This is a genomic window from Micromonospora sp. NPDC057141, from assembly GCF_042670805.1.
In the GTDB taxonomy this organism is placed as follows: Bacteria; Actinomycetota; Actinomycetes; order Mycobacteriales; family Micromonosporaceae; genus Micromonospora.
Genome location: NZ_JBHUVA010000059.1, coordinates 1 through 42,607 on the forward strand (window position 1 = coordinate 1; position 42,607 = coordinate 42,607).

The window sequence follows — 42,607 nt, forward strand, 5'->3', positions numbered from 1 at the left end:
TCGGGACGGCCCGTGCCGGTGCGCCCGGCCGCACGTCAGCCGTTGTCAAGAAGGGGCCCCTGCTCTACCGAATGCGTAAACAGGGGGCCCTTCCTTGCGCCCTCAGCGGTCGGCGGCCGGCGGGTACGCCCGCTCGGGGTGACCGGTGTAGAGCTGCCGCGGGCGGCCGATCTTGGTCTCCGCGTCACCGAGCATCTCGCGGTACTGGGCGATCCAGCCGGGGAGCCGGCCGAGGGCGAACAGCACGGTGAACATCTTCGTCGGGAAGCCCATGGCCTTGTAGATCAGGCCGGTGTAGAAGTCCACGTTCGGGTAGAGCCGGCGGGACACGAAGAAGTCGTCCGCGAGGGCGATCTCCTCCAGCTGCATCGCGATGTCCAGCAGCGGGTCCGGCTTGGCCATCCGGCCGAGCACGTCCTGGGCGGCCTTCTTGACGATCGCGGCCCGGGGGTCGTAGTTCTTGTAGACCCGGTGGCCGAAGCCCATCAGCTTCACGCCGTCCCGCTTGTCCTTGACCTTGCGGACGAAGGACGCCACGTCGCCGCCGTCGGCCTGGATCGTCTCCAGCATCTCCAGCACGGCCTGGTTGGCGCCGCCGTGCAGCGGGCCGAACAGGGCGTTCACGCCGGCCGAGACCGAGGCGAAGAGGTTGGCGTTGCTGGAGCCGACCAGCCGCACGGTCGACGTGGAGCAGTTCTGCTCGTGGTCGGCGTGCAGGATGAACAGCATGTCCAGCACCTTGGCCATGACCGGGTCGACCTCGTACGGCTCCGCCGGCACGCCGAACGTCATCCGCAGGAAGTTCTCCACGTAGCCCAGCGAGTTGTCCGGGTACAGCAGCGGCTGCCCGATGGACTTCTTGTAGGCGTACGAGGCGATGGTGGGGACCTTGGCCATCAGCCGGACGGTGGACATCTCGACGTGGTCGGAGTCGAACGGGTCCAGGCTGTCCTGGTAGAAGGTCGAGATGGCGCTGACGGCCGAGGAGAGCACGGCCATCGGGTGCGCGTCGCGGGGGAAGCCGTCGAAGAAGCGGCGCATCTCCTCGTGCAGCAGCGAGTGCCGCCGGATCCGCTCGCTGAACTCGTCGAGCTGCTGCTGGCCGGGCAGCTCTCCGTAGATGAGCAGGTACGAGACCTCCAGGAAGGAGGACTTCTCGGCCAGCTGCTCGATCGGGTAGCCCCGGTACCGCAGGATGCCCGCGTCGCCGTCGATGTAGGTGATCGCGGAGGAGCAGGCCGCGGTGTTCACGAAACCGGGATCGTATGTCGTCATCCCGGTTTCCTTGAGGAGCTTGCTCACGCCGATGCCGGCGGGGCCCTCGACCGCCGACTGCACCGGCATCGACAGCTGCCCACCGGGGTGATCGAGCTTGACTTCCGTCATGTGTTCCTCGCTTCGCCGGCAGATCTACGTTGAAATTGCCTTCGCTTTTACCGTAAACACGGTTGCGGGGACACCGCCCGTCGTGGTTCCGCAGGTGAGGTATGCGTCACCCGATTCCCGGGAGGCAGGCGCGGAAACCCGGGGGCCGGGGGCCGACCTCGAACAGGGCCAATGTGACAAAAGGCCCCCGATCGCGCACGAAGCGTGATCGGGAGCCCGGTGGGCAGCGGGAACGAAACTCTCAGGAAATACTCAGGTGACGCAGCTCGTCGCCGGGGCCGACCCGGTAGAGGTCGAGGCGGTTGTCCCCCGCGCGGAACAGCCGGTCGTCGGGGAGGAACGCCGCGAACCGGCGACCGGCGGCATCCGGCGGCACCACCGGGACGACCGCCCCGATCCGCCCGTTGACGGCGACGGCGAGCAGCGTGCCGTCGCGTACCGAAGCTCCGAGCGTGCCCCAGACCAGGGCCGGCAACTCGCCGGTGTCCGGGTCGACGGCGCGGAAGGCGGCGAGGTCGCCGACCCGGGCCGACCCGCCGGCCGGCCGCTGGCCCACGGTCGTGCCGACCAGCGGATGCGGCTTCGGTGGCGGCGGCGGGGCGGGCACCCCGCCGCCGAGGGTGACCGGCTCCCCCGGCTGGTCGTAGAAGCGCTTGTCGGCGCGCTCGCGCGGAGCCTGCCGGGCGGAGCGCCCGTCGACCTGCCACGGGATCCGCACGTGCGCGTAGTCGGCGAGGGTGGGCAGCAGGTCCACGTGCTCCCAGTTGCGGTCGTCGACCCGGCCGGTGCGCTGGCCGGGCTCCTTGACGAACATCGGCACCCAGGCCACCTGCCCGGCCGCCGCGCGGATGGCGCCCATCCCCCGGCCCTGCGCGCCGTTGTCGAAGCTGACCCCGTGGTCGGCGGTGACCACCACCAACGCCCGGTCGTACAGGCCGCTGGCGCGCAGCGTACGCAGCGTCTCGCCGATGAGCCGGTCGGTGTACTCCAGCTGGGCCAGGTGCCGCCGCCGGGCCAGCTCCACCCAGCCCGCGCCGTCGTTGGGCAGGTCCTCCGGGGCGGCGTAGCGGGCCCCCGACGGCAGGAACTGCCACGGCGCATGCGGCATCAGCAGGTGCAGGAAGTGCAGGGTGGGCCGGTCGCTCGGGCGCAGCCCGGCCAGGAAGCTGGTGAACCGGGCCGGCTGGTTGGCGTTCAGCCGGTCCCAGCGGAACTTCGGATCCTCGGGGACGGGCTCGGCCGCGTCCAGGCCGGCCTCGGCGGCGGTCTGCTCGCGGTAGGACTCCTCCGGGTCGACGTGGCTGTCCGCCGGGGCGGTGACCTGGCGCAGCAGCTTCCCGCTTTCCCGGACCAGGGTGCCGAGCCCCTGCCGGGGGCTGGCCGGCTGGTCGCAGCGGCTGGGCGGGCAGAGCCGGGTGATGCTCTCCTCGGCCCGGATGTCGTACAGGCCGCCGAGGGCGGTGAACAGGTTGTCGGGGTACTGCGAGTAGTGCGGGGCGAGCGGCTTCGCCGGGTAGCGGCCGGTGAGCATGGCCGGCAGCGCGTACGGCGTCCAGCCGCTGACGCCGGTGGCGTTGCGGTACCAGGTGGCGCCGCCGGCCAGCTCGGCGAAGTGCGGGTAGCGGCCGGCGTCGACCTGCCCGTCGGCGCCGAGCAGGGAGACCAAGGGCAGCTCGTCGAGGATCAGCATGACCACCGGCGGATGCCCGCCCGCGGCGGCCACCCCGGCCGCCCCGGCGTCCCCGCGCGGCAGGACCACCGCCGAGGCCGGGGAGGCGAACAGGAACAGCGCCACGAAGGCCGGCGGCCCGGCCGCGGCCATCCGCAGCGCCAGGCCCGGCCCGCGCCACCGCCGGTGCGCCGCCGCCCCGGCCGCGCCGGCAGCCACGGCCACGACCAGCAGCGGTACGCCCCGCAGCGGCGTGACGTGCCGGCCCACCTGCACGGCGAGGGCGGCCAGCAGCCCGCCGACGAGCACGGTGTGCACCGCCGAGCGGGCGGACCGCCCCGCCAGCCGGCTCGCCGCCCCGAGCAGCGCCAGCGCCACCGTGGGCGCGACGGCGATCAGCGCGACCAGGGCCAGGGTCTCGCCCCGGGTGGCCCGGTGGAACAGGAAGAAGTCGGGGCTGCGGCCCAGCACGTCCAGCATCGGCTGGGTGACCACCAGCCCGACCAGGGCCGTCACCTCCAGCAGCCGGCGCAGCTCGGCCCGCCACCCGACCGGCCCGGCGGGGCGGTCCGGGGTCGCCCCGGCGGGCGGCGGTGCGGGGGCGGCAGGCGGCGGCGCGACGGTCGCGTCAGCCACCCACCACCGCCTGGTAGAGCGTCCGGGTGCCGCTGGGCAGCTCGACGCGCCGCTCGACGCGGCACCGGGTGGCGAGCAGCCGGGCGAACTCGTCGGGCCGGTAGTCGGGGAAGAGACCGACGGGCTTGTTGGCCAGCAGCCGCCGGGCCATCGGGTCCTCGGGGTGGACGAACTCGACCACCAGCCGGCCGCCGGGGACGCAGGCGTCGGCGAGCTGGTCGACGACCTGCGCCAGCGGCACGTTGCGCCCGATCGCCAGGTGGTGCACGACGGCGAGGGCCAGCACCAGGTCGGCCCGCGCCCGGGTGCCGAACGCCGCCCGCTCGACGCCGCGCCAGCCGCCGCCGGGCGACGGGTCGGCCAGGTCCATCACCAGCGGCAGCACCCGCCGCTGCTCCTCGGCGCGCAGCGCCGCGTACAGCTCGTCGACCACGGCCGGGTCCTGCTCAACGGCGACGACGTAGCGGGCGTACCGGGCGGCGAGGCGGGCGTACCGGCCGTCGTTGGCGCCCAGGTCGAGCACCAGGCCCGGCGGTGCCGCGGCGGTCAGCGCCAGCTCGACGAAGCGTTCCTTGGCGGCCCGGTCGGCGGCGGAGTAGCTGCAGGTGCGCTGGTAGTCGGCCCAGTGGCTGCGCACGCGGCGGGGGCGCAGCCGGCGGACCAGCCGCTCGATCCGGCGTACGGCGGCCAGCGCCAGCTCCCGGGAGTATCCGGCGCTGCGCAGTTGCTCGCGCACCTCGCCGCTCGCGGCGTCGGCGTTGCGCTGCTGCATCGCCGAGTGCAGGTGCACGTGGGTGGGCACGCCGGGCAGCAGCCGACGGGCACCCGTGAACAGCCGGCGCATCTGCTCCGGCGGGATGCCGTCGACCTGGGCCCGCAGCCAGGGCTGGAAGTCCACGCCGAGGTGCGCGGTGAGCAGCAGCGGGTAGAGCATCGTCTGGCAGAACTGCCGGTAGCCGGCCCAGGGCTCGCCGTCGCGGGCCGGTTCGAACGAGCCGACGTCGATGAAGACCGGCGCGACGCCGCGCCACTGGAGGTTGTAGGCCGAGCCGTCCTTGGTGGTGAAGCCGGCGGCCAGCGCGGCGCGCAGGATCTCCAGGTGCAGCAGGGCGGCGTCGCGCAGCATGCCGAACGACCACTCGTACGGGTGGGAGACGAACGGGATGCGTTCGTGGCGCAGCACTGCGGCCCACCGGGCGCCCGCTCCGGCGGCGAACCGGGTCGGTTCGACCGGCTCGGTGCCGCAGACCTTGCCGGCGGCGAGCAGCGGCGGGAAGAAGTCGCTGGTGGACAGGGCCCGCCAGTCCTGCGCCGCCCGGGCGTCGAGGCCGCGCAGCACCTCCCCGTCGGCGTAGAAGACGCGGTTGGCCGGGTCGCGGAACGAGCCCGGCTCGGCCCGGACGTCGGTGTGCGGGATGGTCATCGGCGCTCCCCGCTCAGGAACGGTCGGTGCGCTGGCGGCGGTACCGGGCCGTCAGCCGGCGCCAGTACAGCTTCGCGGCCACCGCCGCTCCGGCCACCCCTCCGACCACCGCCTGCACGATCAGGCTGCCGGAACCCGCGTCCAGGTAGGCCAGGTGCATCACGGCCGCTCCTTCCCCTCACCGTCTCGGAGCCGGCTCCCGGGCGCCCGCCACCATCCTAGGGTGTTCGTGCCCAAAAGCCGGACTTGTCTCGTTGTCACCGTACGCGACGCCCGGCCCCGTCGAGGCCACACCGGCCACTCTGGCCCGCCGATCGGCGCGGTGTCCGTTCCGTTCAAGACGCCACGGTCACCCCGGCCATACGGTCGGCGGTATGACACCTCACCTCGATCTGGTCGGCACGACGGTTGCCGACATGGCCCGCACCCTCGACTTCTACCGCCGCCTCGGGCTGGACATCCCGGACGGCGCGGAGGCCGAACCGCACGTGGAGGTCACGTTGGACAACGGGCTACGGCTGGCCTGGGACACGGTGGAGACGATCCGCTCCTTCGACCCGGGCTGGACGCCGCCGAGCGGTTCCCCCCGGGTGAGCCTGGCGTTCCGGTGCGCCGACCCGGCGGAGGTGGACCGCTGCTGGGCCGAGCTGACCGGGGCCGGGTTCCACGGTCACCTGCCGCCGTGGGACGCGGTCTGGGGCCAGCGGTACGCGGTCCTGCACGACCCCGAGGGCAACGGGGTGGACCTGTTCGCCCCGCTGCCACAGGCCGGCTGACCGGGGTCCGCCGCCTCGACGGCGACGGCGCGGGCCGTACCGCCGGGGCGGCTCAGCCTCAGCCGCGCAGCAGGGCGGCGGGCGGGACGCCGGCCAGGTCGCGCACGTCCCGGCTCAGGTGGGCCTGGTCGGCGTAGCCGCTGGCGGCGGCCACCTCGGCCAGCGGCGTCCCGGCCCTGGCCAGGGCGAGCGCCCGGCGCATCCGCAGGATGCGGGCGAGGGTCTTCGGGCCGTACCCGAACAGGGCCCGGCAGCGCCGGTGCAGCGCCCGGGGGTGCAGGTCGACCTCGGCGGCGGCCTCGGCCACCGGCCGCCCGGCGGCGAGCAGCCCGGCGACGCGCACGCCGAGCGGGTCGGGGCCGCCGGCACCGGCGAGCCGGTCGGCCGCGAGCGCCTCCAGCCCGGCACCGGTGGGCCGCTCGCCCAGCCGCTCGGCGGACTCCCGGGCCATCCGACCCCACAGGGCCTCCAGCGGCACCCGGGCGTCGCGCAGTTCGTCGGCGGGGACGCCGAAGACCGCCGGCCCGACGCCGGGCGGCAGCCGCAGCCCCAGCCACCGCTCCCCCGGCGCCGAGGCGGTCAGGTGCGCCGTGCGGTCCGGGCCGGCGACCAGCAGCCCGGCGCGGCTGGACCAGAGCAGGTCCAGGCAGCCGTCGGGCAGCACCCGGCTCGGGGTGCCGTCGCTGAGGCCGGTCCACAGCACCGCGCCGGGCAGCGCCGCCGGCCGTTCCTCGTACATCGGCCCCAGCATTCCACGCCGCCGCGCCCTGCCGCCTCGACGCCTCGCCCCTGCCCCTACTCCTGCCCCCCTGACCTAGCAGGCTGATCACGCTCCGCAACGACCGGGAAGCGCTGGTCCAGCGTGACTCTTCGTCACCTTCTGCGGGCACCGTCCGACTCCCCGCGCTCCCCCTTTGCTCTGCACCCATACTCGCAGCACCGGTGCTGAGCTGAGCATTCAGCTGATCGGGTGCGGCGGGATTCATGGCCGCCGGTAGCGCAGCGTGAGCTGTTGCGTATCCGGGTGCAGAGCAAAGGGGTTGATCGGGGGTGGGGCTACCCCGCGAGGGGTCGCGCAGCGTCACGGGCCGGCGGCGCAGCCGCGTCACCCACGCGTGGTGACCACGTCGGTGGCCGGGTCAGTGGGCGGGTCAGTGGGCGGTGCCGGCGGGCGGCGGTGGTGCATGGCGGCGCGCAGCAGGACGAAGCGCAGGGCGGTGGCAGCCAGGTTGGCCACCACCAGCACCGCGAGCTCCACCGCGCGGGGTGGCGCCGCCGCGACGGCGTGCAGAGCCGCCAGGGAGCCGCTGGTCAACGCCAGGCCCAGGCCGAACGCGAACAGTCCCTGGAGATGGTGGCGGCCGGCGTGCCGCCCGCCACTGATGCCGAAGGTCAGCCGTCGGTTCGCCGCCGTGTTCGCCACCGCCGTGACCAGCAGCGCCAGCAGGTTCGCCCATTGCGGGCCGAACACCCCCCGGGTGGCGACGAAGAGCACGAGGTACGCCAGCGTGCTCGCCACCCCCACCCCGGCGAACCGGACGAGCTGGCGGGGCAGCCCGATCGGCACCCGGGGCGGCGGCGGGGCCAGCGGGGCCCGGCCGCGCTGCGCGCGCAGCGCGGCCAGCGGCAGCGACCCGGTCAGCAGGGCCCGACCCAGCCGCCAGATGCCCCGCAGGTCGGCCAGGGCGGTGGCGACGATGTCCACCCGGCTGTCCGGGTCGTCCACCCAGTCCACCGGCACCTCGTGGATGCGCAGCCCGGCCCGCTGGGCCAGCACCAGCAGCTCGGTGTCGAAGAACCACCCGGTGTCACGCACCAGCGGCAGCAGCCCGGCGGCCACGTCCGCGCGGATGGCCTTGAATCCGCACTGGGCGTCGGAGAAGCTCACCGCGAGGGTGCCGCGCAGCAGCAGGTTGTAGCCGCGCGAGATGACCTCCCGCTTCGCGCCCCGGACCACCCGGGAGGTGCGGGCCAGCCGGGTGCCGATCGCCAGGTCGGAGTGGCCGGAGATGAGCGGCGCGACCAGCGGCAGCAGCGCGGCCAGGTCGGTGGACAGGTCCACGTCCATGTACGCCAGCACCGGCGCGTCCGACGCCGACCAGGCCGCCCGCAGCGCCCGGCCGCGTCCCTTGGCGTCCAGGTGCCGCACCGCGACCCCCGGCAGCTCGGCGGCCAGGGCGTCGGCCACGGCCAGGGTGCCGTCGGTGCTGGCGTTGTCGGCGACGGTGATCCGGAACGGGTACGGGACGTGCGCGGTGAGGTGGGCGTGCAGCCGCCGCACGCAGGGCCCGAGGTCGGTCTCCTCGTTGTGTACGGGGATCACCACGTCGAGCACCGCCGGTGGGGCGGCGACGCGGGTGTCCACGGTGGGGCGCGGTTCGGTGGATGCGGTCATCGGTTCAGCCCTCCTGCCCGCTGGTCAGGTCGTACATGGTGACGCCGTCGACGGTCGTCGCCTCGAAGGTCTCGGCGACCCAGGCGGAGATCTCCTGCGAGGCGGAGCTGCCGCCGTTGGCGCGGAAACCGCCGCCGCCGACGAAGTAGTGGATCTTCCCCTCGGCCACGTACCGCTGGAACTGTGCGAGCGTCGGGGACGGGTCGCTGCCGTTGAACCCGCCGATCGCCATGACCGGTTCGCCGGTGGCGAGCTGGTAGCCGGAGGCGTTCTGGGAGCCGATGGTGGCCGCCACCCAGGTGTAGTCGACGGCGTTCGCCTCCAGCAGGGCGCGCAGCTCGACGCTCGGCTCCCGGGAGTCGAGCAGGCCGCCCATGCCGCCGCCGGCCGGGCCACGGCCCTGCCCCTCCCCGCCGGGCAGCTGCCCGCCGTTCTGGGCCTGACCGCCGTTCTGGGCCTGACCGCCGCCGGGGAAGCCGGGGAGCTGGCCGCCGGGTGGGTTCTGGCCGGTGGCCGACCCGCCGTCCGTCCGGTTCTGGCCATCGGGCGCGTTCTGGCCGCCGTCGCGCATCCGGCCGCCGCCGGGGAAGCCACCCCGGCCCGGCCCGGAACCACCCTCCACGGCGGGGCCGGCGCTGGGGATCGACCCGGTGTGCGGGGTCGCGGCGGTCTGGATCGAGTAGGCCACCGGACCGGCGAGCGCCGCCGTCGCGCCGAGCGCCACGAGCACCGGGACGACCCGGCGCGCGAGCCGGTCGGCGACGACCAGCAGCACCGCCGCGGCGAGGCCGCCGGCCAGCACGGCCGTACGCAGCCAGGGGTACCAGTCGGGGCTGCGGCCCAGCAGCTGCCACGACCACCAGGCGGTGACGGCGAGGGTGGCGGCCAGGGTGAGCGTCGCTGCCGGCGCGTGCCAGCGGGGCCCGGTGGCCGCCCGCCGCTGCCAGAGCAGGGTGGCGCCGATGCCGACGAGCGCGCCGACGGCCGGGGCCAGCGCCACCGAGTAGTACGCGTGGAAGATCCCGGACATGAAGCTGAAGATGACGCCGGTGACCAGCAGCCAGCCGCCCCACAGCAGCAGCCCGGCCCGCCTGCGGTCCGTGCGCGCCGCGCGTCCGGCCAGCAGCAGGCCGGCGACCAGCAGGATCAACGCGGCCGGCAGCAGCCAGGAGATCTGCCCGCCGTTCTCGGTGTCGAACAGCCGGCCGAGCCCGGTCTGCCCGGACGCCGGCCCGCGACCGCCGACGCTGCCCTCCTCCGCGCCGGTGATCCGGCCCAGCCCGTTGTAGCCGAGGGTCAGCTCCAGGATGCTGTTGCCCTGCGAACCGCCGATGTACGGGCGGGCGCTGGCCGGCACCAGCTCGACGACCGCCACCCACCAGCCGGCGGCCACCACGACGCCGAGGCCGGCGGCCAGCACCTGCCGCACCCGCCGCCAGAAGCCGGTGGGCGCGGCCAGCAGGTAGACGCCCGCGAAGACCGGGATCACCAGGAACGCCTGGAGCATCTTCGTGAGGAAGCCGAAGCCGACCAGCGCCCCCGCGAGGACGATCCACCGGGTGCTGGCGGTCTCCACCGCCCGGACGGTGGCGTACGCGCCGCCGATCAGCAGCAGCACGAGCAGTGCGTCGGGGTTGTTGAACCGGAACATCAACGTCGCCACCGGGGTGACGGCGAGGACCGCGCCGGCGATCAGGCCGGCGGCCGGGCCGTACCAGCGGCGGACGGTGGCGAACAGCACGCCGACCGAGGCGACGCCGAGCAGGGCCTGCGGGACGAGGATCGCCCAGCTGTTCAGCCCGAAGACGCGCACCGACAGCGCCATCAGCCACAGCGACGCCGGCGTCTTGTCGACCGTGATCGAGTTCGCCGCGTCCGACGAGCCGTAGAAGAACGCCTTCCAGCTCTGCGAGCCGGCCTGGGCGGCGGCCGAATAGAACGAGTTGGCCCAGCCGGACGCGCCCAGCCCCCACAGGTAAAGCAGCGCGGCGGCCAGCAGCAGGCCCGCCAGCGCCGGGCGTACCCAGGCCGGGTCGGACCGACCGCGCGCCGGTGGCGGAATGTCGGCCGTGGTGTCCGTCGGCGTGGGCCCGACGGGTGCCGGCATGGTCAGCAGACTCTCTGTCTTGTCCATGCCGACCACTCTGCGCGACCCCACTGGCGACGGGCCGTGGGCGACCTATGCGGTGGCTGTGCGGTCCGTGAACGCCGGTAACACGACGGTGAACGCCGTGCGACCGGGGTGGCTGGACACCTCGACCCGGCCGTGGTGGGCGTCCACCACGGCCGCCACGATGGCCAGGCCGAGGCCGGTGCTGCCGTGGGCGCGCGAGCGGGAGCTGTCACCCCGGGCGAAACGTTCGAAGATCTCGCCCTGCAACTCGGGCGGGATGCCGGGGCCGTCGTCGGTGACGCGCAGCGCGACCCCGTCGGGCTCGGCGGCGAGCCGGGCGGTGACCGTCGTGCCGGGCGGGGTGTGCACCCGGGCGTTGGCCAGCAGGTTCGCCACCACCTGGTGCAGTCGGGCGGCGTCGCCGGGCACCACCAGCTCCGCCTCGGGCAGGTCGAGCTGCCAGCGATGCTCGGGGCCGGCGACGTGGGCGTCGCTGACCGCGTCGACGACGAGGGCGGTCAGGTCCACCGGCTCGACCGCGAGGGGCCGGCCGGAGTCGAGCCGGGCCAGCAGCAGCAGGTCGTCGACGAGGCTGGTCATCCGGGTGCCCTCCGACTCGACCCGGCGCAGCGCGTGCGCCACGTCCGGCGGCACCTGGTCCCGACCACGGCGGGCCACCTCGGCGTACCCCCGGATGGCGGCGAGGGGGGTGCGCAGCTCGTGGCTGGCGTCGGCGACGAACTGGCGTACCCGCGTCTCGCTGGCCTGCCGGGCCGCGAGCGCGGCGGCGACGTGCCCGAGCATCCGGTTGAGGGCGCTGCCGACCTGACCGACCTCGGTGCGCGGGTCGGTGTCGGCGGCCGGCACCCGCACCGACAGGGCCACCTCGCCCCGGTCCAGCGGCAGCTCGGTGACGCGGGTGGCGGTGGCGGCGACCCGGCGCAGCGGACGCAGGGTGGCCTGGACGATGAGCGCGCCGACGCTGCCGGCGACGAGCAGGCCGGCGGTGGCGACGCCGGCCTGGGCCAGCACCATCCACCAGACCGTCTCCTCGACGTCCTCCAGGGGCAGGGCGAAGACCACCGTCTGGCCGTCGACGTACTGGCGGGCCACCGCCCGGTAGTCGCCCCGCTCGCCGAGGTCGACGGTGCGGGGGCGGCCGTCGGGCGTGAGCCCGGCCAGCGGGGCGGCCGTGTCCGTGGCGAGCTGCTCGGTCGCGCCGGCCGAGGTGCGGGTGGAGGCGGACTGGATCTGGCCGTCGACCACCCGGGCGGCGATCGAGCCGGCGGGGAACGTGGGCGGCAGCTCGACGGGGCGCGACGACGATGCGGGCGGGTTGGTGAACCACGGCGGCCGGTCCCCGCCGCGCCGGCGCTGGTCCAAGGTGAGCTGGTCGTCGACCTGGGCGATCAGGAAGTGGTGCAGCGCCACCGTGGTCAGCCCGCCGATACCGACGCTGACGAAGGCGAGCAGCGCCACCACGGTGACCACCAGCCGGGTGCGCAGGGACCAGCCGGCCAGTCGGCGGCGCAGGCGGTCAGTCGGCGGGCTTGAGGACATACCCCGCGCCGCGCAGCGTGTGGATCATCGGTGCCCGCCCGGCGTCGATCTTCTTCCGCAGGTACGAGATGTAGAGCTCGACGACGTTGGCCTGCCCGCCGAAGTCGTAGTTCCAGACGTGGTCGAGGATCTGCGCCTTGCTGAGCACGCGGCGGGGGTTGCGCATCAGGTAGCGCAGCAGCTCGAACTCGGTGGCGGTGAGAGTGATCAACTGGTCGCCGCGGCGCACCTCGTGGCTGTCCTCGTCGAGGCTGAGGTCGCCGACGGTCAGCACGGCGTCCTCCCGGGTGGCGATCGCGAAGCCGGAGCGGCGCAGCAGCGCCCGCAGCCGGGCGATCACCTCCTCCAGGCTGAACGGCTTGGTGACGTAGTCGTCGCCGCCGACGGTGAGCCCGGCGATGCGCTCCTCCACCGCGTCCCGGGCGGTCAGGAAGAGCACCGGCACGGTCGGGGTGTGCTCCCGCAGCCGCCGCAGCACCTGGAAGCCGTCGAGGTCGGGCAGCATCACGTCGAGCACCACCGCATCCGGCTGGAACTGGCGGGCGGTGCTCAGCGCCGCCATCCCGTTGCCGGCGGTGCGGACCTGCCAGCCCTCGTAGCGCAGCGCCATCGAGAGCAGGTCGGTGAGCGTCGGCTCGTCGTCGACCACCAGCACCCGGACGGGCTCGCCGTCCGGTCGACGCAGCTCGATGCGGCCCTGTGCGGCCTGCCCCTCCATGACCATGCCCCCCATCGTGGGCGCGCCCGCTGTGCCCCACCCCAGCAGATCCTGTGTACCAGCTGTGCGAGTCGGCCGTGGCCGGACCGAGCCTACCGCCGCCCGCGGGGCCACCCGGTGGCGGCTGCCTCGGATGAGGCGATCGCCGGCGGGGTGTCCGAGGTCCGGCGGGCCCACGACACCGTGCCGGTGATGGGGCGGCGGTTTCGCCGGGTGCGCGCCGGGTAGCCGGGCGGGTGACTGAGGGGGGACGCGATGCCGGATCCGAGTTCCTGGCCGCACGAGGCCACCGCCACCGCCGAGGGTGGTCACGTCCGTACCGACGACGGCGGGCTGTCCACCGCGCTGGCGTCCCCGCTGGCGCCGCACTGCACGGGCCTGACGCCGGAACAGCTGCTGGCGGCGGCGTTCGCGTCCTGCCTGCACCACGCCGCGGTGGAGGCCGCCGGGCAGATCACCGACGAGGCGCACACGGTGCAGGTACGCGCGGAGGCGCGGCTGGGTCGCGACGACGACGGACGCTACCGCGCCGACGTGCACGCCTCCATCTCCTCGGTCGGGCTGAGCCGCCAGCAGCTCGCGGAGCTGGTCGAGCACGCAGACCAGCTGTGGCCGTTCTCCAGCGGCGACAACAGCCGGCACCGGCTGACGGTCACGCCGGCGGAGAACGGTCGGGGCTGACCGCAGCGGCGGCCGCCGGGACGGGCGTCGGTCGACCCGGATCGGTTCGTCCTGTCGGCCGTCCGGCCATCGCCCGAACGCCCGACCCGGGAGGAGCATCGCGGCGGGGACGGCATGCGGCATCGGGCGCCCCCTTTCGCGCAGCGGATCAGGAATAGCGGATATAAAGCATTCGCGAGGCATCGCGGATGATCACCCTTATCGGGGTAATTGTTCGGGTGGAAACCCGCGAATTGTGACGCATGCCACCAACCACCCCGATGGCAGGGCGCGATCGACTATCTAGCCTCGGCGGGTGCGTCCCTACGACTCCCCCGAACCGAAGCAGGCCCACGACCGACCGGATGACCGTCCGGTCGGTGCCGCCTCCGCCGAACGGGTGGTCGGCCGGCACCGGCGTCCCGACCCGCCCCGGCGCACGGCACTGCTGCGGTCCACGCGGGTACGCGCGGCCCTGGTCACGGGGGTGAGCTGCTGCCTCGGCGTCGCCGCGTTCGCCGGCACCCGACAGTCCGACGGCCCCGCGGAGCCGGTCCAGGGTGCCCTCGTCGATCGGGCCGCAGCCGCCGCCGAGGCCGAGCAGCGCGCCTCCCGTTCCCTCGACCGCTCCCCGGCGGTCCCGGTGACCCTCTCACCCAGCCCGACGGCGAAGCCCAGCCCGAGCGCCACCCGCAAGCCGAAGCCCAAGCCCAAGCCCGCCAAGCCGGCGCGCCCCCGCCCCGTCGCCGGGCTCAGCCAGCTCCAGATGGACAACGCGAAGACCATCGTCGACGTGGGCCGGGACATGAAGGTGCCCCGGCGGGGCCTCGTCGTCGCGGTGGCCACCGCCATGCAGGAGAGCGACCTGCACAACCTGGCCAGCGACGTGCTTCCCGAGTCCTCGAACTACCCGCACCAGGGCAGCGGCTCCGACCACGACTCGGTCGGGCTGTTCCAGCAGCGCCCCAGCAGCGGCTGGGGCAGCGTCCGGGACCTGATGCGCCCCGCGTACGCGGCCCGCGTCTTCTACGAGGCGCTGCTGGATGTCCCCGGCTGGGAGGAGATGAGCGTGACCGCCGCAGCCCAGTCCGTGCAGATCTCGGCGTTCCCCGACGCGTACGCGCAACACGAGGAGCGGGCCACCACGGTCGTGGCGGCGCTGGCCTGAGCCGGCTCAGGCGACCCGGCTGCCCCATTCGCCCGGCGGCTCGACGTTGACGCCGGCCGCGGCGACCCGGGTCGTCGGCACCCCGCCGTTCGGCACGGCCGCCGCAGCCGTGGGCGTGTCCGCCGCCACGACCGGCCCGGCGAGGATCTCGTCCACCCGAGCCTCCCGGCGGCGGCGCGCGGCCAGGGCCGCCTCGAAGTCCCGGCGGGCGCTCAGCGCCTCGGCGTACGCCTGCTCGCGGACGCGCCGGGCCTCCTCGCGGGCCGCGTCCAGCTCGAACCGCGCCTGCGCCAGGATCTCGGCGGCATCCCTTTCGACGCCGCCCAGCGCCGCCCGCGCGCCGTCGACCCCGGCGGCCAGCTCGGGCCGGCGCTCGACCAGATCGCACAGGCGGGTCGCCTCGTCCCGGAAGCGGTCCCAGTCCCGGCCCGTCCCGGCGGCGCCCTCCGCACCCGCTGCCAGCCGGCTCAACCGGACCGCCAGCTGATCGAGGCAGGAGTCGACCTGCCGCCGGTCGTAGCCGAACTCCACGACGGAGAACCTCATACTGTCGCCCCCAGGCAGCCGGTGTTTCTTCCCCACCTGTAGATCCTCGGCGGCGCCGGCGGGCGGCGAGGGCGTTCGGGAAAAATGTTCAGCATCCGAGCGGCGACGCCCCGCCGGGGCGTGGGCCGTCGGCCCAGCGGGCACGGGCCGTCAGACCCGCTTGGGCAGCACGACGACGCGGCCGAAGAACTCGTCGATGCGGCGTACCACGTCGTTGAAGTCGTCCAGGTCGATCGGCTTGGTCACGTACGCGTTGGCCTGGAGCGTGTAGCTGCCCACGATGTCGGTGTCGGCGTTGGAGGTGGTGAGCACCACGATCGGGATGGTCCGCAGGTCGTCGTCCTGCTTGACCTCGCCGAGCACCTGCCGCCCGTCCATCCGGGGCATGTTCAGGTCGAGCAGGATCACGTCCGGCCGGCGGGCCTCGGTGTGCCGGCCGGACTGACGCAGGAACTCCATCGCCTCCTGGCCGTCGCTGACCACGTCGATCACCTTGTCGACGTCGGAGTCGGCGAGGGCCTCCTCGATCATGAGGACGTCGCCCGGGTCGTCGTCGACCACGAGGATGCGAACGGGACCGGGGGTGCCTCCAGCCATGGGAACCTGCCTCGGGTCGACGCGGACGGCGACCTCACGATCGCCTGCTGGCGGGGAAATCTAGCCCATCACGGTACGGACCGCGCTGTCGGGCGGGTAGCCCAGCACTTCGGCCAGCCCGTCAACCGCAGCACCCGATCGACCCGGCCGGTCGCGCCGGTGACCCGCGGGCCGCCGCGCCCGCCGGCCCGGACGGCGCGCCCGGCGGCTACGGTGCCGGGATGCACTCCGCCGCCGAGGGCCTGGAACTCGTGGCCGACCCGGCCCGCCGCACCGGGCGCATCCTGCTCGCCGGGGGCGTCGCCCAGTCCTACGTCGACATCACCGACCCCCGCCACCTGCACTTCGAGTACGTCCGCCGGATGGCCACCGTGGTCGATCTCGCCGCGCCGCCCGGCACACCGGTCGACGCGCTGCACCTCGGCGGGGGCGCGCTGACCCTGCCCCGCTACGTCGGGACGACCCGGCCCGGCTCGGCCCAGCTGGTGGTGGAGCGCGATCCGGCCGTCGTCGAGCTGGTCCGCTGGGAACTGCCCGCGCCACCGCCGGGGGTACGCGTCGAGGTCGCCGACGCCCGCGCGGCGGTGCAGGCGGCCCCGGCGCAGGGGTACGACCTGGTGCTCGCCGACGTCTACCGGGCCGCCCGGATGCCGGGGCACGTGGCGAGCGTCGAATTCGCCGCCGAGGCGGCCCGCGTGCTGCGCCCGGACGGGATCCTCCTGGTCAACGTCACCGACCTGCCGCCGCTGGTGTTCACCCGCGCCCGGGTGGCCACCCTGCGGGCCGTGTTCGCCGACGTCTGCCTGCTCGCCGACCGGCGGATGCTGCGCGGGCGGCGCTACGGCAACCTGGTGCTCGCCGCCGCGCGCCCGCCCGGCCGGCTGCCGGTGGGCCGGCTGGCGACGCGGGCGGCCCGCGACCCGGTGCCGGGGCAGGTGTTGCACGGCCCGCCCCTCGACAAGTTCGTCGGCGGGGCACGCCCGGCCACCGACGCGGCCCTCGGCGTCGGCTGACCGCGAGGTGGATCGGGTGGCGGCGGCCGTCGCGTCCAACCGGCGTATCGCGACCGTCGCGTCCGGGTTTCCGCCGTGCCGGCCGGGGTAGCCGCGCCGGATGAGGAACGCCGAGGACCAGGCGACCGCCCGGCGGGCGGCGATCGTCATCGGCCTGGTGCTGGCGACCCTGGTCGTGCTGGCCCTCGCCTGGGCCACGCGGCGGGTGCTGACCTGGACGGTCGTCGCCGTGTTCTTCGCCGTCGCGCTGAAACCGCCCGTCGACGCCCTGCAACGGCGCCTCGTGCGGCACCGCGCGGTCGCCACCCTGCTGGTCTTCCTGGCCGCGTTCGGCCTGCTCGCCGCACTGGTCGCGGGGATCGTGCTGCCGCTGCTGGACGAGCTGGGGCGCGCCACCGACCGCGCGCCGGACGTGCTGCGGGAGACCCGGGCCGGCCGGGGGCCGTTCGGCGAGGCCCTCGAACGGCTGCGACTACGGCAGTACGTCGCCGGCCACTCGGCGCAGTTGCAGCAGTACGGCGGCCGGCTGCGCGACCCCGCGGTGGGGCTGATCCGCAGCGTGCTGGAGACCCTCGCCGGGCTGGTCACCGTGATCGTGCTGGCGTACCTGATGGTGCTGGAGGCCCCGAAGATCATCTCGGCGGGGCTGGGGCGGCTCGGCGACGGGCCGGCGCGACGGGCGCGCCGGGTGGGTCAGGGCGTCTCCCGGGTGGTCACCGGCTACCTGAGCGGGAACCTGCTGATCAGCGTGATCTGCGGCGCGCTGACGTTCCTGGTGCTCGTCCTGACCGGGGTGCCGTTCGCCGGGGTGATCGCGCTGCTGGTGGCGATCGCCGACCTGGTGCCGCTGGTCGGGGCGACCATCGGTGCCATCCTCGCCGGCGGCGCCGGTTTCCTGCACTCCCCCACCGCCGGCATCGTGGTGCTGGTCTTCTTCGTGGTCTACCAGCAGGTGGAGAACCACCTGCTGCAACCGCTGATCATGTCCCGGGCGGTCCGGCTGAACCCGCTCACGGTGCTGGTCAGCGTGCTGTTCGCGGCGGAGCTGGCCGGGCTGGTGGGGGCGCTGCTGGCCATCCCCGTCGTCGGCGTGGGGCAGGTGCTGCTACGCGAACTCACCCCACGCCGGGGGTAGGGGCCCCTTCTCACGCACGTCCCGTCCGCCCCCCGCGCCGTCAGCGGGGGTGGACGGGGTGGACCGGGACCTCCGGCGACGAGCTCTCCAGCGGCACCGCGTTGGCCGGCACCAGGCCGAGCTGCATCGCCGGGCGGGGCAGGGTGGCGTCGAGCAGCCAGTCCGCCCCGACCCGGGCCCGGTTGCCCGGCATCGCCAGCAGGTGGTAGCCCCGGGTGACGGCCTTGGCCGGCAGGCCGGCCAGCGACACCTTCAGCGGGTTCGCCGCCGCGTCCCTGCCACCGAGGTCGACCACCCAGCCCAGGTCGTGGTGCTTGTACGGGCGGCGCCGGCCCTGCCCGTAGGAGGCAGCGATGTTGTGGGCCACCAGCCTGCCCTGCCGCTGGGCGTGCTGGGCCGTCATCGTGCAGATCTGCCCGGGGCGGGTCAGGTCGGGCACCGCCGCCGCGTCCCCGCAGGCGTACACCTCGGGGAAGCCGGGAACGGTGAGGTACTCGTCCACCACGAGACGGCCCTTCTCGGTACGCAGGCCCAGCTCGGCGACGAACGGGTCGGGGCGCACCCCGACGCACCAGATCAGGCTGCACGTCGGCACGTACTCGCCGTCGGTGAGCATCACCCCGTCGGGGGTGGCCTCCGACACGGAGGTGCCCATCCGCACGTCGACGCGGCGCCGCCGCAGCACCCGGTCGGCGGTGCGTGACATCCGCTCGTCCAGCTCCGGCAGCACCCGGGGGGCCACGTCGAGCAGCATCCAGCGCGGCCGTACGTCGAGGTGCGGGCGCTGGGCGACCAGCCGGTCGGTGAACAGCTGCCCGTGGGCGGCCACCTCCGTGCCGGTGTAGCCGGCGCCGACGACCACGAAGGTGGTGCGGGCGCGCTGCTCGGCCGGATCATCGGTCAGCTCCGCCAGCTCGATCTGGCGTACCACGTGGTCGTGCAGGTAAAGCGCCTCCGGCAGGCCCCGGAACCCGTGGGCGTACTCGGTCACCCCGGGGATGGGCAGCAGCTTGTTGACGCTGCCGACGGCGAGCACCAGCCGGTCGTACGCGAGCCGGCCGCCGTCGCCCTCGGGCATCCGGTAGCCGACCCAGCGGTTCTGCAGGTCGACCCGGTCGGCCTCGCCGACGACCACCCGGACGCCGTCGAGGGTGCCGCTGAGCGGCACGCTGAGCCGCCCGGGTTCGACCACGCCGGCGGCCACCTCGGGCAGCAGCGGCAGGTAGAGGAAGTAGTCGGTCGAGTTCAGCAGCACGATCTCGGCCCGGTTGCGGGCGGTCCGGCTCAGTGTCTTCGCCGCGTGGTATCCGGCGAATCCGGCCCCCACGATCACCACACGAGGTTTCGTCATGGCGGATGCCGTTCCCGCCCCCGGCGCGGACAAACCTGGCGGGGCCTGGACGGCAGGCGCGGCGACGCCCGGGCCGACGGGCGGCGGCCCGGCCGCCCCACCGACCCCGACGGGGTATGCGCGCCGCGGGCGGTCAGGCCGGACCGGCCGCGGTGATCGCCCACCGCTCGTGGTCCCGCCAGGCGCCGTCGATGAACAGGTACTCCGGCGAGTAGCCCTCCAGCCGGAAGCCGAGCGCACGGGCGACCCGCCGGGACGGCTCGTTACCCGGCTGGATGTTCGCCTCCAACCGGTGCAGGCCCAGCGCGGTGAACGCGTGCTCGACCACCAGGCCGATGCCGGCGCGGGCGTGCCCGGTGCCGCTGAACGGCAGGAAGGCGGCGTAGCCGAGGTAGCCGCCGCGCAGCGCCCCGAGCAGGATGCCGCTGATGTTGACGTACCCGGCGATCGCCCCGCTGGCCCGGTCGCAGACCAGGTAGCCGGCGTGGTCGCGGCGGCGGACCCGGCGCAGGTACGCCGCGTACGCCTCGGGGGTGTCCGGGGCGGTCAGCCACGGGTGGTGCAGGTCCCGGCTGCGCCGGGCGGCGGCCACGAACTCGGCGGCGTCGGCGGGCCGGGGGCGGCGGATGGCGGCGGGACCACCGGTGCGCAGGTATCTCACGGCCGACCACTCTGACCGGCGGGATCGGGTTTCGCAAGGTCATTGCCGGGCCACGGCGGTCGCACAGCTCGCGCCAAGACCGGCCTGGCTTGATGAACAGGACGTTAACTCAGGACGAAGGAATGGCCGTGAATCAGTTGACCGCAGTCGCCGCCGATCTCGTCGCGATCTCCGTACTCGTGTTCGGCGTCTACTTCCCCCGGCACCACCGCCGTGATCTCGTCACCGCCTTCCTGGGCGTGAACATAGGCGTGGTGGCCGTCTCGATCGTCCTCGGCTCCTCGGGCGTGGGGGTCGGCCTCGGGCTCGGGCTCTTCGGGGTGCTGTCGATCATCAGGTTGCGCTCCGACGAGATCGCCCAGCACGAGATCGCCTACTACTTCGCCGCGCTGGCGCTCGGGCTGGTCGCCGGCCTCAGCGGATCACTCGGCGTCCTCCCCGGCGCGCTGATGACGCTGATCGTCGCCGGGCTCTTCCTGGGCGACCACCCACGCCTCTACGGCCGTCACCGCAGCCAGAACCTGCGCCTGGACGTCGCGCACACCGACGAGAACGCCCTGCGGGGCCACCTGGAGATGCTGCTCGACGCCCGGGTGGTCAGCGTCGTGGTCCGAAGCGTCGACCTGGTCAACGAGACCACCCTGGTGGACGTCCGGTACGTCGTGCGGCCCCGCTCCGGCGAGGGCGACCGGCACCGGGAACGGGCGCAGGGGCCGGCGGTCGAGCGGATGGCGTCCGTCGGATGAACGCCGCCGACCCGCGGGACGGTTTCCGCCCGATCGACCTGGAAGAACTGGTGTCCCGCGCGGAGCTGCTGCGCCGCGTCGACCGCAAGTACGTGCTTCCCGCCCGCGACCTCCCGGCGTTCCTGGGCGGACTGCCGGCGCAGACCCGGGTCCTCGACATCGGCGGGCGGCGCGCGTTCAGCTACCGGTCCGTCTACTTCGACACCCCCGGCCTGGACAGCTACCTCGCCGCGGCCCACCGGCGCCGGCGCCGCTTCAAGGTTCGGATCCGCAGCTACGTCGAGACGGGCGCACGCTACGCCGAGGTGAAGCTGCGCGGGCTGCGAGGCACGACCGTCAAGGAACGCGTCCCCTACCACGGCAGCGAACGGGAGCTGGGCCCCGAGGCGTGGACGCACGTGGACGAGGTGCTCGTGACCGCCGGGCTGCGGCCCGACCGGCTGAGCCTCGCCCCGGCGCTGACCACCCGCTACCGCCGCACGACGCTCTTCCTTCCCGCCACCGGCAGCCGGCTGACCGTCGACGAGGACGTCACCTGGGTCCTGCCCGACGGCACCGCCCGGCACCTGCCCCACCACGTCATCGTCGAGACCAAGTCCGAGCGGGCCGGCGCCCCCGTCGACCGGTTCCTGTGGTCGATGCGGCACCGGCCGTGTCCCGTCTCCAAGTACGCCACCGGGCTGGCCGTGCTCCGCCCCGACCTGCCCGCCAACCGTTGGCAGCCGCTGCTGCGCCGACACATCGCCCGCGCCATCGAGGAGAGCAAGCCATGAAGATCCTCCGCAGGAAGCTCGTCGCCGCCGTAGCGTCCGTGGTCCTGGCCGCGGCGCTGCTCACCGGATGCGCCGACGAAAGCGGCTCGACGGCCTCGACGGCCGCGTCGACGACCCCGGCGGCGGTCGCCGTGGACGGCACGCAGACCGCCGAGCAGGTGCTCGCGGCCAACACCGCCGACCACGCCGCAGCCGACGCGGCCGACTACGACGAGTCGTCGGTCGTGGAGATCGCCCTCGACGGCGCCTCGGCCAGCGCGGACGGCGACGGGGTGAAGGCCGACGGCGCCACGGTCACCATCACCGCCGGCGGCACGTACCGGATCAGCGGCACGCTGACCGACGGGCAGGTCGTCGTCGCCGCCCCCGACGCCACCGTAAGGATCATCCTGGACGGGGCGGCGATCACCAGCTCCGGCAGCGCCGCGATCGCCGTGACCGAGGCCGAGCAGGCGATCGTGATCCTCGCCGACGGCAGTCAGAACACCCTGACCGACACCTCGTCGTACGCCTCGGACGCCGACGTCAACGCGGCCCTGTTCAGCGCCGCCGACCTGACCGTCACCGGCGGCGGCGCGCTGACCGTGCACGGCAACGGCAACGACGGCATCGCGAGCAAGGACGGCCTGGTCATCGCGGCCGGCACGATCACCGTCGAGGCGGTAGACGACGGGATCCGGGGCAAGGACTACGTGGTCGTCGACGGCGGCACGATCACCGTCACCGCCGGTGGCGACGGCGTCAAGGCGGACAACACCACCGACGCCGACGCCGGATACGTCGCCGTCGCCGCCGGCACCGTCACGGTCACGGCGGAGGGCGACGGGATCGACGCCGCCACGGACCTGGTCGTCACCGGCGGGACGCTGGCCGTCACCAGCGGCGGTGGCAGCGGCACCCGCCCGGACGAGGAGACCTCGACCAAGGGCCTCAAGGCCGGCGTGATCACCGTCCTGGAGGGCGGGACGGTCACCGTGGACGCCTCCGACGACGCGCTGCACAGCGACGGCTCCGTCCGCCTCGGCGGCACCAGCGTCACGCTGGCCAGCGGCGACGACGCGGCGCACGCCGAGAACGCGCTGGTGATCGACGGTGGCACGGTCGAGGTCACCGCCTCCGTGGAGGGCCTGGAGGCCGCCGACATCGTGCTCAACGGCGGCGACGTGCACGTCGTGGCCAGCGACGACGGCCTCAACGCGGCGGGCAGCTCGTCCGGCCAGCAGGGCGGCGCGGGCGGCCAGCAGGGCGGCGCGGGCGGACAGCAGGGCGGCGCGGGCGGACAGCAGGGCGGCGCGGGCGGACAGCAGGGCGGCGGACCCGGCGGCGGGGGCGAGGAGGTGGGCGACTATTCGGTCACCATCACCGGCGGCACCCTGGTCGTCGACTCCGGCGGCGACGGCCTGGACTCCAACGGCACCGTCACGATGACCGGCGGCACCGTGGTGGTCAACGGCCCGACGGCCAACAACAACGGCGCGCTGGACGCCAACGGCACGTTCACCGTCAGCGGGGGCGTCCTGGTGGCCGCCGGCAGCGCCGGCATGGCCGTCGCGCCGGACAGCGACTCGACGCAGGGCTGGGTCTCCGTCACGCTGGACTCCGCCGTCGAGTCGGGCACGACCCTGCACCTCGTCGACTCCGACGGCACGGTGGTCGCCACGTTCGTCACCTCCAGGACCGTCCAGAACATCGTCTTCTCCTCCTCGGCCATCACCAGCGGCGAGGAGTACACGCTGCGCAGCGGCGGCACGGCCACCGGTGGCAGCACCGGCGGGCTCGCCGGGTCGGGCGAACTCGGATCCGCGTCGACCATCGCCACCGCCACGGCGGGCGAGGCCCCGGCCGGCCGCGGCCCCGGCGGCGGCGCCCCGGGTGGCGACGGCCCGCAGGGCGGCGGCCCCGGCGGCGGGAACTGAGGCGACGATGAGCCGCAGGATCAGCCGACGGGCACTGCTCGCGGGCGGACTCGGCGCGTTCGTGGCCGCCGGGGGCGGCGCGGGCGCCTGGGCCCTGGACCGCTACGTGCTCGACCACGTCGAGGTCGCGAACGCCTCCGACCTGACCGCCTCCCACGCCAGCGTGGCGCAGGCCGCCGAGTCGGGCACCGGCACCGCGACGACCTACGCCAGCAGCACGGCGTCGATCTCGATCGAGACCGTGCGGACCGGCACCGGCAGGCAGCAGGTGACCTACTTCGTCGCCGACGTGACCGTGACCGACGCGACGATCGTCAGATCCGCCTTCGCCAACGACCAGTTCGGCGAGAACATCGTCGCCGACCCCTCCGACATCGCGGCGGACGTCGGCGCGGTGCTCGCCGTCAACGGCGACTACTACGGCTTCCGGGACACCGGCATCGTCATCCGCAACGGGGTGGCCTTCCGCGACCGGGGGGCCCGGCAGGGCCTCGCCCTGTACACCGACGGCTCCGCCCGCCTCTACGACGAGACCGCCACCACCGCCGCCGAGCTGGTCCGGGCCGGCGTCTGGCACACGTTGTCGTTCGGGCCGGGCCTCGTCGCCGACGGTGCGGTGATCGACGGCATCGATCACGTCGAGATCGACACGAACTTCGGCAACCACTCGGTGCAGGGCAACCAGCCGCGTACCGGGATCGGCGTGATCGACGACAACCACCTGCTCTTCGTCGTCGTCGACGGCCGGAGCGCGGGCTACAGCCGAGGGGTGACGATGACCGAGTTCGCGCAGATCTTCGTCGACCGGGGCGCCGCCGTCGCGTACAACCTCGACGGTGGCGGATCGACCACGATGATCTTCAACGGCGAGTTGGTCAACAACCCGCTCGGCCGTGGCGAGGAACGCGGCACCAGCGACATCCTCTACGTGGCCGGCTGAGGCATGGCCACCGCGATCGTCCTCGTCCCCGCGTACGAGCCGGACGAGAAGCTCCTGCACCTGATCCGCGACCTCGACCGGCACCGCGTCGTCGTCGTCGACGACGGCAGCGGGCCCGGCTACGCCGACCTCTTCGCCCGGGCTGCCGGCCTGGGCGCGGAGGTGGTGACCCTGCCGGTCAACCAGGGCAAGGGCCACGCGCTGCGGACGGGATTCGCCCACCTCCGCGACCACTACCCGGGCCGGGACGTGGTCTGCGCCGACAGCGACGGCCAGCACCGGCCCGAGGACGTCCGGGCGGTCGCCGACCGCCTCGCCGCCTCGGGCGCCGACATGGTGCTGGGCGCACGGCGGTTCACCGGCGACGTCCCGGCGCGCAGCCGGTTCGGCAACACGGCCACCCGCCTGGTCTTCCGGGCCGCGACCGGACGGACGCTCCGCGACACCCAGACCGGCCTGCGCGGCTACCCGGCCCGGATGCTCGGCTGGCTCGGCACCGTCGGCGGTGACCGCTTCGACTACGAGGTGCGGCTGCTGCTGCGCGCCGTGCGGGAGGGGCTGCGGATCGAGGAGGTGGGGATCGCGACGGTCTACCTGGCCGGCAACGCCTCCTCACACTTCCGGCCGCTGCGGGACTCGGCGCGGATCTACCGTCCGCTGTTCGCGTTCGCCGCGTCGTCGCTGCTGGGCTTCAGCATCGACGCCACCCTCTTCCTGCTCATCGCGGGCGCGACCGGCAGCGTCCTCGTCGCGGCGGTCGCCGCCAGGCTGGTCAGCGCCACGGTCAACTTCACCGTCAACCGGTCCTGGGTCTTCGGCGGAGACCAGGCCCGGGCCCCGATCGCGGCCTCGGCCGGGCGTTACGCCCTGCTGGCGCTCACGGTGCTCGCCGCGAACGTGACGATGATCGAGTCGCTGGCGGTGGTGACCGGATCGGTCCTGGCCGCCAAGGTCCTCACCGAACTGGCACTCTTCGCCGCCGGCTTCCTGGTCCAGCGGTACGTCGTCTTCGCCCGGCCCGCCCGCCCTGTTCCGGCGCGCCGTCACGCCGACGACGACGCGGGCTCCCGCTGGCCGCCGAGGACGGCGAGCAGCCCCTCGGCGAAGGTGCGCCGCCAGTTGACGTAGTCGTGCCCGCCCCGGTATTCCGCGTACGTCACCTGGTGGCCGCGCGCAACCAGCAGGTCCCGGAAGCGGCGGTTGACGGAGAGCTGGTCGACCTGCTCGGGGCGGGGCCAGGTGTTCTCCCGGTCTCCCACGTCCAGGTAGAACCGCACCGGTGCGGCCGGCCACCCGGCGTACGCGCGGGTCAGCCACTCCCGCTCGCCAGGCTGCGCCGACGCCGGCCACCAGAAGCTGCCCGACTGGGCGATCACCGCGCCGAACGACCCGGGGACGGCCAGCGCCACGTACGCGGCGGCGAGCCCGCCCAGCGACGAGCCCGCGATGACCCGCCGGGCGGGGTCGTCGGTGACCGCCCAGCGCCGCCGGGCCCAGGGCAGCAGCTCCCGGGTGACGAACGCGCGCAGCGCGGCCGACGGGCGCAGCTCGGTCGTCCGGCGCGCCCCGCTGGGTGCCGAAACGAACAGCGCCAGGGTCGGCGGGATCCGCCCGGCGGCGATGAGGTTGTCCAGCGTCGCGGGCACCCGCAGCAACGCCCGGGACAGGTAGCCGTCGAAGACCACGAGCAACGGCAGCGGCCCGGCGGCCGTGACCGCCGGCCGGTAGACCGCGACGCGGCGCCGGCCGCCCCACGCGGCGGTACGCATGCTCGTGCCCAGCACGGCGCCCCGGGGCACGCCCGGATGGTGCCGGATCCAGGGCTCGTCGGGGGCCTTCGGCAGCTCCAGCAGGGACGCCCACAGCTCCCGGTCGTTGGGGTCGGCGGGGTCGGCGGGAAACCGGAACGGGTGGTGGTTGAGGGCGTCGAGGTGGGTGGGGCCCCGGCCGGTGGCGTCGGGCGGCAGGTCCGGCGAGCCGTGCCGCAGGAAGTAGATGGTGCGCAGGTCGACCGGCAGCCGCTGGGAGCCGTGCCACAGGTCGGTGCCCGGGACGCGGCGCAGCGTCAGGTCGATGCCCCAGCCGGTGGTGGTCTGGGCCGCCTCACCGCGCCACAGGAAGGTCACCAGGGCACTGTCGCCGTCGACCCGCTCGATCAGGGGCGCGCCCCGGGCGGCCACCTCCCGCCAGAAGTCGGCGAGCACCGGCGCGCCTCCGGCGCGCAGGTCGTGCAGCAGGCGGGCGATGCGGGGGCTGGTCTCCGGCACGGCTGGTCCCTGTCTGGTCGGGCGGGTCGAAGCTCCGGGTGGTCGGGCGGGTCGAAGCTCCGGGTGGTCGGGCGGGCGCGGCGGCGGGGCGGGCAACGGTCGTCGTCGCCGTCCCGCCGCCGCACCGGCACGCCGTGCGCGCCGGCCGGGCCCCGGCTCAGTTGCCGCTGGGGTTGCTCGCACTGGTCGTCTCCACCTTGTCCAGCTTCCGAATGACGATCTGCTCCACGGTTCTCACCTCCCTCCCGTCCACTCGTGACCGGCCGCCCCCGCTCGACGGGCGCGGCGACGGGCGCGCAGCCGTCGACCGTGCCGCCGCCACCACGCCCAGCACCACACCGTCCAGGAGCCGCCGAGCACGGCGGCGGTGACGACCGCGTCGAACCGGTCGACCGGGTCACCGCCCGGGCCCAGGCCGCCGGCGGCGTCGGCGAGCAGCCCGAGGGTGAACGGCACGGTGACGGTGGCGGCCACGGCGAGGCAGGCGGCGGTGCCCACGACCAGCAGCAGCGCGTACCAGCGGACGGCCCGGCGTTCCCGGGCGGGCAGCGCCAGGCTCGGGTCGGGACCCGGCCGGCGGGCCGCCCGCCGCAGCCACCACCGGGCGTACGCGGCGCCGTCGGCGTAGAGGTTGCGCGCGCCCGCCACGTCCTGCAGGACGAAGTAGACGTCGGTGCGCATGAAGACGAGGAACTGCACCGGCAGCGGCAGCACGGCGAGCAGCAGCACCGCGGCGGCGGCCCGGTCGACCGGGGTGCCCGTCGCGGCGGCGGCCCGGACGAGCACGGCCACGGATGCGACGACGACGTTGACCGCCATGCCGGAGAGGTAGACGGTGAGCCGGGCCGACCGGGGCGCGGCCCAGATGCCACTCACGTCGGTCTGCGCCACCAGGAACTGCAGGCGGGTGCCCAGCCCGAGCCGGCCCGGCACCCCGTGGGCCCGCGCGGTCAGCAGGTGGGCCAGCTCGTGCAGCAGGACGATCGACCAGGCGACGGCGGCGTTGCCGGCCAACACGAGGCTGGCGTGCGGGCTCCACAGCAGGTCACGGTGGCTCGGCAGGACGCCGGGGGTCAACAGCGCCGTCACCGCGGCGACCCCGGTCACCGCCAGCGCCGCGACGGCGACGGGGCGACCGATCAGCCACCGCACGTGCTCCGGGCGCAGCCGGGGCAGGGTCGGTGCGGGCACCGGAGCGCCGGGCAGCGGCCGTCCGTCGACGGCGGCGACGAAGCCCAGCCCGACCAGGTCGCGGACGAAGCCGGCGATGTCGATCTCGCGCCCCCGCTCGGCGCGCAGCCGCAGGTAGGTCTCGTCGACGCTGAGCCCCGCCCCGAGCAGCCGCAGGACGGCCGCCGCGATCTCCGGCACGGCGACGAAGTCCCCGGTGTCGACCCGCCCGACGATCCAGTCGTCGCCATCGGGACGCACCCGCAGCTCGTGCAGCAGGACCCGGCAGGAGCCGGCCACCTCGACGCTCACCGGCGCTGCGCCCGGCCGGTGGCGACCACGGCGTCGACGGGTTCGCCGCCGCAGTCGGAGGGGCAGCGCGGGTGCGGCGGGTGGGCGATGAGGAAGTGCTGGTCGGCGGCGACCAGGTTGATCCCCTGGAGCTGACCGGGACGCAGGGCCGGGACGCCGGTGAGCAGCGCGGATGCCAGATGCGCGGCGAGGTGACCGGAGAGCCCGGCGGAGGCGGCGCTGACCGCGCTGCTGCTCTCCCGCTCAGGCGTGTATTCGGCGGCCGGGTCGTCGCGGCGGCGCTTGTCGTGCTCGGCCAGCCAGAAGCACTCGTAGCAGGGCCCGAGCCCGGGCAGGTACGCCGCCGCCGTCACCACCGGCCCGTGGTAGCCGGCGTCGACCCACGGCGTGCCGGTGTCCAGGCAGACCCGGTTGGCCCAGGCCCGGATGGCGCCCGGCCGATCGGCGCAGAGCACCAGCACGTCGCGGTCGGCGACCAGCCGCCGCAGGTCGGCCGGCCCGCGCACCTCCGCCCGCTCGCCGGTGACCTCGATGTCGGAGTTGAGCTGGCGCAGCCGGGCGACGGCGGCGTCCACCTTGGGCCGGCCGATGTCCTCCTCGACGTACACGGTCTGGCGGTTGAGGTTGGACAGCTCGACCACGTCGGGGTCGACGCAATGCAGCCGCCCCACGCCGCTCGCAGCCAGGGCGAGCGCGGCGGCCCCGCCGGTGCCGCCCAGCCCGACGACGACGGCCCGGGACCGCTTCAGGGCGAGTTGCGGCTCCCAGGAGGTGGCGCGCGGGACCAGGTCGATCCACCGGTGGAAGCGGCGGCTGCGGTCGTAGCGTTCCCGGTCCCGGTCGGTGAGCTCCGGCGGGTCGGGGGCCGCCGCGTCGTCGAGGTAACCGGCGGCGGCGAACTGGTCCAGCGCGGCGCGCACCGCCCGCGCCGTCTCGGTCGGGTGCGCGGCGAGGACCCGGGCGACGATCTCCTCGGCGCTGCGGGTGCCGTCGGCGGCGCGCAGCGTCGTCCAGATCGCGCCGGTGGTGTCGAGGACCTCGGCGGCGATGCCGTAGACCGAGCCGCCGATGCGGACCCGCCCGCCGGGCAGCCGGTGGAGGCCGTGCTCGGGTTTCACCTGCGGATACCACCCGGACGTGATGAGTGAAGCCATCGATCCTCGCCCCCGTACGACAGATCGCTGTCTTGGCGATCAGCCTGGCGGACGACGGCGGCGAAAGCAACACCCTGTGCCCGAACGGTTACCCTGCCGGGCGGACGGGGTTGCGCGGCGGTGGCCGAGCGACGTCGGGGCTAGTCCGGCGGCAACGGCACCTGGAGGAGGGCGGTGCCGCGCAGGTCGAGCCAGGCCCGGTCGGGCCCGCGCACCAGGCGCAGCATCACCTCCGCGCAGGCCGGGCAGCGGGCCACCAGGCCGGGCGCGTGGGAGTAGACCCGCAGGCCGGCCATCGGACCGGTCATGCCACACGACGCGCAGCGCCCGGTGGCCCCGCTGACGTCCACCGCGAAGACCTCCCGCAGGGGGCCGTCGAGCATGTTGCCGTCCAGGTAGGACAGTTCGGTCATGGGGTCTCCTCGTCGGCGGTCAGCCGGTGGGGCCGAAGCGTTCGGTGCGGACCCGACGCGGCTGGTGGCCCAGCCCCACCAGCAGGTCCGCCACCGTCTCCACGAAACCGGTCGGGCCGCAGACGTAGCACAGCGGCTCCAGCTCGGCCGGCCAGCCGTGGCTGTTCACATCCGCCAGCCCGATCCGGTGCAGCTCGCCCCGCCACCCGTCCGGCGCGGCCCGGGTGTAGACGTACGCCACGTCGAGACCCTGGTCGTCACGGGCCCGGCGGCGCAACTCGTCGGCGTAGATCACGTCGGCCGGCGTGCGCGCGGAGTAGACCAGCCGGAACGGGGCCCGGCTGCCGACGGCGCGGCGCGCGCGGACCATCGCCATCAGCGGCACCACGCCCGAGCCGCCGCCGACCAGCAGCACCGGCGCGGTCTCGGCCGGCCGCCACACGAACCACCCGCCCACCGGGCCGCGCACCTCCACCGGGTCGCCGGGCGTCCAGGCGTCCGTGAGGTACGGCGAGACCTCCCCGTCGGGCACGCGCTGCACGGTCAGCGCGACGTGGTCGCCTTCGGCGGGCCCGGCGAGGGAGTACGACCGGGCGGCCTGGTAGCCGTCGGGGGCGGTGAGCCGGACGTCGACGTGCTGGCCGGGCAGGTGGCCGGGCCAGCCGGGGACGTCGAGGACGAGGGTCTGCGCGGTCGGCGTCTCGGCCCGGCGCTCGACGAGCCGGGCCACCTGCCAGCCCAGCGGGGCGGCCGGCGGGGCGCTCAATCGCCGGCGTAGCGCTGCTCGCGCCACGGGTCGCCGTAATCGTGGTAGCCGGCGGTCTCCCAGAAGCCGGGTGAATCGGTGGCGCCGAGGCGGATGCCGCGCACCCACTTCGCGGACTTCCACAGGTAGAGGTGCGGCACCAGCAGCCGGGCCGGTCCGCCGTGCTCGACGGGCAGGTCCCGGCCGTCGTAGCCGTGCACCACCCAGGCGCGCCCGCCGCGCAGGTCGGCCAGCGGCAGGTTGGTGGTGTACCCGCCGTAGCAGTGGACCAGCGCGTACGCCGCGTCGGTGTCGACGCCGTCGAGCAGCACGTCGAGCGAGACGCCCTGCCAGGTGGTGCCGAGCTTGGACCAGCGGGTCACGCAGTGGATGTCGACCGTCGGGGTCTCCTGCGGCAGGGCGGTGAACTCGGCCCACGTCCAGCGGTGCTCCGCGCCGGTCTCGGTGGCGACGACGAACTCCCAGGCGTCCGGCCGCACCCTCGGCGTCGGGCCGGCGGAGAGCACCGGGAAGTCCTCGGTGAGGTACTGGCCGGGCGGCAGGGCCGGCCCCGCTGTGCGGCGCCGGCCCTGGAATCCCGGTGACACGATTCCCACCCGTCAGTCGTACCACCTGTGGGAGCGCGGCGGTACCGTTCGCCCGGACCGACGCGGCGGGCGCTCGCGGCGTCAGCGCCGGTCGGCGACGACCTCCTTGTCGCCCGGCGAGGCGTCTCGGGTGGCCCGGAGGCTGGTCAGCGTGACGACGACCAGCACTCCGATGATCACGCCGAGCGAGGCCAGGGTCGGGATCTCCGGCACCCCGGACCAGATTCCGTGCGCCCAGTGCAGGCCGAGCTTGACGCCGATAAAGGCGAGGATGATCGCCAGGCCGTAGCTGAGGTGCACGAGCCGGCTGAGCGCGGCGTGCAGCACGAAGTAGAGCGCCCGCAGCCCGAGCAGGGCGAAGGCGTTGGTGGCGAAGACCAGGTACGGGTCCTCGGTGATGCCGTAGACGGCCGGCACCGAGTCGACGGCGAAGACCACGTCGGTGGCGAGCACCGCGACCACCACGAGGGCCAGCGGGGTGAGCGCCCGGCGGCCGTGGTGGCGGACGGTCATCCTGGTGCCCTGGTATTCGTCGACGACCGGCATGAACCTGCGCAGCAGCTTCACCGACCGCATCGTGTTGATGTCCACCTCCTGCTCGTGGCCGGAGAGGGCGTCGCGGAGCAGCTTGACGGCGGTGGCGATCAGGATGACGGCGAAGAGCAGGAAGGCGAAGTCCAGGGTCTGCAGCGCCGCCGCGCCGAGGGCGATGAAGACGGCACGCAGCACCAGCGCCCCGGCGATGCCGTAGAGCAGCACCCGCTGGGCGAGCATCGCCGGCACCGCGAACGCGGCCAACAGCAGCATGAAGACGAAGAGGTTGTCGACCGAGAGCGACTTTTCCACCAGGTAGCCGGTGAGGTACTCGACGCCCTGCTGGGAGCCGTAGCGCGACCAGACCCACGCGCCGAAGGCGAGCGGGAGGGCGACGTAGAACGCCGACCAGCCGAGCGCCTCCCTGATCGACACCTCGTGGGGCCGCCGGGTGACGAGGAAGTCCAGCACGAGCAGTGCGAGCACCCCGGCGATGGTGACCGCCCAGAGGGTGGGCGTGCCGATCGAGGACAGCGCATCGGCAGCAAGATGGGACGATTCGGTCATGTGGTCTCCTCGAACACCGTGTCATGTTCGAGGTCTCCTTCACCCACGATTCCGTGGGCAACCACCCGAGGCGCGCCCGGGGCACGCCGTACTGACCGGAATGGTTCGTGGGAAGTACTCCCCTCGTGCGACCAGGTTAGGTCAGCGCAGGGCGACACGCCAAGCCAACACCGGCCCGCCACCAGGGGTGCTGCCCCGATGGCCGTGGCGGGCCCGTCCCGACCTGTTCCGGGACACCCACCCGCGCGCCTAGGGTGTCCCGGTGAGCGAGCGCGCGAACCACCCCGACGCGGACCCGTCGGCCGGCGGCGCGACCGCCGGCCCCCTCACCGGGGTACGGGTGATCGAACTGGCCGGCATCGGGCCCGGCCCGTTCGCCGCGATGATGCTGGCCGACCTGGGCGCCGACGTGATCCGGGTGGACCGGGCCACCGACGTCGACCCGGGTGCCTTCGGCACCCCGCACCCGGACCTGCTCAACCGCGGTCGCCGCTCGATCGCCGTGGACCTCAAGTCGGCCGACGGCCGGGAGGCGGTGCTGGCCCTGCTCGGCGGTGCCGACGCGCTGATCGAGGGCTTCCGCCCCGGGGTGACCGAGCGGCTGGGCCTCGGCCCCGCCGACTGCCTCGCGGCCAACCCCCGCCTGGTGTACGGGCGGATGACCGGCTGGGGGCAGGACGGCCCGTTGGCCCCGTACGCCGGGCACGACATCGACTACCTGGCGTTGACCGGGGCGCTGCACGGCATCGGCCGGGCCGGGGAACGCCCGGTGCCGCCGATGAACCTGCTCGGCGACTTCGGCGGCGGCGGGATGATGCTGGCCCTGGGCGTCGTCGCCGCCCTGTACGCCGTCCGCGCCGGCACCCCCGGCCAGGTCGTCGACGCGGCGATCGTGGACGGCGTGTCGGTGCTCACCACGATGATCCACTCGCTGCGCGGGATCGGCATGTGGCGCGACCCGCGCGGGGTGAACCTGCTCGACGGCGGCGCCCCGTTCTACGACACGTACGAGTGCGCCGACGGCCGGCACCTCGCCGTCGGCGCACTGGAGCCCCGCTTCTACGACGAGCTGGTCCGGCGCACCGGGTTCCCGCTGCCCGGCGACGACGCGCCCGAGCGCACCGACCCGGCGAACTGGCCGGCCCTGCGGGCCGCGTGGGCCCGGCTGTTCCGCACCCGCACCCGCGACGAGTGGACGGCCCTGCTCGGCGCCTCGGACGCCTGCGTCGCGCCGGTGCTCGACTGGCGGGAGGCCCCCGCGCATCCGCACCTGGCGGCCCGGCGGGTGTTCGTGGAGCACGCCGGGGCGACCCAGCCGGCCCCGGCGCCCCGGTTCTCCGGCACGCCGACGGCGCTGCACCGGCCGCCCCCACACCCCGGCGAGCACACCGACGAGGTGCTGGCGCAGGCCGGCTTCGCCGCCGACCGGATCGCCGCCCTGCGCGCCACCGGCGCGGTCGCCTGACCCAGGTGCAAGGAAGGGCCCCCTGTCAACGGATTCTGTTGCACAAGGGTCCCCTCCCAACCACGCACGCCGCCCGGTCAGGACCGGCGCGGGACGGCCGCGCCCGGGGCCAGTGCCGGTTCCACCATGTCCCGGAAGTCGCGCGGCATCTGCACCACGATGTCGTCGAACTCCCCGCCGGTCACCGCCTCGCGTAGCGTGGTGAACACCGCCCTGACCGCCTCCCGGGCGGCCCGCTCGTCGAGCCCGGCCCGCTGGCCGACCCGGGCGACGAACTCGGCCGCGCCGAACCGGTCGGCGGCCTCGGTGTCCGGGCTGGGCCGCAGGACCAGCTGCAACGGCCTCGGCAGCTGGGTCGCGAGGTCGAGCACCTCACCACCGGTCAACCGCTCGGCGAGGGTCTCCAGCGTGGCCCGGGTCAGCTCGACGGCCCGCTCGCCGGGGACCCTCGCCCGCAGGGCCACCTGGTCGACGAAGGTGTCGTAGTTCATGACGATGCTCCTTCCGCTGCCTCGGGCCGGTCGCGCACCCGCCGGAAGGGCTCGACGCACCCCGCCGGAGGAGGGACGCGTACCCGCCGGAGGGGGGCGGAAACGGCGGCCAGGTGAGCCCGATCGCGCGCCCGACGCGGGCGTGGGCCGCCGCACGGTGGGTAACCGCGGCCGGTCGGGAACCCCGATCGCGGCGACGAGGAGCGCACCCATGGCGAGCTACGACGACGTCCTGCAGTACCTGTCCAGCCTCGACTACCCGGCGGACAAGGCCGACGTGGTCCGCGAGGCGGAACGGGAGGGCGCCCCGCCGGACGTGCTACGCGCCCTACGGGCCCTGCCCCCGGTGGACTACGCCAACGGCACCGAGGTGGCCCGGTCCGCCGGCATCGACGTGGCCCCCGAGGCCCGCCCGGCGCGGCGGGCGGCGCAGGCCCGGGAACCGCACACCCGGGTCTCGCAGCACCTGCGGCGCATCTGAACGCCGCGCCGGGCCGGCGGCGCGGGCGAGTGGGGACACGTCCGGTGCGGCGCGTGGACGGCCACACCACGGCGGTGGTCCAGCTCCTCGTGATGGGGCTGGTGGGCCTGCTGGCCGGTGGCCTGTTCGCGCTCGCCGGCTCACCGCGGCTCGGCCCCCTCGTGGGCTGGGACGCGGCGGCGCTGAGCTGGCTGGTGCTGGTGTGGCGCACGTTGTGGCCGCTGGACGGCGAGGGCACCGCCCGGCTCGCCGTGCGGGAGGACCCGAGCCGCGCCGTTCGTGACGTGCTGCTGCTGGTCGCCTGCCTGGCCAGCCTGCTGGCGGTGGCGGTCGTGCTGCTGTTCGCGCACAGCGTCCCACCGGGGCTGCGTCGCGACGCGTACGGCGGGCTGGGCGTGGTGAGCGTGCTGCTGTCCTGGCTGGTGGTGCACACCGTCCACACCGCCCGATACGCGCGGATCTACTACACGGGACCCGACGGCGGGGTGATGTTCCATCAGCGGGAGCGCCCCCGCTACTCGGACTTCGCCTACCTGGCCTTCACCGTGGGGATGACCTTCCAGGTCTCCGACACGAACCTGACCAGCAACGAGATGCGCACCACCGTGCTGCGGCACTCGCTGCTGTCGTACCTGTTCGGGGCGGTGATCATCGCCGCGACGGTGAACCTGGTGGCGGGGCTGGCGAGGTGAGCGGGACGCCGCGACAGACGGGCGCCCCGGGCCGCGAACCGCGACCCGGGGCGCCACGCAGAACCTGTGCCCCGGCGGTGAACGCGGCCCGAACCGGACCGCACCGCCGGGCGGCCACCCCCACCCGAAGAGGGCGGGGGTCAACTGCCGAGATCATCATAGACGCACCATCATCCGAACGGTCAGTTTTCGGGAAAACTGTGGGCCAGGGCACCTCAGATGAGCTTGGCGTACCGCTGCTCCAGGTCCACCCGGGCCAACGCCCCGACCAGCCAGGCGAGCCGCGACTACCCGCGTCGCCGCCCGGCCACGCCTGGCGACGGCAACTCGGCGGCCCCGGCCCGGAGGCAGGCGGCTCAGCGCAGGATCTCTCCGTGCCGAGTCCGGGCCAGCAGCCGGGTGGTCGGCAACGCGGGTGCCGGCAGCGGCGGGGCCGCGTCGTCCGCCACCACCCCGAAGCGGCGACCGGCCGTCCAGTCCTCGCGGGCCGCGGCGACCTCCTCGTGCGACCGGCCGACGAAGTTCCACCACATCACCAGCGGCTCCTCGAACGGCTCCCCGCCAAGCAGCAGCAGGCGGCTGCCTGGGGCGGCGGCCAGGGTCAGGCTCTGCCGCCCCAGGCCGAGGTGGAGTAGCGCGCCCGGCCCCAACGACACGTCGCCCACCTCGGCGGCACCGGACATCGCCAGCAGCGCGTACTCGAAGTCGCGACGCAGCGGCAGTCGGGCCGGCGCCGCACCCCCGGTGGTGAGTTGCGCGCCGAACAGCGGGGTGTGCACCACGGCCGGGGAACGCTCCCCGCCGAGCTCGCCGACCAGCAGCGTGACGTCGGTGTCCCCGTCGCGCCACACCGGCAGGTCCTCGTGGTGGGCGAAGCCGGGCCCACCGGCCCGCGCCGGGTCCGGCAGGGCAACCCACAGCTGCACGCCGTGCATCACCGGCGGATGCTCCGCCGGCGACCGCTCCGAGTGCGCGATGCCGTGGCCGGAGGTCATCACGTTGAGCTGCCCTGGGCGGATCGGCTGCACGTTGCCGAGGCTGTCCCGGTGCACGATCTCCCCGTCGAGCAGCCAGGTCACCGTCTGCAGGCCGGTGTGCGGGTGGGGCGGCACCTCCATGCCCGGCCGCCGTGCGACGTCGTCCGGGCCGAAATGGTCGACGAAACACCAGGCCCCGACCATCCGCCGCTGGCGCTGCGGCAGCAGCCGGCGCACCGTCGTGTAGCGGCCGAGCGGCACGTCGTGGCCCGGCAGCAGCACACTGCCCGAATCGGCGGGCGCCACCCCCGGCGGGCGGGTCTGCGCCGGCAGAGATTCCGTACGATCCACCGCCCGACTGTACGCTCAGGTCCCCTCGACGGTCACCGTGTTGGCCCCGGCGACCATGTCGACGTACACCCGGTCGACCCGGCGGTCCCAGTCCGGCGAGCCGGTCAGCGTGCCGGCCGCCACCCCTTGGCGATGCCGGTCGTAGACGGTGACCGCGCCGGCGCCGGCACCCGCCCGGACCCGGGTCGGCAGCGCACCGGGCACCCGGATCACCAACTGGTTCACCCCGCCGGTCAGGCGCACCGTCAGCGTGCCGACGACCCGGGGCAGGCGCAGGTCGACGCGGGTGGCCCCGGCGGCCAGTTCCAGCGCGGCGAGCCGCCCCCGGGTCAGGTCCAGCACCTGCTCGGTCACCCCGCCGGCCAGCCGCAGCCGCCAGGTCACCCGGGAGTTCAGCACGACCGCCGCGACGCCCGGGCCACGCCGGCCGCTGGGCACCATCCGCAGCCGCATCCGATCCCCGACGAGCTCCGGCCGGGGATCCACCCCGCCGTCGGCCGGGCGGGTGATCCGGTACAGCTCCTCGCCGAGGTCGTCGATGCGCAGGTCGAACGTGGTCAGTCCGTCGACCAGCTCGAAACTCGCCCGGGCACGCCCCGCCAGGGGTGCGGTGAGCACCCGCCCGTCGGCCGAGGCTCCCCCGCCGCCGGGCTCGGCCGCCAGCGGCACCGTCGACCCGACGTCCGGCCTACCGCCGGAGAACGCCACCCCCAGCCGGTCCGGGTTCGCCAGAGTCACCGCCACCGCACCGGCACCCAGCGCCAGCACCACCACAGCGGCGGCGACCATGAGCCGTACGCCGCGCGGCCAGGCCGGCGCGGGCGGCTCCGCGACGGGGTCCCCGGTCACCTCGACGACCGGCGCGGGCACCGGAGGAGCGTCCCCCGGGCGGCGATACGCGTCATGCTCCGACACCGGCATGTGCTCCCCTTTCGCGGTCCCCGCCAGGCAGTACGTACCCGGCCCGGGATCGGATCAGTCCGCCGCCGGCTTGCAGGGAGGGGCCCCTTGTTGACGCTTTCGGTAGAGGAGGGGTCCCTTGTTGACGCCTGCTGGCCGGGGACGCCGTCGAGCCGGGCCCCGGTTGTGGTGGCCCGGCTCGATGGCTGTGTGTGTGGGTCAGTTGTTCCAGTGTTGGGTGACGAGGTCGGCGGCCTGTTGTTCCCATTGGGCGTAGGCGTCGGGGTAGGCGGAGACCTGGACGGTTTGGGCGGCGTCGGTGAGGGGCATGTTCTGCCAGCCGTCGACCTGCTTGAGGCCGGTGAGGAAGGCGGTGGTGGCGTATTCGGGGTCGGTGATCTGCTCCGGCGAACCCCAGCCGCTGGAGGGGCGCTGTTGGAACAGGCCGAGGGAGTCGTGGTCGTTGTGGTCGCCGAGGTGGCCGAGGTTCTGCAGCTTCGATTCCTGTAGGGCGGTGCCGATGGAGATGACGGCGGCGCGTTCGTCGAGGCCGGTCTTCTTGGTGGCGGTGATGATGGCCTTGGCGTTGGTGGTCTGTTCGGTGTCGAGGTCGATGTGCGACTGCGCGCCCTGTACGCCGTGGGGGGTGAGGGCGGCGGTGTCCACGCCGGTGTTGTCGGCCTGCACGGCGACGGGTCGGGTGTCGACCGTGTCGGTGCTGGTGGTGGTGTGGTGGAGGGGTCCGGCGGCGAGGCCGCCGGCGAAGGCGAGTCCGGCGATGCCGAGGACACTCTTGCGCAGGATGGTCGTGGTCATGGGGGGGTGACTCCAATCCGGGGGTCGACACCCACCCGGGCAGAGGGCTCGGGGTGGGTGTGAGCACCACGTCGAGGCGCCCGAACAACGAAGCAGGGAGATGGGGGCGGCTGCCTTGCGGCGCCGGGTCCAGGTATAACGACCCCGGCCCCGCCGCGATTCCGGCCCTGGGGTGCCGCCGGTCACCACCCACCCCGCCGCCCTACCGGGACAATCCGCCCATCCGGGCGGTTGATCGACTTCATGCCGGGCAGGTGGGGGTATCCCGTCCCGTTGATACCGCCATGTCGCCGACAGGGAGTCGATCAACCAGGCGGGTCCGGCGGGTGGACTCGACCGTCAGTGCTCAGGCCCGCCCCGCCAGGAGCCGCTGCGGTAGACCGTCCCTCGGTACTCCCCCGGGCCATGCTCAGGCCCGTCCGGCAGCCCCGCCTCGGCACCGACAGACGGACCATCCGCAGACAATCCACCCACGAACGGACCCTCGTCGGACGAACCTGCGGGAGAGTGCGCCGTGGCATCGCGGCGCGCGGCGCGGGACCGCCGTACCCGGGTGACGACGAACCACGCGACCGCCAGCGTGGACACGGCGATGACCACGTTCTGGAACGCGCCGACGTACCCCTCGACCACGTGCCAGTTCTCGCCGAGCAGGTAGCCCGCCATGACGAAGACCGTGTTCCAGATGAGGCTGCCCAGCGTCGTGTACAGCAGGAACGTCAGCACCGGCATCCGCTCCACGCCGGCCGGGATCGAGATGAGACTGCGGAACACCGGGATCATCCGGCCGAAGAACACCGCCCTGACGCCGTGCCGGAGAAACCACGCCTCCGTGCGGTCGACGTCCTCGAGCTTGACCAGCGGCAGCTTGGCAACGATGGCCCGCATCCGGTCCCGGCCCAGCATCGCGCCGATCCAGTAGAGCGCCAGCGCGCCGACCACCGAGCCGAGGGTGGTCCAGCCGATCGCTCCGACCAGACTCATCCGTCCCTGGCTGGCGACGAATCCCGCCAGCGGCAGGATCACTTCGCTGGGGATCGGCGGGAAGAGGTTCTCCAGCGCGACCGCCAACCCGGCGCCGGGGCCACCCAGCCGTTCGACCAGGCCCGTGACGAATCCGACCGGTCCGCCGGACCCGGGCTCGGGCTCGGGACCGGCAGCGACCGTACGGGGGAAGGGCAGGAGCGGCTGCGTGCTGATCATCCGACAACGTTAGTGACCGTTCTCGCCGGCTGCCACGCCCCGGATCGGGGGTACGGGAGCGAAAGAGGCCGGACGTACCCCGTGGACCAACCCGCGCCGGTGCCGGCCCGTCAGCCCGCCGCGTCGCCGCGCGCCCCCGCGTATCCGGTGAGCAGTTCCCGGATCCGGGCGGCGGCCTCCGCGCCGATCCGGTCGCGCTCGACCGCCTCGGCGATGTCCTCGCGCAGTTCCCGCAGGCGCTTGGCCCGGTCCTTGAGCTTGCCCTGGTTCAGCTCGGCGACGTCTTCGCGCAGTTCGTCGGCGGTGTTGCGGTCGATCTCGCCGCGCACCTGCGCCTCGTCGATCAGGTCGGTGAGCTCGGCGGCGAGCTGGCGCAGGGTGACCGGCCGCGGCCGTACGGTGGTCGGTAGGGCGGCGGCCGACGGAGCCGGTACGGTCGCCTGCTCGTCGACGGGTGCGACGGCTCCGGGCGCCCCGGCCGGCGGGGTCGGTGGCCCGTCGTCGAGGGCGAGCAACGCGACCACGCCGACGAGCAGCGCCATCCCGGCGGCGACGAGGACGCCGAACAGACGGTTGCCCTGACGCGGGGCGCGGGGCGCGCGCGGGGCGGACGCGGGCACCGGGACGGACCGCCGACCTGGTCGGGCCGGGGCTGCCCAGGGCCCGGCGCGCTCGACCAGGGTCGGCGGGTGGTCCAGGGCCGAGAGAGCGACAGGCCGGTCGATGGAGCAACAGGCCGGGTCGGGGCCGACGCGGCGGCAGGGCGGGGTTCGGCCGGGGCCTCCGTGGCCGGCGCCGAGCCGAGCCGGCGGGCCAGTTGGGCGGCGGTGGGTCGCCGGGCCGGGTCGGCGTTCAGGCAGGCGAGGGTGAGCGCGGCGATGTCCGGGGGCAGGCCGGGGACGCGCAGCGGCGGGGCCTGCCGATGCGCCGCGTGCGCCGCGAGGGCGTCCTCCCAGGTCTGCACGGGCAGCGGGGCACGGCCGGCGAGGGCGCGGTAGAGCAGGGCCCCGAGGGCGTACACGTCGCTGGCCGGGTTTGGCAGCCCGGGGCTGAACCGCTCGGGTGCGAAGTATGCGGGGGTGCCCATCATCGGCTCTCCAGCCGGCCGGGGACGAGGCTCGTGCGGCCCTGGGCGCGGCCGGAGCGGCCCGGGACGAGGCTCGTACGGCCCGGCGAGGGCGGCGATGCCGAAGTCGAGCACCTTCGCGCCGCTCTCGGTGAGCATGATGTTGCCGGGCTTGATGTCGCGGTGCACCACGCCGATGCGGTGTGCGGCGGCCAGGGCACCAGCGACCTGCCCCGCCAGCGGAACTGCTTCGGGCCAGGGCAACGGGCCGGAGGTGAGCCGGTCGGCGAGACTGCGCCCCTCGACCAACTCCATCACCAGGTACGGCACCACCGTCCGGCGCCCGAGGGCCGCCTCGCCATAGTCGTACACCTGGGTGACGTGCGGGTGGGTGAGCCGGGCGGCGGCCCGGGCCTCGCGCTGGATGGTGGCGCGCAGGTGCGGGTCGGCGGCGAGTTGGGCCGCGAGCGCCTTGACCGCGACGGGGCGGTGCAGGACGTCGTCGTCGGCGCGCCACACTTCGGACATCCCACCGAGGCCGATGCGCTCGCGCAGGACGTAGCGGTCGTGCAGCCGCAGGGCGGGCGTGAACGGCGACATGATGGTCCAGTCTGCCTGCCGGACGGTGCCGGGCACCAGTCGTGGTGACCGGCACCGTCCGGCGTTGTCCGCCCGTACGCCCACCCCGACGCACGGGCGGACACCCCGACGCACGGGCGGACACCCCGACGTGGGCGGATGCGTCAGGCGCAGCGGGACATGGTGGCCGTGGTCGGGTGCGGTTCCATGCGGTCGGCGAGCCGGCGCAGAGCGGTCGCCATGACGAGCCGGGCGGGCGCGAGCCGGGGCGGGCGGGGCCGGTCCGGACGGACGGGCGCGTCCGGGCGGGCCGAGTTCACGTGCCGGTTGACGGCGTCGATGGCGAGGCTGTAGCCGGTGGGCAGGTCCATGGTCAACTCCTCGGGGCGGGGTGGGTGGACGTACGGACGACGAGTGCGGTGGGAAGCAGGACGTGCCCGGCGGCCGGGTCTGCGGGCGGGTCGAGCAGCAGTTCGGCGGCGATGCGGCCCTTCTCCTCGGCCGGTTGCCGGACGGTGGTCAGCCCCGCCTCGGCGGCGGCGTCGACGTCGTCGAAGCCGGTCACCGACACGGTGGGCGCCCCGGGCGGTCGGCCGGGGTCGGCGAGGACGTCGAGCACGCCGAGGGCCAGGACGTCGGAGCAGGCGAGCACCGCCGTGGGCGGGTCGGCGTCGGCGAGGACGGCCGCGACGGCGGCGGCGCCGGCCGGTCGGCTGTTGTCGGCGGCGCTGAGGACGGTGAGGTCGGACCAGTCGACTCCGACGGCGGCGAAGGCGTCGGCGAAGCCGGCGAGCCGGCCCCGGGTGGTGGGGTGGGTGGCATCGGCCGCCGTGGGCAGCCGCGCCACGCCCGGGGCGGCGTCGGGGCGGATCCCATCGCCGAGCAGCGCGACCCGTCGGTGCCCCAGGCCGGCGACGTGCGCGGCGACGGACCGGGCGGCGACGCGCTCGTCGATGCCGACGAACCGGTCGGTGGGGCCCGGACTGGCCGGTGGCGCGGTGGTGACGAACGGCAGGCCGCGGGCACGGATCGCGTCCAGCGTCCCCTCCTCGTCGCCGACGCAGTAGACGCAGAAGCCGTCGACGGCGGCGTCGGCCACCGCCCGGCGGGCCCGGTCGGCGTCGGCGGGCAGGGGCACCAGCAGCAGGCTGATGTCGCGCCGCTCGGCCGCCGCGCTGACCCCGGCGAGGAAGCGCACGGCGAAGGGGTCGGTGAACGCGTACGACAGTTGGGAGGTGAACAGGACGCCGATTGCGCCGGCGACCCCTCGGCGCAGCGAACGGGCGGTGGGGTTGGGGCCGGGGTAGCCCAGTTCCTCGGCTGCGGCGAGGATCCGGCGGCGCAGGGCGGCGGAGAGCTGGTCGGGCTGGCTGTAGGCGTTGGAGACGGTGCTGCGTGAGACGCCTACCGCGTCGGCGACCGCTTGCAGCGTCGGCTTCGACACGTCTCCCCCCTTCTGGATCGATCCAGTTCTGTATCGATCCAGAGACTAGCCGGACTGGCCGGTGACCGTCAATGGGTCCGAAAGGAGCGGGGCGGGAGAGAGGGATGACCCGGTGGCTGGCGGGGCCGGCCCCGCCAGCCACCGGGGGTGAGTCAGGGCTTGCGGGCGACGGCCCCGTACATGCTGACGT

Annotated in this window: 42 protein-coding genes; 13 read left to right on the plus strand and 29 right to left on the minus strand. The window is 74.5% G+C overall.

All coding sequences use genetic code 11. The features are described 5' to 3' along the window. Window positions 1-102 precede the first annotated feature (102 nt). The 4 genes from ACFT41_RS23855 to ACFT41_RS23870 all read right to left on the minus strand — a co-directional run bounded on the left by ACFT41_RS23855 (window position 103) and on the right by ACFT41_RS23870 (window position 5,277). Window positions 103-1,386 (minus strand): citrate synthase, encoded by a 1,284-nt coding sequence (locus ACFT41_RS23855; RefSeq protein WP_377589822.1) that lies wholly within the window; start codon window positions 1,384-1,386, stop codon window positions 103-105. A 241-nt stretch (window positions 1,387-1,627) separates the two neighbouring features. After that, window positions 1,628-3,691, minus strand: a complete 2,064-nt coding sequence (locus ACFT41_RS23860; protein ID WP_377589823.1) for a sulfatase-like hydrolase/transferase — start codon at window positions 3,689-3,691, stop codon at window positions 1,628-1,630. Further along, complete coding sequence (locus tag ACFT41_RS23865; protein ID WP_377589824.1) at window positions 3,684-5,114, minus strand: class I SAM-dependent methyltransferase; 1,431 nt, start codon at window positions 5,112-5,114, stop codon at window positions 3,684-3,686. Before ACFT41_RS23865 ends, ACFT41_RS23860 begins: the two co-directional genes overlap by 8 nt. A 13-nt stretch (window positions 5,115-5,127) precedes the next feature. Continuing rightward, window positions 5,128-5,277, minus strand: coding sequence for a hypothetical protein (locus ACFT41_RS23870; protein ID WP_165949904.1), 150 nt, complete (start codon window positions 5,275-5,277; stop codon window positions 5,128-5,130). 211 nt (window positions 5,278-5,488) lie between these two features. On the opposite strand from ACFT41_RS23870, the gene ACFT41_RS23875 reads away from it, so the two are divergent. Further along, window positions 5,489-5,890, plus strand: a complete 402-nt coding sequence (locus ACFT41_RS23875) for a VOC family protein (protein ID WP_377589825.1) — start codon at window positions 5,489-5,491, stop codon at window positions 5,888-5,890. Between the two features lie 58 nt (window positions 5,891-5,948). On the opposite strand, the gene ACFT41_RS23880 is transcribed toward ACFT41_RS23875, so the two are convergent. From ACFT41_RS23880 to ACFT41_RS23900, 5 genes are all read right to left on the minus strand, one after another. Further along, window positions 5,949-6,629, minus strand: coding sequence for a helix-turn-helix domain-containing protein (locus ACFT41_RS23880; RefSeq protein WP_377589826.1), 681 nt, complete (start codon window positions 6,627-6,629; stop codon window positions 5,949-5,951). 366 nt (window positions 6,630-6,995) lie between these two features. Beyond that, window positions 6,996-8,285 (minus strand): glycosyltransferase, encoded by a 1,290-nt coding sequence (locus tag ACFT41_RS23885; RefSeq protein WP_377589827.1) that lies wholly within the window; start codon window positions 8,283-8,285, stop codon window positions 6,996-6,998. Window positions 8,286-8,289: 4 nt separating this feature from the next. Next, window positions 8,290-10,419 (minus strand): ArnT family glycosyltransferase, encoded by a 2,130-nt coding sequence (locus ACFT41_RS23890; RefSeq protein WP_377589828.1) that lies wholly within the window; start codon window positions 10,417-10,419, stop codon window positions 8,290-8,292. A 45-nt stretch (window positions 10,420-10,464) separates the two neighbouring features. Beyond that, window positions 10,465-11,958, minus strand: a complete 1,494-nt coding sequence (locus ACFT41_RS23895) for an ATP-binding protein (RefSeq protein WP_377613994.1) — start codon at window positions 11,956-11,958, stop codon at window positions 10,465-10,467. Continuing rightward, window positions 11,936-12,676, minus strand: coding sequence for a response regulator transcription factor (locus ACFT41_RS23900; protein WP_091284281.1), 741 nt, complete (start codon window positions 12,674-12,676; stop codon window positions 11,936-11,938). Before ACFT41_RS23900 ends, ACFT41_RS23895 begins: the two co-directional genes overlap by 23 nt. A 255-nt stretch (window positions 12,677-12,931) precedes the next feature. On the opposite strand from ACFT41_RS23900, the gene ACFT41_RS23905 reads away from it, so the two are divergent. Together ACFT41_RS23905 and ACFT41_RS23910 are read left to right on the plus strand one after the other, a co-directional pair. After that, on the plus strand, window positions 12,932-13,357 hold the full coding sequence (locus ACFT41_RS23905; RefSeq protein ID WP_377590033.1) for an OsmC family protein: 426 nt from the start codon (window positions 12,932-12,934) through the stop codon (window positions 13,355-13,357). A 295-nt stretch (window positions 13,358-13,652) separates the two neighbouring features. After that, window positions 13,653-14,504, plus strand: coding sequence for a hypothetical protein (locus ACFT41_RS23910; protein WP_377590034.1), 852 nt, complete (start codon window positions 13,653-13,655; stop codon window positions 14,502-14,504). Window positions 14,505-14,510: 6 nt separating this feature from the next. Here the strand turns inward: ACFT41_RS23910 and ACFT41_RS23915 are convergent, their stop codons facing one another. Together ACFT41_RS23915 and ACFT41_RS23920 are read right to left on the minus strand one after the other, a co-directional pair. After that, window positions 14,511-15,050: an ATPase gene (locus tag ACFT41_RS23915; RefSeq protein WP_377590035.1), complete on the minus strand. Its 540-nt coding sequence runs from the start codon at window positions 15,048-15,050 to the stop codon at window positions 14,511-14,513. A 150-nt stretch (window positions 15,051-15,200) separates the two neighbouring features. Next, a complete protein-coding gene (locus ACFT41_RS23920; protein ID WP_377590036.1) occupies window positions 15,201-15,647 on the minus strand; it encodes a response regulator in 447 nt (148 codons plus the stop codon). A 221-nt stretch (window positions 15,648-15,868) separates the two neighbouring features. On the opposite strand from ACFT41_RS23920, the gene ACFT41_RS23925 reads away from it, so the two are divergent. Next, on the plus strand, window positions 15,869-16,660 hold the full coding sequence (locus ACFT41_RS23925) for a spermidine synthase (RefSeq protein WP_377590037.1): 792 nt from the start codon (window positions 15,869-15,871) through the stop codon (window positions 16,658-16,660). Between the two features lie 100 nt (window positions 16,661-16,760). After that, window positions 16,761-17,795, plus strand: a complete 1,035-nt coding sequence (locus ACFT41_RS23930; protein WP_377590038.1) for an AI-2E family transporter — start codon at window positions 16,761-16,763, stop codon at window positions 17,793-17,795. 40 nt (window positions 17,796-17,835) lie between these two features. Here ACFT41_RS23930 and ACFT41_RS23935 read toward each other — a convergent pair whose 3' ends face one another. After that, window positions 17,836-19,146 (minus strand): NAD(P)/FAD-dependent oxidoreductase, encoded by a 1,311-nt coding sequence (locus tag ACFT41_RS23935; RefSeq protein ID WP_377613995.1) that lies wholly within the window; start codon window positions 19,144-19,146, stop codon window positions 17,836-17,838. Window positions 19,147-19,279: 133 nt separating this feature from the next. Further along, a complete protein-coding gene (locus ACFT41_RS23940; protein ID WP_377613996.1) occupies window positions 19,280-19,807 on the minus strand; it encodes a GNAT family N-acetyltransferase in 528 nt (175 codons plus the stop codon). A 128-nt stretch (window positions 19,808-19,935) separates the two neighbouring features. On the opposite strand from ACFT41_RS23940, the gene ACFT41_RS23945 reads away from it, so the two are divergent. Genes ACFT41_RS23945 through ACFT41_RS23965 form a run of 5 tightly spaced genes read left to right on the plus strand, consistent with a single transcriptional unit; the run spans window position 19,936 to window position 25,310 of the window. Further along, entirely contained in the window at window positions 19,936-20,553 is a 618-nt protein-coding gene (locus ACFT41_RS23945; protein WP_377588917.1) for a DUF4956 domain-containing protein, read from the plus strand. Then, a complete protein-coding gene (locus tag ACFT41_RS23950; protein ID WP_377588918.1) occupies window positions 20,550-21,326 on the plus strand; it encodes a polyphosphate polymerase domain-containing protein in 777 nt (258 codons plus the stop codon). The genes ACFT41_RS23945 and ACFT41_RS23950 overlap by 4 nt, the downstream gene beginning before the upstream one ends. Further along, window positions 21,323-23,242, plus strand: coding sequence for a carbohydrate-binding domain-containing protein (locus ACFT41_RS23955; protein WP_377613997.1), 1,920 nt, complete (start codon window positions 21,323-21,325; stop codon window positions 23,240-23,242). Before ACFT41_RS23950 ends, ACFT41_RS23955 begins: the two co-directional genes overlap by 4 nt. 7 nt (window positions 23,243-23,249) lie before the next feature. Continuing rightward, window positions 23,250-24,182: a phosphodiester glycosidase family protein gene (locus ACFT41_RS23960; RefSeq protein ID WP_377588922.1), complete on the plus strand. Its 933-nt coding sequence runs from the start codon at window positions 23,250-23,252 to the stop codon at window positions 24,180-24,182. Between the two features lie 3 nt (window positions 24,183-24,185). Next, window positions 24,186-25,310, plus strand: a complete 1,125-nt coding sequence (locus ACFT41_RS23965) for a glycosyltransferase (protein WP_377588923.1) — start codon at window positions 24,186-24,188, stop codon at window positions 25,308-25,310. Here ACFT41_RS23965 and ACFT41_RS23970 read toward each other — a convergent pair. The 7 genes from ACFT41_RS23970 to ACFT41_RS24000 all read right to left on the minus strand — a co-directional run bounded on the left by ACFT41_RS23970 (window position 25,226) and on the right by ACFT41_RS24000 (window position 31,952). Next, window positions 25,226-26,449, minus strand: a complete 1,224-nt coding sequence (locus tag ACFT41_RS23970) for an alpha/beta hydrolase-fold protein (RefSeq protein WP_377588924.1) — start codon at window positions 26,447-26,449, stop codon at window positions 25,226-25,228. The two genes, ACFT41_RS23965 and ACFT41_RS23970, sit on opposite strands and share 85 nt — an antisense overlap. A gap of 234 nt (window positions 26,450-26,683) precedes the next feature. Then, window positions 26,684-27,931 carry a hypothetical protein gene (locus tag ACFT41_RS23975; RefSeq protein WP_377588925.1) on the minus strand — a complete coding sequence of 416 codons (1,248 nt, stop codon included), beginning with the start codon at window positions 27,929-27,931 and terminating at the stop codon, window positions 26,684-26,686. After that, window positions 27,928-29,085 carry a ThiF family adenylyltransferase gene (locus ACFT41_RS23980; protein ID WP_377588926.1) on the minus strand — a complete coding sequence of 386 codons (1,158 nt, stop codon included), beginning with the start codon at window positions 29,083-29,085 and terminating at the stop codon, window positions 27,928-27,930. The genes ACFT41_RS23975 and ACFT41_RS23980 overlap by 4 nt, the downstream gene beginning before the upstream one ends. A gap of 140 nt (window positions 29,086-29,225) precedes the next feature. After that, on the minus strand, window positions 29,226-29,498 hold the full coding sequence (locus tag ACFT41_RS23985; RefSeq protein ID WP_377588928.1) for a DUF6510 family protein: 273 nt from the start codon (window positions 29,496-29,498) through the stop codon (window positions 29,226-29,228). 19 nt (window positions 29,499-29,517) lie between these two features. Continuing rightward, entirely contained in the window at window positions 29,518-30,264 is a 747-nt protein-coding gene (locus tag ACFT41_RS23990; RefSeq protein WP_377588930.1) for a ferredoxin reductase, read from the minus strand. Beyond that, window positions 30,261-30,851 (minus strand): sulfite oxidase-like oxidoreductase, encoded by a 591-nt coding sequence (locus ACFT41_RS23995; RefSeq protein WP_377588938.1) that lies wholly within the window; start codon window positions 30,849-30,851, stop codon window positions 30,261-30,263. The genes ACFT41_RS23990 and ACFT41_RS23995 overlap by 4 nt, the downstream gene beginning before the upstream one ends. 81 nt (window positions 30,852-30,932) lie before the next feature. Beyond that, a complete protein-coding gene (locus tag ACFT41_RS24000; RefSeq protein ID WP_377588931.1) occupies window positions 30,933-31,952 on the minus strand; it encodes a TerC/Alx family metal homeostasis membrane protein in 1,020 nt (339 codons plus the stop codon). 262 nt (window positions 31,953-32,214) lie between these two features. Here ACFT41_RS24000 and ACFT41_RS24005 point away from each other — a divergent pair, with 262 nt between their 5' ends. Further along, a complete protein-coding gene (locus tag ACFT41_RS24005) occupies window positions 32,215-33,417 on the plus strand; it encodes a CaiB/BaiF CoA transferase family protein (RefSeq protein WP_377588932.1) in 1,203 nt (400 codons plus the stop codon). Between the two features lie 77 nt (window positions 33,418-33,494). Here the strand turns inward: ACFT41_RS24005 and ACFT41_RS24010 are convergent, their stop codons facing one another. After that, the gene (locus ACFT41_RS24010; RefSeq protein ID WP_377588933.1) at window positions 33,495-33,908 is read right to left on the minus strand and encodes a DUF2267 domain-containing protein; all 414 of its coding nucleotides are present in this window, start codon (window positions 33,906-33,908) and stop codon (window positions 33,495-33,497) included. A gap of 211 nt (window positions 33,909-34,119) precedes the next feature. Between ACFT41_RS24010 and ACFT41_RS24015 the strand changes: the two genes are divergently transcribed. Next, complete coding sequence (locus ACFT41_RS24015) at window positions 34,120-34,389, plus strand: DUF2795 domain-containing protein (protein ID WP_377588934.1); 270 nt, start codon at window positions 34,120-34,122, stop codon at window positions 34,387-34,389. 53 nt (window positions 34,390-34,442) lie between these two features. Beyond that, entirely contained in the window at window positions 34,443-35,081 is a 639-nt protein-coding gene (locus tag ACFT41_RS24020) for a DUF1345 domain-containing protein (RefSeq protein ID WP_377588935.1), read from the plus strand. A 356-nt stretch (window positions 35,082-35,437) separates the two neighbouring features. Here ACFT41_RS24020 and ACFT41_RS24025 read toward each other — a convergent pair whose 3' ends face one another. The 8 genes from ACFT41_RS24025 to ACFT41_RS24060 form a co-directional block, all read right to left on the minus strand. Then, window positions 35,438-36,409, minus strand: a complete 972-nt coding sequence (locus ACFT41_RS24025) for a pirin family protein (protein ID WP_377588936.1) — start codon at window positions 36,407-36,409, stop codon at window positions 35,438-35,440. 15 nt (window positions 36,410-36,424) lie between these two features. Then, the gene (locus ACFT41_RS24030; protein ID WP_377588937.1) at window positions 36,425-37,279 is read right to left on the minus strand and encodes a hypothetical protein; all 855 of its coding nucleotides are present in this window, start codon (window positions 37,277-37,279) and stop codon (window positions 36,425-36,427) included. Between the two features lie 249 nt (window positions 37,280-37,528). Then, window positions 37,529-38,125 carry a hypothetical protein gene (locus tag ACFT41_RS24035; protein ID WP_377613998.1) on the minus strand — a complete coding sequence of 199 codons (597 nt, stop codon included), beginning with the start codon at window positions 38,123-38,125 and terminating at the stop codon, window positions 37,529-37,531. Between the two features lie 339 nt (window positions 38,126-38,464). Next, window positions 38,465-39,328, minus strand: coding sequence for a DedA family protein (locus ACFT41_RS24040; protein ID WP_377590377.1), 864 nt, complete (start codon window positions 39,326-39,328; stop codon window positions 38,465-38,467). A 110-nt stretch (window positions 39,329-39,438) separates the two neighbouring features. Beyond that, window positions 39,439-39,657, minus strand: a complete 219-nt coding sequence (locus ACFT41_RS24045; protein ID WP_377590379.1) for a hypothetical protein — start codon at window positions 39,655-39,657, stop codon at window positions 39,439-39,441. Between the two features lie 14 nt (window positions 39,658-39,671). Beyond that, entirely contained in the window at window positions 39,672-41,108 is a 1,437-nt protein-coding gene (locus tag ACFT41_RS24050) for a serine/threonine-protein kinase (protein ID WP_377590380.1), read from the minus strand. A 29-nt stretch (window positions 41,109-41,137) separates the two neighbouring features. After that, on the minus strand, window positions 41,138-41,344 hold the full coding sequence (locus tag ACFT41_RS24055) for a hypothetical protein (protein ID WP_377590382.1): 207 nt from the start codon (window positions 41,342-41,344) through the stop codon (window positions 41,138-41,140). Window positions 41,345-41,346: 2 nt separating this feature from the next. Beyond that, window positions 41,347-42,417 (minus strand): LacI family DNA-binding transcriptional regulator, encoded by a 1,071-nt coding sequence (locus ACFT41_RS24060; RefSeq protein WP_377590384.1) that lies wholly within the window; start codon window positions 42,415-42,417, stop codon window positions 41,347-41,349. Window positions 42,418-42,607 lie beyond the last annotated feature (190 nt).

What these genes read in the sequence shown, in the direction of transcription:
- ACFT41_RS24000 (WP_377588931.1), bottom strand. Translation starts at nt 31,952, where the DNA reads ATGACCGAATCGTCCCATCTTGCTGCCGATGCGCTGTCCTCGATCGGC.
- ACFT41_RS23950 (WP_377588918.1), top strand. Translation starts at nt 20,550, where the DNA reads ATGAACGCCGCCGACCCGCGGGACGGTTTCCGCCCGATCGACCTGGAA.
- ACFT41_RS23900 (WP_091284281.1), bottom strand. Translation starts at nt 12,676, where the DNA reads ATGGAGGGGCAGGCCGCACAGGGCCGCATCGAGCTGCGTCGACCGGAC.
- ACFT41_RS23855 (WP_377589822.1), bottom strand. Translation starts at nt 1,386, where the DNA reads ATGACGGAAGTCAAGCTCGATCACCCCGGTGGGCAGCTGTCGATGCCG.
- ACFT41_RS24040 (WP_377590377.1), bottom strand. Translation starts at nt 39,328, where the DNA reads ATGATCAGCACGCAGCCGCTCCTGCCCTTCCCCCGTACGGTCGCTGCC.
- ACFT41_RS23980 (WP_377588926.1), bottom strand. Translation starts at nt 29,085, where the DNA reads ATGGCTTCACTCATCACGTCCGGGTGGTATCCGCAGGTGAAACCCGAG.
- ACFT41_RS24010 (WP_377588933.1), bottom strand. Translation starts at nt 33,908, where the DNA reads ATGAACTACGACACCTTCGTCGACCAGGTGGCCCTGCGGGCGAGGGTC.
- ACFT41_RS23905 (WP_377590033.1), top strand. Translation starts at nt 12,932, where the DNA reads ATGCCGGATCCGAGTTCCTGGCCGCACGAGGCCACCGCCACCGCCGAG.
- ACFT41_RS23880 (WP_377589826.1), bottom strand. Translation starts at nt 6,629, where the DNA reads ATGTACGAGGAACGGCCGGCGGCGCTGCCCGGCGCGGTGCTGTGGACC.
- ACFT41_RS23875 (WP_377589825.1), top strand. Translation starts at nt 5,489, where the DNA reads ATGACACCTCACCTCGATCTGGTCGGCACGACGGTTGCCGACATGGCC.
- ACFT41_RS23885 (WP_377589827.1), bottom strand. Translation starts at nt 8,285, where the DNA reads ATGACCGCATCCACCGAACCGCGCCCCACCGTGGACACCCGCGTCGCC.
- ACFT41_RS23935 (WP_377613995.1), bottom strand. Translation starts at nt 19,146, where the DNA reads ATGACGAAACCTCGTGTGGTGATCGTGGGGGCCGGATTCGCCGGATAC.
- ACFT41_RS24035 (WP_377613998.1), bottom strand. Translation starts at nt 38,125, where the DNA reads ATGACCACGACCATCCTGCGCAAGAGTGTCCTCGGCATCGCCGGACTC.
- ACFT41_RS23960 (WP_377588922.1), top strand. Translation starts at nt 23,250, where the DNA reads ATGAGCCGCAGGATCAGCCGACGGGCACTGCTCGCGGGCGGACTCGGC.
- ACFT41_RS23895 (WP_377613994.1), bottom strand. Translation starts at nt 11,958, where the DNA reads ATGTCCTCAAGCCCGCCGACTGACCGCCTGCGCCGCCGACTGGCCGGC.
- ACFT41_RS23930 (WP_377590038.1), top strand. Translation starts at nt 16,761, where the DNA reads ATGAGGAACGCCGAGGACCAGGCGACCGCCCGGCGGGCGGCGATCGTC.
- ACFT41_RS23915 (WP_377590035.1), bottom strand. Translation starts at nt 15,050, where the DNA reads ATGAGGTTCTCCGTCGTGGAGTTCGGCTACGACCGGCGGCAGGTCGAC.
- ACFT41_RS23955 (WP_377613997.1), top strand. Translation starts at nt 21,323, where the DNA reads ATGAAGATCCTCCGCAGGAAGCTCGTCGCCGCCGTAGCGTCCGTGGTC.
- ACFT41_RS24055 (WP_377590382.1), bottom strand. Translation starts at nt 41,344, where the DNA reads ATGGACCTGCCCACCGGCTACAGCCTCGCCATCGACGCCGTCAACCGG.
- ACFT41_RS23985 (WP_377588928.1), bottom strand. Translation starts at nt 29,498, where the DNA reads ATGACCGAACTGTCCTACCTGGACGGCAACATGCTCGACGGCCCCCTG.
- ACFT41_RS24015 (WP_377588934.1), top strand. Translation starts at nt 34,120, where the DNA reads ATGGCGAGCTACGACGACGTCCTGCAGTACCTGTCCAGCCTCGACTAC.
- ACFT41_RS23925 (WP_377590037.1), top strand. Translation starts at nt 15,869, where the DNA reads ATGCACTCCGCCGCCGAGGGCCTGGAACTCGTGGCCGACCCGGCCCGC.
- ACFT41_RS23965 (WP_377588923.1), top strand. Translation starts at nt 24,186, where the DNA reads ATGGCCACCGCGATCGTCCTCGTCCCCGCGTACGAGCCGGACGAGAAG.
- ACFT41_RS23890 (WP_377589828.1), bottom strand. Translation starts at nt 10,419, where the DNA reads ATGGACAAGACAGAGAGTCTGCTGACCATGCCGGCACCCGTCGGGCCC.
- ACFT41_RS23865 (WP_377589824.1), bottom strand. Translation starts at nt 5,114, where the DNA reads ATGACCATCCCGCACACCGACGTCCGGGCCGAGCCGGGCTCGTTCCGC.
- ACFT41_RS23920 (WP_377590036.1), bottom strand. Translation starts at nt 15,647, where the DNA reads ATGGCTGGAGGCACCCCCGGTCCCGTTCGCATCCTCGTGGTCGACGAC.